Source organism: Methylocystis sp. H62, assembly GCF_015709515.1.
Taxonomy (GTDB): domain Bacteria; phylum Pseudomonadota; class Alphaproteobacteria; order Rhizobiales; family Beijerinckiaceae; genus Methylocystis.
Genome location: NZ_JADNQZ010000040.1, coordinates 1 through 54,229, shown reverse-complemented (window position 1 = coordinate 54,229; position 54,229 = coordinate 1). Strand labels below are relative to the sequence as shown.

Here is a 54,229-nt window from a genome sequence, read left to right as displayed (position 1 = left end):
CGATTGCCTAAAGAAACTGGCGGATTGAAATTAATCCATAGGCTGAGTTGCCTGAACGCTCGGCAAGCGTGTCAGAAATGCGAGCTGGCTGCATAAGCGCCGAGATCGCTGCCGTGATAGGCGCAGCGTAGCCGTGCATCAAACCCGGGCCGCGGCCCGACGCCCCGTGACCTTGGCGCTCACACGAACGTCATCCTTGCCGTGCAGGTGTGAGAATTCGTGTCACGACACATCAGAAATGGGTCTGCGTCACTTTACGTGCACATAGCCGTTTCGAATGGAAGCATTCGCGCGCGCAGCAGCTCAATGCCTGCGCGGCCATACATGGCGCGCTTAAGTGTCAGGCGATTGATTTGTCCCTCGGCCTGGCCGCTGCTCCAATGTTCTACGATGGCGTTCCTGACGGCGTCGAGATCTCGGCTCAATGTTCGCGCAAACTGCTGCATTGAACGCACACCGGAATGCTTTGCGTCATGAAGCCAATTGTTGAGCTTGTCCGGATCATCCCCGCGCAGAATGCTGCGAAAGCGCATCGCGAGTTGGCGCAGGATGACGAAGCTGGGGGAGGCCTGCTTCAAAACGACGACCTTAGCGTTCTCGGCGGGCGTGAGTCGCCGCGTCGGCTTCATGCAGAGAGAAGCGGCAATGACCCGGAGAGATTTGCCAGCCGGTCGCTGGATCGACTGCCGGGATCTCAATGAACTTTCTATACTGCTGTTCTGACTGCTTCTTTTCCCTGCTGCCGGCGCGCCATGTCGACAAAAGGCGCTCCAGATTTGAGAAGCTTCCCGTGTAGCCCCGATGTCGAAGGTCATGAAACAAACGCCGGCCTACCCGATCGCCCTCGGCCCATCGGCGGGAAAGGAACTCTTGGAAATACAGCGGGGAAGTCGGCTTCAACGCCAAGCGCCGACGGTGTAGCGGGAAACCTGTCTTGATCCATTTCGCGACGGTCCTGTGGTCGACGCCGATCTGCGCAGCGATGTCGACAAAAGTCTTGCCCGAGGCACGCAGCGAACTGACCCGGTCAAATAAAGCTTGACGCGCGTGGCCGCATTCGCCGCGCCGCGCCGCGTGACGATCTCCGGTGGTCGGCGGGAGTTGGGGACGCCCGGCAAAACGACTGATGCGGGTCATGTGTCGCTCAATGCTTTCGCGCAAGTTCTGCAACAAATGAAAGCGATCAGCGACTTGTCGAGCTTGCGGCGCTCCCTGCCGAACGCCCTGTGCGTAAAGACCGCAGCGGTCGCGGCTGACGACTTCGATTTCAGGATGGCGCTTGACCCAATCCGCAGTCTCTTTGGCGGAGCGGGTTTCCAGCACATCTGCAACGATCCGACGTTCAAGATCGACAATGATCGTTCCGTAGTTAAAACCTTTGCGCCAACTCCAATCATCAATCGCGATGGCGCGCAGAGGAGCGCCATCGCGACGTTCGGATGCATGACGTTTGAGCTGCCGCAGAATCGCATTGTCGCTGATTGGCATCGCCAAGCGCGCCAGCAATTTTTCGCTTGTCCTGCCGCCAGCGGCGTGGCCGAACAATCTCACGAGGTCGGTAACACGCTGCGTTTTTCGCGCAAAGGGAAAAGCCGTCGTCAGTCTTTCGACGAAAGTCTTTCGCGCGCACCCGTCGTCCAAACACCGCCAACGTCCCAGGCGCAACTCGAGAACGACAGGGACGCCCTGGATTGGAAGATCCTGCAAGCGCCGGAGGTGCCAACTATGACGCGATGCTGACGCTCCTCCGCACTCGGGGCATGACCGCGCCCCGGCTCCGTCCGCCGATTCGATCCACCGGTTCTCTCGAAATACAACGCCGCGCACGACAACTCCGGGCCCAAAGGCTAAATTCGCTTTCTTCGTCATGCGCTATTGAGGCGCCAAGTTCCGCTTTGGCAACGCAAAGCACTTAAAGTGACGCAGACCCCTCTAATGCGAGAAAGGCGGCGGCGAATAGCTCTCTGCGCGAACGCCATGATGCGAAATTGTTCGCCGCGACGAAGGCTGCGGACGCGAACATCACCGCGATGACGTGTGACGATTCGCTCGAAACTCGTCCACGGCACGAAGTCCATGACTTGCGAAAACAGCGTCCGGCCATAGTTCACGGCAGGGCTCCCCGATCAGGAAAATAGGGAAAACTAGCGCAAAATCACCGAGGCCAGTTCAAATCGACACCAAACCAAATCAGGCCTAACGTATTAGCCATGAAGGCTTATTCCAGCTGCGTCGTTCGCTTAACCGGACAGTAGTGAAGAAAATAGGCGTCCGACCCAACTTCAGCGAAGCAGCTTGTCGAGCGCCCAATTCGAACGCTCTGCCGCCGAGAGCGACTGGTAGCTAGCGAATGCAAATCTGGAAGAGAGGCAATGATGAGCATCCTTGAAGTCTGCCGCGTTTGTGAAGCTTCTTCGATTTCTGACACCGGCATTGAAACGGCTCTGGCGCCGGCGAATGTTAGGTCGTTGGGAAACGCCCAGTTTCGGGTGTGGCGCTGTCCGTCGTGCCGCTCAATCCACGCTGGCGATCAAGTAGACCTTGAGAGTGCATATCGAGCCTATCCCTTTCACAAAATGAAGCTCGATTGGGTGCTAAGTCTGGCCTATCGCCGACTGACCCAGCGGCTCTCCCAAGCGGGTCTGAAGCAAGGGCAAACTGTGCTCGATTTTGGCTGCGGCGGGGGCTCGCTCACACAATATCTTCGAGAGAAGGGTTACCGCGCGGTCGGCTATGACGCATACTCGCCGCGCTTTAGCGATCCAGCGCCGCTCGAGGAACGCTACGATTTAGTAATCTCTCAGGACGTGATTGAACACGTCGAAGATCCCATTACCACGATTGCGCGCTTGGAGGCTCTGTGTCGTCCCGGCGGTCTGGTCGCTATCGGCACGCCAAACGCCGCCGCGATCGATCTCGATGAAGCGGAAAAATATGTTCATTCCCTGCATCAACCGTATCATCGCCATATACTCGCTCTGCCGGCGCTTCAGGAAGCAGGTCGAAACATCGGCCTGAAGATCGAGCGCACCTATCTGACCGGATACATGAATATGCCTATGCTTTCTTTGAAATTTTTGCATTACTACATGGGATGTTTCGATGGGACGCTCGATGTGCTTTTTGAGCGGCCGCTGAATAGCGCGCGATTGTGGTTGAACCCACTCACAGGATTTTATTTGTTTTTCGGGTATTGGCTTGGCGACGAGACGGAGGTCTTCGTTATTTTCCGTAAGCCGTAGAGGCGGGCGCGCTGCGAAATCTCTAAAGAGCAATGCGATTGTGCGAGTTGGAACGAAGCTTGCGCCAAACTCGTTGAACCGAAATCTGGACCAGCAAACTTTGGGATTGGCGATAAGGGGAGCTGAAAATGGCAGACGCACCCGTCGATAGAGCAGAGCAAAATGAGCTTTTTGCGGAGATTGCGGGACGCGCGTTATGCGAGCCGGAATTCGGGGAAGCATTGCTCAAGGATCCGGATGCCATACTGGGACAAGCCGGCTTCCACGCGAATTGGCGCAAGCGGCTGATCGAGGGGCTTTCCTCGCCGAACGCTGAGTCGTTGACGGTGGCCGATCTTTTTGGCGCGGACTCAAAAATTGCGCCACGCGTCCGTCGGTTTCGATCGCTGCATTGTTGGCAGGCGAGGGCCGATCGTACGCGCGGGCGCTTCGTACGCCAGCAACCATGGCGCCTAGCCGTCGATCCGCGGCGCCAAGGCAAATTAGGCGGGAGCGAACACAAAGACCACGACGAATGCTAGTTCGCTCGGCGGGCCACCAGCAGCAGTCCAGTGCCTTCGTCCTCGCGCGACGGAAGACCCAGCGCTAGCCGGGCGGCCAGGCCGCCGAGCAGGCCGACTGCGGCCGAGGCATGCCAAGACCACGCTTCGCGATAGTACGGGCCGTCGCATTTGATCGGACTGCACCGGCTGATCCAGTAAAGCAGCGCGTCGTCTTCGCCCCAAGGAACCCTTTCGATGCTTTCGACAATCGCGCCGGCGCGTTTCGTCATTTCCTCCAGCGCGCCAATTGTCCACCAGCTGAGGTGATGTGGCGGGGCGTTCATCAGAAAATTCGGTATCCGAGTTAAGGCCGACGGAACATGCGGCACGCCGATGAAGACCAGACCGCCTGGTTTGGCGGCGCGCAGCATTTCGCCGAATAGCGACGCAGGCGCGCTGATATGTTCGAGAACCTGAAATGCGCAGACGGCGTCATAGGTTGCGGCGTTGACGACGAGATGTTCGCCGAGAGTCTCATTGTGGATCGAAGGGTCGTCGCCGTCCTCGGCGAAATGCGGATCCAGCCCAGTGTAGTCGGCGTGAGTCACACAATGGCGGAAATTGCCTAAGCCGCATCCGACATCGAGCACTCGCGCGCCGCGCGGCACATGGCGCGCAGCGAGATTGAACTCGGGCCGAACGAAATGGTTGGAGTAGAGGCCGAGTTTTTTGAGCCTCGAATAGAACCCTTCATAAAAGACGTGATCGCCTTCGACAGGCGGGTCAAAGAACAGCAATCCCGTCGGCGATTCCCACAGCCCGAACTGGCTCACCTCGCCGAAGCTCGGCCGAACTTCCGCGCCGAACTCTATTTTCCATAGGCGACGGAGGAGGCGCGCTGGCACCATTTGGACGAGACGAACCGCGGAAACGCCAGTGACCGGGCAGCAAGGCACTACAGGAGGCTCCTTGGCGGAATTTCGAAGCATTCCATTCGATCCAACTGACTGGCGACCATGCTTGTAGCCGCACGCAATCTCGCGGCAATGGTCGTCACCTTCGCCAACAGTGGCCCCCGGCCACCCGAATTTTCGGGACCGCCTCCAGAGAGCTCGGCAAGACCGTCTCGCCCACATATACCACACTGTCTAGATCGAGCAGTTTGCCCTTGACGGCGCGGCCGCAGCCTCGCGCCGCCCACATCTTCTTCTGCGGCATCGACCCTCCGACGAATTTCTTAACAACGACTGGATGGGGTAAGGAGTATCAGGAGACCGCGACAAACGGGCGTCGCCTCGCGAGAATTCTGTCGTCGGTTATTCCCAATGCTCCCCGGCGTCGCTCTCCGCAAAATCTTCGCGAAAGGAATGGCGTCGGGACCGGCACCCGGTTGCCTCCTCTCCAAGAGTCATTCGTCTTCGAGCTGCTTGATGTCGGGGAGATCGCGCAGCGTCGCGAGGCCGAAGACCTCGAGAACCTTCTTGGTCGTCACATAGGCGAATGGTGCGCCTGACTCCGGCGCGCGCAAGGTGTCATCGATCAGGCCATGGCGCTTGAGCGCGCCAATGACGTCGCGGCTGATCTCTTTCCCGGCGAGCCGCGAAAGTTCGGCGCGGGTACCGGGTTGCAGATAGGCTATCGCGGTCACCGCCAAAATCTCGGTCGGGGTCAATTCGGGCGCGTCGGCATGGCGCTGATCGCCGCCGCCCGCCGCGCAGATCGCCGGCGCAAAGCGCGGCTTATAATAGTGTCGATTTCGGTTTCAAGATGAGACTCACGATCTTTTGAAAAACAGGGGCTTAAAAAAACCAGTCTCAGTCCGATTTCGGTTTCAATTGAGACTATATCGGCACATTTTCGGTTTCAATTGAGATTGATCGACCGGTCGATCAACCTTACTATAACGACATGGCTGGTCTGGTCGACGATTCAAACGATCCGCGTTGGCAAGAGACTGAACGCCGAGACCAATTTCATCACGAACTGTTAAAGGCAACTGGATGGAAAGCGACGCGAGACGTCGTCGATGCCGCGCATGTGCTCGACGGCCTGATGCATCATGAAAGTTCGCTCGACATTCGCGAGCATTACACCGACACCGCCGGCGCGATCGATCATGTGTTCGCACTGTGTGGCCTGTTGGGCTACCGCTTCGCGCCGCGCATCCGCGATCTTGCCGATCGAAGGCTTTATGTCCTCGATCCCAGAGCGGAATATAAGGCGCTTAAATCCATGATCGGCGGCGTGGTCGATATGCGCGTCATCGGCGACAATTGGGATGAAATCCTGCGCGCGGGCGCGTCGATCAAGGCCGGAACTGTCGCGCCTTCCGCGCTCATGCGCCGGCTCTCGGCCTATCCGCGGCAGAACGCGCTCGCCAAGGCGCTGCGGGAAATCGGCCGCATGGAGCGCACGCTGTTCGCGCTCGACTGGATCAGCGACCCTGCCTTGCGCCGCCGCGCCAATGCCGGCCTCAACAAAGGCGAAGCGCATCACGCTCTCAAGCGGGCCGTGTTCTTTCACCGCCTTGACGAAATCCGCGACCGGACTTTCGAAAACCAGCGCTACAGGGCTTCCGGCCTCAATCTCGCGGTCGCCGCGATCATTCTCTGGAACACTGTCTATATCGGACGCGCCGTCAACGCTTTGCGCACCCGTGGCGAAGACCTGGCTGACGAGCTTCTCGCCCGTGTCGCGCCGCTCGGCTGGGAGCATATCGCCTTCAACGGCGATTACGTTTGGCCCGCCGAACCCCTCGGAGTTGCCTTCCGGCCCCTCAGAAACCCCCGCTCTGAGCTACTCGATGCGGCTTAGAGTAGGATTTTGGGAAGATTCTGCGATGATGGGGTGGACGGCGCCCCGAGCGGCATCATCGTGCCAAGATGGCCGCTATCGCAGCACCATCTAAGGAAAGCCGTCCATGGGGAAATCTAGCTGTCGGGAGCCATTTTGGCGTGACAATACGTTTTCAGGAAAATCAATGATTTAACCGTAGCCATCATGCCTCGGAATATCCATTTAATTGGGTCTGCCTCATTTTTCGTGCTTTTTACCGGTTGGTGACTTCGCTGTCGGTATTGAGCCGCATGAAAGCAAAATCGACATGGACGCTCGGGCCAGGCGTCAGAGCTATGGCCGTGGAGCGCGATGGCGATCGTTGGGTAATTTCGGCCGCCGCGCGAGAGATCGGCTTCTGTCCCGGATGCGGGGCGCGATCACGACGGCGACACAGTCGATATTCGCGCTGTTTACAGGATCTGCCGGCTCAGGGCGCGGTTGTCGCATTGAAAGTCCTGATGACGCGATGGCGTTGTCTGAACAGGGTGTGCGCACGAAAAACATTCTCCGATCAACTTCCCGGCGTCGCCGCCCGACATGCGCGCCGGACGTTACGCGTTGGTCGCCTTCTTCAGCTATTTGCACATGGCGCCGGCGGCAAGCCAGGCGAGCGGCTGATAAACCGCCTCGGCATGCCGGCGAGCGACGACACCCTCCTGCGGCAGTTGAAGCGGGGCGCGACCCGCAGGATCAACGATGTTCGTGTGTTGGGCGTCGACGATTGGCGCCGGCGGAAGGGAGAGAGTTACGGAACCGTGATGGTGGATCTGGAGCGACGCGAAGTTGTCGATGTCTTGCCCGGACGTTCGACGGAAGAAACGGCGGACTGGCTGCGCCAGCATCCAAATGTAGAAGTCGTCAGCCGGGACCGTTGCGGACTTTATGCGCAGGGAATACGCCACGGCGCGCCACAAGCGCGTCAGGTGGCGGTCGGTTCCATCTACTGCAGAATTTGCGCGAGAGGATCGAGCACCAGCTAAGTCGTTCCGATAGAGGCCTGGCGCGTCCCTCCTCGCCGAGAACTGAAGGTGAAGATTCTGGCTTGATTTCTTGCAGCACACCGGGGCGGCAAGTGATCGCTGAGGACAGGTATCTTAAGCGACTTGCATACCACCGTTCGCGACAGGCGATGTTTGAAAAGGTTCAGCTTCTGAAGGCTGAAGGAAAGAACATTCGCCGTATCGCTCTGGAAATGGGCGTTAACTCGCGCACCGTCAGGAAGTGGGTGCATGCAAGCGAAATGCCTGAACGCCGCGAGCGCACTCCAACGCCAACATCGCCGCGCTATTTTCGGGATTATCTCGCGGACCGTTGGGCGAAAGGATGCAGGGGTGGCCGACAACTCTTCGAGGAGATTCAGCAACGTGGCTATTGGGGCAGCCGTTCCAACATGGAGCGCCTCTTGGGAAAGTGGCGAGGCATGGAGCGTACAGCGCTTGCACCAACCAGCGCGCCCTCGCCGAACGTTTCCCCTGTGACTACGACGGCGCTTCCACTTCGCGCGATCGATCCCGAAACGGGTTGGGCCATTTCGCCGATCATTGGCGCCGCGCTTTGCATAAAGCCACGTGGAATGCTGACGGCGCGGCAAGCCGCTAAGGTCATAGCCCTGAAGAAAGCTTCACCAGATTTTGTCGCCATGCGCGCGCTCGCGATGCGATTTCGGGGCGTTCTTCATTGCAAAGATATGAAGCGACTCGACAAATGGCTTGACGACGCTCAGCGATCAGGAATTTACGCCATGCAACGCTTCGCATGTAGGTTACGCGGCGATATTCAAGCGGTCCGAAATGCGGTGGCGGAACCTTGGAGCAATGGTCAAACTGAGGGACAAATCAATCGATTAAAAACGCTCAAGCGCGCCATGTATGGCCGCGCGAGCACCGAGCTGCTGCGCGCGCGTATGATGCCGATGTTGGCGCTTCCGGAGCACGAAAAGTGAGGTGGTCCGCCCCCTGAAAAGTGATCCTCCGTGAAGTATGGCTTTTGAGCCTATGAGGAGGATTTGAGATGGGCAGGAAACGGCACAAGCCCGAGGAGATTGTCGCGAAGCTTCGTCAGGTCGACGTGCTGACGACGCAAGGGCATTCGGTTGCGGAAGCCATTCGATCGATAGGCGTTACGGAAGTGACGTATTACCGCTGGCGCCAGGAATATGGCGGGCTGAAGAGCGACCAGGTCAAGCGGCTGAAGGATCTCGAGCAGGAGAACGCCCGGCTTCGCAAGGCGGTGTCTGATCTGACGCTTGAGAAGCTGATCCTGAAGGAGGCTGCGTCGGGAAACTTTTAAGCCCCGCCCGCCGTCGCGCCTGCGTTGAGCGCGCAAGGGAGGCGTTCGGCGTGTCTGAACGCTTCGCCTGGCGCGTGCTCGGCCAACATCGTTCGACGCAACGTAAGATCGCCAGGACGTCAGATGACGAAGCGGCTCTGACCGCCGACATCATCGCGCTCGCCCTCCAATATGGGCGATATGGCTATCGGCGCATCACGGCGTTGCTGCACGACGCCGGCTGGGCGGTGAACCTCAAGCGCGTCGAGCGGATCTGGCGGCGGGAGGGGCTGAAGGTCCCAGCAAAGCAGCCCAAGCGAAAGCGACTGTGGCTGAACGACGGATCATGCATTCGGTTACCGTCCTCAACACGAGATACCGATCCAGGTGGAAGACCCGAGCATTATCTACAGGGTCGCCGAAGCGCCCTCACGGCTCCTGCTGAGAGAGGTTCTCCCGCCTGGCGCCGGCCCTTCGATGAAAGGCCGGTAGTCTGAACCACTTTTGATGACAGCGTGGACGACGCGCGCCATCTTGGCGGTAATCGCTGTGAGCGCCTTGCGCTTGAGATCGGGATTGTCTCGGTCCCGAGCGATGTAGCGCTCGAACTTGTCCCTAAAGCTGTTGTCGCGTTGACGGATCGCGACCTGTCCTGCGAGCCAAAGCGTTCGCCTCAGGCGCCCATTGCCATACTTCGACAGCTTCGTTTGGCTACGGAACACGCCGGATTGCATCGTGGCGAGATCAAGCCCGCAGAACTTCAGGAACTGACGGTGATGGCTGAACCGACGCAGATCGCCGGTCTCGGCGAGGATGGTTAGCGCATTGATCGGCCCGATGCCTGGGATACGGCGAAGGAGCCGAAAATCCGCGCTGTCGCCAAGGAGCTCGCCGGCCATCACTTCGATCTCGCCGCGTTGTCGTATCAAGCTGCGAGCCTCTGCGATGACCATGCGGAACATGCGTATCGCCGGCGCATCTGGCGCTAGAGGCAGCCCGATGGAGGCCTTCGCCGTTTCGTAGATATCTGTCAGCAGTCGCTCCTTTGATACCTTCCGGCCAACAACCGACCACGCCGCCTCGACGAATGCTTCCTTGCTCAGAGTGGTAATGCTCGCCGGTGTGGGAAACTGTTCGAGAAAGGCGAAAAACCAGTCGCTGCGGCTGTTTCCCCTGAAGCGGTCGATCTCGGGAAAATACAGTGGCAGGTAATGCGTGAGAATCCGATGCTGGATCTCGGTCTTGGCCCTCGAGATCGCCTCATGGGTCTTGGACAGTTCCTGGACGTCGTTGATTCCGGCGACCAGCGGATCGTAATAGCGCTGGGTCGCGCCGATCCGCAGCATGTGCAAAATCACCTGCGCGTCTTTCGGATCGTTCTTGTCCCAGCCGTTGTGCAGCGCTTCGCGCGTTCGCGCCAGCGCCATCGATGACACGAGGCGCGCCTCAAAACCGGCTTCGATCAGCCGCCAAGCCAAAGGTCGATGATAGTTGCCGGTCGCCTCAAAGGCGCAGATCACAGGGCGAATATAGCCAGCCAGTGTCCCGACGAATCGATCATGCTCAGTCCGATTGTTCAGCACCGTCAATCGCCGTCGACGCTGATGATTGGCCGCCTCAATGAGGACTTCGTTGCGCGCTTTGGCGACGTCGATCGCTACCAGCACGGGGTCGTTCGGGATAGGCTGCATGTTGGTCATGGCCGGACTCTCCGGAATGAGGATTCAAACACCGTCATTCTAGAGACGCATCGCCCGGCCATGGCCGCCTCGAGCGGCGCGCGCTTGCTGCTTAATAGCAGCGCGCGCCGCTGGCTCGGCGGTCGCCCCATCACCCTTCCGCAGGTGCTATGGCCCCGAGTTCATCGCCAAGGCCGTGCAGGATTGGATAACCGCTGTCGGCGCCAGGACCGCTTACATCGAGCCAGGCAGTCCATGGGAGAATGGCTCTTGCGAGAGCTTCAACTCGAAGCTTCGTGACGAACTGCTAAACGGCGAGATCTTCTACTCGCTCAAGGAAGCGCGGATCATCATCGAAAGCTGGCGGCGTCATTACAATGAAGTGCGGCCACATTCGTCGTTGGGGTATCGGCCGCCAGCCCCGGCGGTTCTGTTCCCCGAGCGCCCGGCTGCGCAACCCCAGCCAGCTCCGCCGGGCGCTCAGCCGCTGGTCCAAATGCCGATCTTGAACTAACATCCGAACTGGATCGCCCGATGGGGGCCGACCAAGACGTGCCGCGCCTACGTCGTTTCCTATGGAGCGGCTACGTTGACGAGACCCGCGACGCGCTCAGACTGATGAGCTATTGGGTTCGCAGCGCCGTCTCCGAACATACCCACGAGATCAACGCAAAAATGAAACGATTTCTGGTGCTCATCGACGAGTTGGCGACATACTTAAGATTGAACCAGGCTTCCGTAATCAATTGTTGTCAGCGCTATTGGAAGGGTCTGCCGATTTCGAGCTCGCGAGCAGAGTCCGCGGTCAACGCGCTGGTCAATGCGCGCATGAACAAGTTGTGGCAGATGCGCTGGTCGCCGCGCGGCGCGCAACGTGTGCTTCAAGCCAGAGCCGCTGTGCTCGATGGTCGGTTGAAAGCGGGCGCATTCCATCTCGCGGCCTGACCCCCAGCTATTTCCCACTCCCCGACCCAGCTCTGCGGCGGCGGACGAACGCTGGCCTCAACAAGGGAGAGGCGCGTAACGCGCTCGCCAGGGCAGTGTTCTTTCACCGTCTTGGCAAAATCCGCGACCGGACGTTCGAAAATCAACGCTACCGCGCTTCTGGACTAAATCTGGTCGTCTCAGCGGTCATCCTTTGGAATACAGTCTACCTCGGCCACGCCGTAGCCGAACTGCGTTCCAGTGGAGTACCGGTCCGTGAGGATTTGCTCGCTCATATCGCGCCGCTCGGTTGGGAGCATATCACCTTCAAGGGGGACTATGTTTGGCCGACGGAGCCGCTACAAAACGCCTTCCGGCCCCTCAGAAACCCGCGCTCTGAGCTACTCGATGCGGCTTAGCGTACGATTTTGGGAAGATTCTGCGATGATCCCGGATTTGGCGCCGAGGTCGACCGTGCGATGAAACAGCGCAGAGAGACACTCGTCGAAATGGGTCATGCCAGGCGCACGCCGGATAACGTCATTCGCGCGCGGGGGGACTTGGTAAGTCGACTGGAGCGGGGCGAGATCGAGCGCTTCGGAAAATCCATGGCGGCGGACAAGCACGCCCCCTTCAAAATGAAAGCGGAGGGGGAGCGCGTCTCGGGCGTCTTCACCGGCACGACAAACCTGGTCTCCGGTAAATACGCCGTCATCGAGAACGCCTATGAGTTCACGCTCGTTCCATGGCGGCCGGTGATGGACGATCGTCTCGGACGCCAGATCAGCGGCGTCGTCCGAGACTCGGGAATCTCAAGGGAATATACCCGGGCGCGGGGGATTGGAATTTGAGCGATCGTTGCTCAATAGGGAAGGCAGTCGGCAGATTCTCGATTTATTCGCGTGAGTAGCGCCGGCGACGGGCGAAAGGTCACGACCCTGCGAGCGCTAATCACCGCCTCCACCCCGGTCTTGGGGTTGCGCCCGGTGCGCTGTCGCTTGGCGCGGAGGTTGAACGTTCCAAAATTGCGCAGCTTGACCGGTTCGCCGCGAACAAGCGCGTCGGACAGCTCATCGAAGGTCTCATTGAAAATCCTTCGAGCCTCGGCACGGGACAGCGTTGGGCAACAATGATAAATCGCCGCTCGCAAGTCGTGTCGCGTGAACGTTCGCACTCTTTCGCTTTTCTTCAGCACACGAACGCCGGCAGTTGATCCGAACCTTGCACGCTCGCCTCCAAAAACGCTCATGGCCACACTCCACTGCGATGATTTTGCCGAAAACCTAACGATTATTCGCTCTTTCTCGGCCACGCAACTTGCGAGAATCCGATCCCTGCGGCCTTCACCGCGCGCATTCCCAGCCGCCAAGCCTATGCCACTTCCGCATCCATGGCTCCAAGGCCAGCCTCGAACAGGCCGTCATCGCCGGAGAACAAATCGGCAAGGGTGTTCGCAGTTTTATACGCAAATGGCGCCCCAGCGTAGATGAAACTGATAACTACGTTTCCGCTGGAGCACTCTGATATTCCAGCCTTCGGGCCGCAGGCGCCACCATGAGCATCCGAGGTTCGCCGAGACTACTACGACCACTTGAAGGATCGCTCCGCAGGCGATGCACTTGGCATACCGCCGATCATTCGATCCAGCGCGACGTGTGAGAGCCTCCGGGGTGGCATACAAACTGAAATTACCGCTGCTGTTTTCGTGATCGCGCACGGGCGGAGGGTTTCGATGTGCCTTGCTCGTCTTCCGAGAGCAGATCGTAAAGCCACGCCACGCCTGCGTCCATCATCGCCGCCTTGGAAGCGACGGCGTTGAGTCGGAATCGCCTCAGCGGCAACGGCGAGTCCACCCCCACGATACCAAAGCGCACCGCGTGAATGGTCGCGAGCCTCCTCGGTACGGCAGAAATCAGATCGGTCTCGGCGATGATGGCGAGGGCGAACATGAAGTTTGGAGCCGTCAGCGCGATCCGCCGCGAAAGACCTTCACGGGCCAGCGCGGTATCTACAAAGCCCTCGGGATCACCGGTGGCCGAGACCACCAAATGCAGTGCGTTGCAATAGTGTTCAAGCGTCGGATCCTCCGCGAAGGGATGTCCGGCGCGCACCGCGATGACGAAATCTTCCTCGTAGAGTGTCCGGCTATGGAAACGCACCGGCGCGCCATCCAAGGGGATCACGGCGATATCCATCACCCCCGCCTCCAATTCGGCGCAGGCGGATTGCCAGGCGCGCTCGGGCGACGGCTCCCCTTTCGTTGGCATCAGTGGACGCAAGCTGATGTCGACGCCCGGCGCGGCCTGCCGGAGTTTGGCCAAAAGCGCGGGCAAAAACACGGAAGCGGAACCGTCCGGGGCGCTTATCGTGAATCGGCGCGTGGATATCGCTGGGTCGAACGGCGCGGCCGTCGAAAGGATGCTCCTTGTCCGGCTCAGAACGTCAGCGATCGGAAAAGCCAATTCGGTCGCGCGGGCTGTGGGTACAACGCCCTTGGGTGTTCGCAGAAACAGCGGGTCGTTGAGAAGCCGGCGCAACCGGCCGAGCCCGTGGCTCACAGCCGAAGCCGTCAGATTTAGCCTGTCGGCGGCGCGCCCGACGTGACGCTCTTCCAGAACGGCCTCGAAGAGTACGAGCAGATTGAGATCGGCTCGCGAAAGGTTAATTCTGTTCAGCATATCGTGTAAAACGTATCATTTGATTCAGCGTAATGGAAGTGCGATTTCAACCGAACGCACGGCACGAAACGGCCGCGCAGCAATGGAAAATCAGGATCAGGAGTCACTCCGTGTCGCAATCAAGACGTTCAATTCTCGCCGCCGCAGGGTGCCTCGCTACGTTGGAAATCGCGGGCTCAGTGGGATTTCCAGCCCCCGCCCTCGCGGCGCCTGCAACTGCCGACGATGTCGCCGAACTGATCCGTCGGTCCGCCGCCGCGCACGCGGCGCTCATGCGCGGCGATCTCGGCGGATACCGCGCGCTGATTACCTACACGGACGACTTCACGTTGATGTCCCCGTTCGGAGGCGCGCCGACACTCGGTTCGGACATGACGAACGAGCGCATGGAGGCGATGGCTCGGTTCTTCAGGAACGGCACATTCGAGCAGGAGCTGGTGCAGGCCTACGGCTCGGCCGAAATCGTCGTCCTTGCCGTCATTGAACGGCAGAATGTCGAGGTCGGGGGACTTCCCGCGCAGGAATGGCCGCTGCGTGTCACTCTGGTCTATCGTCGCGAGGGCACTGAATGGCGGCTGGCCCATCGGCACGCCGACCCTCTCGTCGAAAGCATCAGCCTGGAACGGGCAGCTGCGCTTGCACAGGGAAAGACCGAATGACGGAGAGCGATCCGGCCAGGCGGCAAGTGGCGTCGGCAGAATTGGAGATGCGCATGATCGGCCGAGACACGGTCATCAAGAACACGTTCAACAACGAAACCTTCGTTTTTTCGGGCGCGCCGGACGAATCCGGCCATCTTGGTTTCGACGTCGTCCTAGGCGAAGGCGGAACCGGCGGAGGCAATGCGCTGATCCATGTGCATCCGTTGGCCGACGAGACTTTCGCGGTGTCCTCCGGGCGTTTGAAGGTCATCATGGCGGGAAAGGAGCATTTCGTCGGAGCCGGTGAGACCATCACCGTTCCACGCGGCACACCCCATTACTTCGCCAATGCGAGCGCAGAAGCGATGAAAGCCACCGTGTCCTTTTTTCCGCCTCAACAACATCTGCGCTTTTTCCGCAACTTCGCCATGCTGACCCAGCAAAGGCCCCAATGGTTCTCCGCCAAAGGAGATCCGAAGCTCCTGCTCATTGCATTGGTTCTCGATGTCTACCACGATCACCTTTATTTGGCGGGTCCACCCATTTGGCTTCAGAAGACAGCCTTCGCGATACTGGCGCGCGCGGCGCGCTGGCGCGGCTATGCGCTGCCGGTATCGCCCTGCACCTCCGATCCAAACTGATTGCGGCGCTTGCGACGGCAAGCCGTGTTTGGCTTACGTGGGAAATCGCAGGTTCGGCGGTATTTGGCGCCCCAGCGTAGACGAAACTGACAACTACGATTCCGCTGGAGCGCTATGATGTTCCAGCCTTTGGGGCGCGAATGCCGCCGCGAGCATCCGAGGCACGCCAGAGCTACTACGACTGATTGCAGATCGCCCCCGTGGTTAAGGCCGCGCTTGCTCGTCTGCTACGCGAAGAAAGGCAAATGCCGGTCGTAATCCTTGGCCGACCGTGGGGGCCTCGATCTAACAACCTCATGAAGTGTAGAGCGATCACCACCAGGAGCGCCGTGTTCAGAGTGACCAGGGCGTGCGCGAATTGCAGAAGATCATTGTTGCGCCCTCTTAGGATGAGTTCCTTTGGACCAAGCAGGCGAGGATTCAACAACCCTGGATGAACCGCAAAGGCGAAGATGAACACCAACGGGAAGATGACGAAGGCCAGACCTGTACCGATCCGCCTGCCAAAAGTCAGCACCTCGCTCCTATTCATTCGAGTCTCCGCATTGAACGAAGCCGCAGAGCGTCAACTTGACACCGCGTTCATCGGGTCGAGACCGCAATCCGGTCGTTGCGCACCGGAAAGCGACCATCGAAGCTGATGAACAGCGGCTCGCCCGAGAACATCGCCGCATTGTCCGCAAGCCTTTGGGCATGAATGTGCAAGTGCGGTTCGCCTGATTGCCCCGAGTTTCCAGCCAGGGCGACCTGCTCGCCGACCACGACCCGGTCGCCGGTTTCCACACGCAGGCTGCCGTTTTGGAAATGCGCGAGGAGAACGCCGACGCCGTCGCAGTCGAGGAAGACATAATTGCCTTCAAGCCGGGATCGGTCCTGTTCAGGCACGGGCATGTCCGGCATGCCGTCGCCGGCGGACAGCACGGCGCCTGCGCATGGCGCCAGCACCGGCTCACCGAAAATTTCATAGCGGGCCGGTTCGCGCGGGCGCCAACCTGGCGCTCGTAGCCCAAAGCCGCCGAGCTTCACCAGATCGACGCCGTAGGATTGGCCGCGATAGGCGCGCTGGCGCTCAGTCGCCGGATTGAGCGTCAGGAAGTGGGCGTTCACGATGTCGCGCGATCCGCCGTTCGCCACCAGATAGACGCCCGGACCCAACGGAAAGGCGAGATCAATCGCGGCGCCACCGTGCGCCCAACGGCCCGAGAGCGCAGTGACGCTCACGACGCCGCTCAACATGCCAAGCAGACCGAACAAAACCAAAGACGCCCATGCCGATGCCCGGCTGGGAAAACCGCGCGACGAGGAAATCCGTCGGCTGATGATATGAACAAGAACGGTCGAGAACCAGATGGCGAGATATGCAACCGGCGTCCACCAGGGCAGCGCGAGCCAGGGCGGCGCAAAGCACAAGGCGATCAACGCAAGGCCTGTGCTTGCGAATTGAAGCCAGTGTCCGAGCGTGCTCCTGATTGGAGCGAATCCGAACCATACGAGCAGCGCAAGCGGCAGGACGATCTGGAGTCCGATGATGCCAAGGTCTGCGGCGCTCATGGCGCATCCTCCGCCGCCGGGAAGCGGATCGCCGTCACATTCGCCTTGAAGAAGGGAAAATACGCGTCCGTGCCGAGATGATTGCCGCCCTCGACCCGTGTCGCAGGCGGTAGCCGCCGAACGTCCTGAACTCTGACATATCGCCGCCAAAAGGCTGCTCGCGAAAGACCTTGTCGGGGTTTTCGTTGCTCCAGCGCTGGATAAGACTGCGGATCGGCCGGCCGTCTTCGGCGACGGTGATATCGACTGCCTGCGTGAATTCTCCGAAGCGCACAATGGCGCGCGCGCTCGTCGCATCGAGAGGCGCCCATGTGACATTCTCCCCTGGCAGCAAGCTGGCAGGCGCCCAGAGCGCCGCTTCAGCAATGACTCTGCCAAAGGCCGAGCGGCGATGGTCGTCATTGCGACTCACGCGAACAACCGGGACCAGCCCAAACAGCCAGAACCTCGTCCACGAACTGTCCGGTGTCGCGCCATCAGACCCGCTGATAGATCCTGCTTTCGCGCGCCAGACCATGCCATGGGGAGGGGCGAGGATCTGGCGGGCCGACATCGGCCGATAGTCCGGCCTCTCTTTCGTGCCGAACTCGATTTCGCCGGTCATCTCGATCTCGACCGCGCGGCGGAGCGGCGCCCCAGGTTCGATCATGTAAAGAAAATAGCGCTGCGCCGGTTCCGGGAGCCCTTCGATCATGGCCGGATCGAAGGCTGCAGCAGCAGGACCGGCTACCTTCATCAGGCGCTTCCTGGCGAGATCATCGGCCCTCCGGTCCAGCCACCGCCAACTGGCAAGGCCAAGAAGGCCGAGCAGGAGCAAGAAAAGTGTCGCGAACAACCAGTTCATTGAGCAAGCCCATTTCTGTCCAGGCGATATCAGTTGCGTTTTGCGCGCTCCCAGAACGCCGAAACGTGCTGCATCCAGAGACCGAGCTGTGCGCCAAAGGTGCCCGCCTCCGGAACGGCGCCGATCTGACGGGCGAGGTCCAGCATGTTGAGAACGACTGTGTGCCGAGATAGCAGGCCGTCGCGAAGGGTTGAAAATTCCGCTGTTTCGAAACAGAGCCGCCCCCGCGTCGGCGCGAAGCCGGGCGGCGTGAGCGGACCCATCATCGTTCCCGATATCCGCAGCCGAACAGCAAAGCCATCGCCCTTGGCGGAGAGATAGGGACCGTCCATCAACTCAACCTGCACATCGGGAAGCGCCGGAAACATGATCTCCTCGTGGAATCGGCGCACCGCTTCCCGGCCGCACAATGGTTGCGGCGCTGCGGGATCGTCCCAGATCACGTTCTCGGCGCAGAGTTCGGCAATGGCGTACGGATCGTGCGCATTGACCGCACTGTGTAGGCGGCGGAGGAAGTCATCGGCGAACGCCGTATCGACCGGAAGATCGGTCATTTGCTTTGCACGTCTGTAATGGGCCGCCTAAGGCTGTAGGGAGCAAGCGGCCCGCGGCCGTAGCGAACCATCAGATGCGCGACCTCGTTGCGCTTGAGGCCGAGCGCCGCATGCAATTGGGGCCGCAAGCGCCGGACTTCGATCGGCTGGTTAATGAAAGCATTGCGGATGCCGCGCTCGGTGGCCGCCAGCGCGAAGCGCTCATACGACCGACCGGTCTCGATCGAGGTTTGCACGTTATCGCGCTCGCCGATGAACACGGCGATGCCGGCGGAGGATCTGAGATTCTCGGTGTCCCTCGCCATCTGGGATTTCGGAGTAAGTACAAATCCCATCAGCGGCTTTGCCAGCCAGGCCGGCAGTTGCGGCTGTCCGCTCGGCCGTCCGCCGAGGCCGTCACCTGTGCCGATCGCGGCGGCGTCGTTAAAGCGGATCCAGTGAATGAGTTCGCGCCGGAAGGCTGGATCGGAAAGTTGTGTGCGATTGCCCTCGTTCACACAGTCGAGAATTGTCTCCTTGAGCTTCGCGTCGTCGATGAGCAGCACACGGACGCCAATGCCCATGCCCGCAGACTCTATCGCGCTGCTGTCGGACGGAGCGAGCGCGCTGCCGTCATAAGGGGATTTGGTGCACTGGCGTTCGGCGATGGCTTTGAGGGCACTCGCTCCCGCCTGGATTGCGGTTTTGGTCAGGCCAACGACGACACGTCCATCGGATTCAATTCTAATGTCAGGCGCCAGTCCGTAAGCGGGCGCCGCTGCCGCGAGATTCTCGGCCGCGCATCCAAGGCTCTTGAACAGATGGCTGTCGTCGGGGTCCACGACGGGACAGCGCCGCGAAAAGTCGGGGGAGATTGTGATCGCGTCGGCGTCGATGCGAAAGCTCCAGGGCTGCGTATTGTGGCTCGAGGCGGCGAGCGTCGCCGCATGCACGAGCGCCTGCATCGGATTGCCGTCTCCCGGCCTCGGCAGCGTACGCAGGCGGGAAGCGGCGGCGGCATAGGATCGATCAGTCATACCCAGGAGAGCCTTTTCGGATCATGGACTTGATTGCGTGGTCCCTCGGCGACGGCTTCGGCCCGGCGGCGAGGCGTAGCGCCTCCGCCCGCTCCCGGTCACGTTTGCGCATCTTCGAGGGCTTCGGCGTAGCAGGGAGTAGCGAAATCGAGAACTCGTGGTTTGCATCTTCGCCGACACCAGGGGCCAATTTCAACTGTCGTAGTGCCCGCGATCACGCCCGCGCGGATGGTGGCAGAGGAAGAGCCTGGCTACGGCGACGGCGGTCCGAACCGGGTGCTGTGGGATAATTCCGCCGGCGAGGCGTGCAGCGCAATTGCCGGCGTCCGCGAAAGGGGCTTGACACTGGCCTTCTCGTTATATAATAAAGAAGTTATATAACGAAAGTCGCGGCATGCAGAATCTCGACGCCACCTTCTCGGCGCTGGCCGATCCGACCCGCAGGGCGATCCTTGCCCGTCTCGCCTTGGGCGAGACGACGGTGATGGAGCTGGCCGAACCGTTCGACATGACTCAGCCGGCTATCTCGCGCCATCTAAAGGTGTTGGAGGGGGCCGGGCTGATCATCCGCCGGATCGAGGGCACCAAACGCCCGTGCCGACTGGCGCCCTCGGCGATTGATGAGATCGATCAATGGCTGGGCACGCTGCGCCAAGCCTTGGCGAAGAACTACGACCGGCTCGACGCCGTCCTGGCCGGAATGAAACCCAAGAAACGAAAGGCAAGACGATGAGCAAGTTGATGCTGAAGACCGAAGGCGACCGGCATGTCGTCGTTGTCCGGCGCTTCGCGGCTTCGCCCGAGGCGGTCTATCGCGCCCATACCGAGCCGAAGCTGATCCGGCGTTGGATGCTCGGACCCGAAGGCTGGAGCATGCCTGCTTGCATCTGCGAGGCGCGTTCCGGCGGTAAAATCCGCTACGAATGGGCAGACGGCAAAGGCGGCGGCTTCTACCTCACGGGTGAGTTCATCGCGCTGGAGCCGTTCAGCCGCATCGTTCACGTCGAGCGGATGCATCTGCCGGACGTCACGCCCGACAACCACATCGAAACGCGCTTCGAAGCCGACGGCGCCGGCACGCTGATGACCATGCGCATGACGCTTCCCGACGCCGCGACGCGCGACGCGATGCTCGCCACCGGCATGGAGCACGGCATGGAAGCGAGTTACGCGCGCCTCGAGGCCATGGCTTGATTCCTCAATTCGTATCCTCACCGCACGAAGGTAACAACAATGCTCGCTGCATCCCCCGTACATCACGGCACCGTTGTCGTCGAACAGGCGATTAATGTGCCTGTCGGACGCGCCTACGCCGCATTCGCTGACGCAAAGGAGCGAACCAGTTGGGCGGCCCCCACTGATAGGGCTGTGTTTAACTACGAGGAGGCAGATTTTCGTGTCGGCGGCCGAGATGTCGCTCGATGCGGAGCAAAGGACGACCCTCGATTCTGCGTTGAATCGCGGTACCTCAATATCGTGCCTGAGCGGTGTGTAGTCACGGTTGAGACGATCAATGAGGACGCGAAGCCCCTCGCGGTGAACATCACGACCACTGAATTCGTACCCGATGGCCACGCCACGAAGGTGAAAGTAACTGCTCAGGTCATCTCGTTTGTCGGCGACGACATGATTAAAAACACAGAGGCTGGACACGCTGGTTCGCTGGCCAATATGGCCCGCTATCTTGAGCAAGCACAGCGAGATGATGAAGATGTTCGGGCAAGATGATGAGGATGCGATTGAGGCCCTTGCTGCTGGCTGGAATGAAACCCAAGAAGCGAAAATCGAAACGATGAGCAAGGTTACAGTGAAGGCCGAAGGCGACCGGCACGTCGTCGTTGTGAGGCGCTTCGCGGCTTCCCCCGAGGCCGTCTATCGCGCCCATACCGAGCCGAAGCTCATCCAAAGATGGTTGGTCGGGTCCGATGACTGGAGCATGCCCGTTTGCATCTGCGAGGCGCGTTCAGGCGGCAAAATCCGCTACGAATGGACAGACGGCAAAGGCGGCGGCTTCTATCAAACGGGCCAGTTCATCGCGCTTGAGCCATTCAGCCGCATTGTGCATGTGGAACGCATGTATTGGCCTGACCCGACGCCGGAATACCAGGTCGAGACGCGCTTTGAAGCCGCCGGCGCCGGCACGCTGATGACCATGCGGATGGCGTTTCCCGATGCGGCGGCGCGCACCGCGATGCTCGCGACCGGTATGGAGCACGGGATGGAAGCGGGCTACGTGCGGCTCGATGTCATGATTTGACGCCCCAATTCACGTCCACATGTCACGAAGGAGTGATAACAATGCTCGCCGCACCACTGATCATCCAGACCACGGCTCAGATGGCGGCCGTCATTCGTCTCACTGTTCCACGCAACGAGATGATGAAAGTGTTCGGCCCCGCCGTCGGCGAGTTGATGGCGGCACTCGCCGCACAAGGCGTGGAGCCGGTCGGCGCGGTGTTCGCGCATCATCTGAAGATGAGCCCGGACACGTTCGATTTCGAACTGGGCGTGAAAGTCTCGGCGCCGGTGAAAGCGGCTGGGCGCATGAAGCCGGGCGAGCTTCCTGCCGCAAAAGTGGCGCGCACGATTTACAGCGGTCCCTACGAAGGTCTCCCGTCGGCCTGGGGCGAATTCGACGCATGGCTGAAGGCAAACGGGCACGAGAAGGCGGAGAGCCTTTGGGAACTCTATTCCGTCGGACCGCAATCGACCCCCGACCCGGCGAACTGGCGCACGGAGTTGAACCGGCCGCTCAAGGTATGACTCGCGCCGCAAGTTCGATGATCGCGCGCCTGGAAAATGTCGGTGCTCGGACCGTGCTCGCGTCACTCGAACGCGTCAGAAGTAAAAGTGTTCGTGACGCAATGTCAGCGCGATACGGCATCCAAACGAAAACGGCGCTTGGCGTCGCCATGCGCGATATGCTGGCGATCGCCAAGGACATTGGCGTAAACCATCGCTTGGCGTTGGCGCTGTGGGAGACCGGCTGATACGAGGCGCGAATGGTGGCATCAATGATCGATGATCCGGCGCTTGTCACTTCCGCTCAGATGGAGCGTTGGTGCAACGACTTCGACAATTGGGGGATCTGCGACACCGTTTGTTTTAAGCTGTTTGACCACACGCCGCACACTTGGGCAAAGATTTGGAAATGGGCCGCCAGCGACAGCGAGTTCGTCAAGCGCGCGGGCTTTGCACTCCTTTGGGCTCTGAGCTTGCATGACAAGTCTGCGGCAGACGAGCCATTTGTCCGGGCATTGTCACTGGTAGAACGCGAAGCGAGCGATGATCGACGCCTGGTTAAGCAAGCCGCGAGCATGGCCTTGAAGGCCATCGGCAAACGAAACCCTTCGCTCAATCAGGCCGCGCTTGCGGTGGCGAGAGATTTGGCGCGTTCGCCGGATGTCCCATCAAGCTGGGTCGGAAAGGACGCGGCCAAGTGGCTCGTCCGCAATCAAGCTACATGACAAACTTCCATCACGGAGTGCAGCGACCAATATGACGAACACCCCCTCGACACTGGCGGAACTCAACGCCGCCTATACTCACGGCGCGCTCAATCCTGTTGATCTGACGAACGCCTCGCTGCACCGCGCTGAGGCCGAGAATGATCAAAGTCGCGCCTTCATCACGATCATGCGCGACAGCGCGCTTGAAAGCGCCGAGGCGTCTGCTAGGCGATACGCGGCCGGCACTCCTCTCTCCGTGGTCGATGGCGTTCCAATCGCCGTAAAGGATTTCTTTGACACCGCCGACACGGCGACAACTGCTGGCTTCCGCCATTTCGTACAGCGAGTTCCAAAATCTGATGCGGCCATCGTGCGCAGGGTGAAAGACATTGGAGCGACCATCCTCGGCAAATCGAACATGGACGCTTTCGGACGCGGCACGACGGGGCTTGCCAGCGATTTTGGAGTGGTCCGCAACCCGCGTTGGCCGGAGCATGTGCCGGGCGGTTCGTCAGCTGGCTCCGCGGCGGCGATTTCGGCAGGCCTGGTCTTTGCCAGTATCGATACGGACGCAGCTGGATCGGCCCGGCTTCCCGCCGCTTGCTGTGGTATCACCGGTTTTAAGCCAACCTACGGTCTTCTCTCCGGGGAAGGAATTCTCGCAGACCAGCCCGCGGATGAGACAATCTTGACTTCCGCACACGTAGCGCTTCAAGCCCGTTCGGTCGCCGATATCGCACAGCTGCTATCGGCGTTGACAAGCCAGGCATTGTCAATGCGGGTGACGGCGATGAAGGTCGCGCGCGTATCGACAGCCCACTGGCACAAGTCGATGCAGCCCGCGATGGACGCGGCGATCTCGCAACTAGAATTATTGGCGGTGTGCGCAGGCAGCGTCGCGACGCCCTTGGAGCTGGCGGTCTTCGACATTGCAAACGTGACGCGTCACCGGGACAATTCCAATGAACTCCTGTTCCAAGATTGCGATATTTTGGCCTTGCCAACATTGGCGGAGCCTGTACCCACCGTCAGTGACGCCGAAAGCAACAAGGAGATGGGCGTACGCGCCGAGAATGTATTTTTCGCGAACTACTTTGGGCTTCCGGCCGTGACGATACCTGTCGGATTTGCCGCAGACGGATTGCCGGTATCCCTCCAACTCGTAGGACGGGCCGGCCAAGACATGGAGGTTCTCGCCCTGGCAGCGGCGCTTGAGTTGCGCCTCTCCGGCGAAACCAGAGAATCCTGCGGTTAGCGAAACAACGGCCCGCCCGGCGCGACCAGCCGGCAGTTCCCGCCTGTTGGCAGGCATTCCGGACTCGGCGCGCAACGAAGCATTTTTCGCCGGTTGCGGACGTTCTCACCTCAGCACAAACTAGTCGGACCCAAAGGCCAACCGAAGGTAGCCACCGCTTGATTTTCGAGGTGTCGAAGCATGGAACGATTCACCGGCGGTTGCCTGTGCGGCGACGTTAGACTTGTGGCATCGGGCCCCCCATACCGGGTTGGTCTTTGTCACTGCCTCGACTGCCGCAAACATCATGGGGCCCTGTTTCACACTTCCGCAGTGTTCCCTCGGGATGCTGTCACGATCAATGGAGAAGCACGCGACTACGCTGGACGGTTTTTCTGTCCGCGCTGCGGCTCGTCCGTTTTCGCGCGCACCGCAGACGAAATCGAAGTGAACCTGGGATCCCTGGATGCCCCTGACCTACTGATGCCAACCTATGAGCTCTGGACCATCCGTCGCGAGTCATGGCTGCCGCCGTTTCCGCTCGCGAGACGATACGACCGCGATCGTGACGCCACAGGTTGCTTTGAGGAGTAGGCCGCACGAACGGTGCGAAGGCGCGTGCCGGCTTCGAGCCACCAGTGAATAAGCACCACGCCATTTCGACGATCCGCTGAGAAACGATATCCACGAAGCACGCGACACCAGCAGCCTATGTCATCGCTTGTGCCAGCGGAGTGGTTTGGTCGCCTCTCGTGCAATGACGCCCTTCGCCTCCAAGTCGAGTTGAACCGCCTTCTTCCACCAGCCGGCCTTGGCGCCTTGCGGAAACAATTCATCGGGGAGATGTGGAAGCAAGGCCTCTCCAATTTCCGCAGCTGTCATGCCCGGTGTTTTTTTTGGAAGAACCTTGAGAAAGGCCTGCTTCATGGCACCGTACTTATCAGCATCGACACGAACGATGCGCCCAGGAGACAGAACATTTTCGATTTCGACCTTTTGAGGTTTCGCCACAGCCACTTCAGATAGTCCCATTTTAGAGTTGGCATCGTTGCGTCACCTCGCGGTGAGCGCTCATTCGCCGCTGAACGCCCGGTGCAGGGTTTCGGGGGCTGGTGTTGACACCACGATCCAGGCTCATCGATGAATCAGCATTGCAATCCGGGCAGCAAGGAGCTTCGCCATAAACCTGAGGGGGAACGCCGGGTAACTGGGCACGTCGCTCGGAACGTCGTTGTTCTCGGGCTTAGACTTTGTTTGGATGCGCATCTGCAAGGGCAGGACATCTCCCTGAAACCGTGCTCGGTACACTGAAAGCCAATGCCCCTTTTCGAAGTTGAGGAACATGGCTGAATTGCAGCAGGTGGCGACGAGGCGGTTCGTGGCCGAATTCTCTGTGATCTTGTAACTCTGCAATAGCTGGGCTCCTCTTGAGCAACGAACGCGATCCTTCCGGTAGAGAACGTATGCGGTCCCGCCATCGGGATCGCGAGCGGATCCTGCGTTCGGCAACGCTTCAATTTGCCGAGAGCCTTCCTGGCAATTGTCGCAGTAGCAGACGACGCTTGTGATGGGAGCGCCAATCGCTTCGAGCTCAACGCTTCCGCACGAGCACGAAGCAGTCGCAGAGGTCTTTTGAGGGCCGGACATTAGTTACTCCTGTTCAGTGATGCCCAACGTTCAAGCTCAGCTGACCGCGCAAGCGTGCAAAGCACGCTGTAGCGGGTCGGCTAGAGCGCAGGGTTGGGCATCAAGAGGCAACCGGCGTCAAATGAGTCAGCGTGCATATCCATCTGTCACCTGTCTTTACGTAGACATCCGTTATCCATTCGTCTGCACTGATCGGCGCGCCCTTGAATATGCCCGTGTTGCGACCGCGCCCAGTAACGACTGCGACGTTTCCATAGACACGGACGCGTAAAATGTCTTTGGTCATGCTGTCGTGGCTCAGAATGCCTTGCCCGACTGCGTGCAGGAAACCGTCTCTGGATACCGGACCCACCTCTGGTGTCACCAACGTCCAGTCCTCGGAAATACAGGATGAGATCGCAGCAACATCATTCGAGATTACCGCTCGATTAAATGCCTCTTCTACCGCCGAGAGTTCCTTGAATAGGGTTTCGTCCATCGTGTCGCTCCTCATCATTAACCAATGCCAAACGTATATTAGGCGTCATTCTCGCTAGGCTACAGCACAGCCATGCTTGCCGCGCTGCAAGCTGCCGAGGCAACCGAGGCGAAGGTGCGCACATGGTTCCAGCGCACCCATTCGTGCAAGTATTTCGGCCAGTAGGCTGCCGCCTCAGGCGACCCGCTGGTCAAGCGAGCGAGCCGCTCATTGCGAGGCACGTTGAAGAACAGGGTGACGCCCAGCGATCCGACCAAATACAAGAGAGCCGCAGCGAGCAGCAGAACGGAAGGCGTACCGTTCCAGGGTGTGATGGACGAGACGGCACATCCAATTGAGAGCAAGCTTGTTCCGAGAAAGGCAGCCATGAACAGCGGGTTGATCACAACGACGTTGATGCGCTGCATAGCAGCAACACCCGCTGGAACCGACAGCTCAGACAACGCCTTCATCACGAAGGTCGAGAAGGCGAAGAACACTCCGCCGACGATGCCAGCACCAACGGAGGCTAGGAGCACGAGTGCTAAGAGCATATGGGAGTGCCGGTCGCTTTGAGCTCGACGTTTCCGCTTGAGCCATCGGACATTTACATGAAATTCCCGCTTGTACTGACCAGCATGCGATTGCCCTCGCTGTCCCGAAACTCCGCGATTGTACGTCCCGGCTCGTAGGGAGCCTCTTGTAGTTCGGTGATGATCTCCACACCCTTCGATTTCAGGGTTTTGACAATCGCTTCGACGTTGTCGTCCACCAACACCAGGACGGGCTCTTCGGACGGCGCATCGTCTTTGCGCCTGAGGAAATGCAACGTGGTTTCAGCGCCTGCAAATTTAAGTTCGATCCATCGCCACCCGTCCTTGCCCATGGGCTCGTCGGCGGCGATCTGGCAGTCGAAATGGTCGGTATAGAACTTTTTGGCGCGGTCCTGATCGAATACGGGCAGCTCGGCGAACTGGATATGCATGGTGGTTCTCTTACTCGTCGTGACAGATGGTCATTCGCCGCTGAACACCCGGTCCAGGGTCTCGGCGAAGGTGTCGGCGTGCGGGCCAAAGCCCATATGGTCGCCGGGGAAGCGGGCCGGCTCGGTTCCAAGTTTCTCGGCCAGCGCCATTCCCATGCCTTCGATGGGTTGCCCGGCGGACTGTTCGCCGATGGCCACCACGACACGCGGTTTGCCCGCGCGCAGCGCATCGACGTCGGGACGGTAGAGGGAGAGCGGCATGACGCCATAGGCGAGCCAGTACTCAAAATTTCCGCTGACCCGGGCAAACGTCTCCGTCGCTTCTGGGGAGATGGCGAACTCCGGTGGCGCCTCGCCCCGGTCCGCTTCGTCCGCCAGGCCGTTGTCGGCAAAGAACTGCGCCATTGCGGCATCGACGCCGTCGCGACGATAGGTGTCGTAAAGACCCTGCGAGCCGGCTACCGCTTCTGACGGGTCGGGTAACAACATCATGCTCGGGGGTTCGTGCGCCACCAGTGCGCGCACCAGCTCTGGATGGCGGGCCGCGAGGTTAAGCCCGATCTGCGCGCCACCGCTGGTTCCAAACACATAGGCCGGCCCGCAGCCAAGCGCTCCGATCAGCGCCGCGGCGTCGTCGGCTTGCACATCGAGTTGCAATTCCTCGGGCTCGCCGTCGAAGGTGCTGCGGGAGTTGCCGCGCGGGTCGTAGGCCACAACCGTGTAGCGGTCGGCGAGATATCGCGAAAGGTCGGCGAATACGCCGGCATCCTGCGGGCCGCCGGGGATGATCAGCAGGATGGGGCCGGTTCCCCGCATTTCAAAATAGATCCTAGCGCCCGGCACTTTCTGCGTGGACGATCTGGTGGTGTGCGTCATAGCAATGTCTCCTGCTGATTGAGGCGAGGAGCAGGATTCGCCCGCAGCCTCAGTGGTTTGGGCCAAGCCGGGGGCGACTGAGAGGAGTGCCCCCGCTGTGGCCGTGACCAGCAAAAACCTGCGCTTCAACATGTCAGTTCTCCTGCTCGGTTCTGAGCGATCCGGATAACAGGCACCGGCAGCCTTGCATAGAACTAGACTGTCTAGTACCACTAGTCAACACAACTAGGTTCTCGGTGGCGGGAGGGGTAGAGGTTCCATGACCAAGGCGGCTTCAGCAGACCTAATGGCAGGGGTTGAAGGCTCGCACCGTTCCGCGCGGAAGCGTCGAGCAATCCTTGACGCTGCCACGGAAGTTTTTCTCACAGGCGGGTATCTCGGCGCCAGCATGGACGAAATCGCCGCTCGTTCGGCGGTGTCGAAGCAAACCGTCTACAAGCATTTCGCGAGCAAGGAGGCGCTGTTCGTCGAGATCGTGACCAGCATGACCGACGAAGCCAGTGGCAAGGTCCTCAACGAAATGCCGGACATAGGCGAGGGGAAGGATCTCGCCGAGTATCTGCTGAACTATGCGTATCGTCAGCTCACGGTGGTGCTGACGCCACGAATTATGCAGCTGCGCCGCCTGGTCATTGGTGAGGTCAGCCGCTTCCCGGAATTGGCGAGGGTTCTCTACGAACGCGGACCTGCCCGCGCGCTGGAAGCACTCGCGGCGTTGTTCATACGTCTGGCCGATCGTGGACTGCTCGTGATCGATGATCCATTGGTCGCGGCGTCCCAGTTCAACTGGCTGATCATGTCCGCCCCTTTGAACCAAGCCATGCTTTTGGGAGACGAGGCGATTCCAAAGCAGGCAGAGCTTCGCCGACATGCTGCAGATGGCGTGCGCGTATTCCTCGCAGCATACGGCAGGCAATGACCTGCCCGCGGATGACGTTTTCCCGTTGCGCCAGATGCAACATCAGGGTGGGAAGGCAAGGATGCGGTCAAGTGGATCGAGCGCAAGCAGATTACATGACCCGTCGCTACGGCACCCGATCGGCCCGCGGATGCAACTGGTCCAACAGGTTGCGGGAGGCCGTGCCATCAGAGGGCTGCAGCGAAAATGCCGATTGACCTCAAGCATCTGCGATATGTCGAAGCTGCTGAACGGTGCGGGAGTTTTCGCAGAGCAGCGGATTCGCTCGCCCTGAAAAAGTCCAATCTCAGCCGACGAGTAAGACACCTTGAAGACCAACTCGGCGTCACGTTGTTCGAAAGGACGCATGCGGGCGTCAGGCCGACTGCGGCAGGCCGGGATTTTGTCAACAGCGTTCGCCGGGTACTTAATGAACTGCAGATCGTCGTCGACGGGGCGAAGGCCGTCGCCCGCGGCGAGGCCGGGTATTTGACCATCGGCTTCTACACCTCGCTATCGGCCGGCAATCTCAGGGCGAGCCTCGTCGAGTATGGCCGTCGATTTCCTCAGGTCGAGATCAGCACGGTCGAAGGGTCGCGCTCGCGTTTGTTCGACGGAATTCAGAACGGCACCGTCGACATCGCCGTGGTCACGGGGGAGCGGGCTTCAGATTGCAATCGTTCGATGGCCTTGTGGAGTGAGCGCATCATCGTTGCCTTGCCCGAGAATCATCCGCTGGCCGCGAACGAGATCATCTACTGGACGGACCTGAAGCGCGAACGCTTCCTGCTCAGCGAGCGCGATCCAGGTCCGGAGATCCAAGACATCCTCGTGGCCAAGCTCTCCTCGCCCGGCGACCTGCCCGATGTCGTCCGGCACGATGTGAGCCCGGAAAATATCAAGAGCCTGGTTGGCGCAGGTCGCGGCGTTAGCATCATGTGCGAGGCAAGCATGGGCGCCAGCCATGCCGGCGTCGTCTACCGCGAGGCGCGCGACGGCAATGGCTCGACCCGGATTGGGTATCGGGCCTATTGGCGAGACGGCAACGAAAATGCGGCGCTCCGGAACTTCATTCGCCTCTTGGAGGAGCGCTGCCCGCCGGTTGCGAACGGGAACGGGGCCCGTGGCGCATCTTCGTGAAGCCCCGGTCCGTCGCCATGAAGCGCGCGATCATCGGTGCGACCAGCTTGGCGGGCTCGACAGCTTGCCCATTTTCGCGGCCAAGGATTTCCGCATAAGCGAGGAGATCGCGGTGAAGGGCCCCGGGAAGCTCCACCGAAATCTTGACCGGCTTGTCGTCTTCAAGCGGTCCGAGCTTTAGCTTGCCCATCGATCAGCCTCCGTAAGGTTCGAGCACCAAATCCCGGGTGACGATGACTCGAACCGGAAAGCCCGGCCGGATCGTGAGCGTCGGCGCGATGTTGAGCTGGCGGCGCACGATCTGCTGGCCGGCATCGTTGATGGTGTCCTGCCCGCCGTTGCGGATCGCCTGGATCAGGCGGTCGTCGTCGTTGGTGGCGAGTTCGGCCCCGACGCTCAGCAAAGTGGACAGTCCCGCCGCCTTCGCCAGCTCCCACCAGTGATAGTCGACGCCATCCTGAAGACCGGCATAACCCTCCGCATCGGCGCCGGGCTGACGCTCGAGCACGATCGAGCGCCCGTTCGGAAAGATCAGCCGGTTCCAAACGAGCAGCACACGGCTCTGACCAAACTGGACGCTGTTGTTGTACTGACCGACAACGCGGGTGCCCTGGGGCACAAGGAGGATGCGGCCCGTCGGGCTGTCGTAGATGTTCTCCGTCACCTGTGCGGTGATCTGGCCAGGGAGATCCGAGTGGATGCCGGTGATGAGCGCCGCCGCGATCACGGCGCCCGCCTGAAGGACGTAAGGCGACGCCGGCGCGGCGACGCGATCCGGTGCGATCGTGCGCCGATCGGCGGCCGCGTTGAGGAAGGCAAGCTGGCGATCCTGCGCCGATGGCGTGGCGGGCGGCGGCGCAAGGCCGAGGCCGGTGAGATCCGGCGGCGGCGGCGGCGCAATCGTCTTAGCACCGGGGGCCGTCGAAGCCATCGGCCGGTTCTCGGCGCCGCTGAAAAGCCTGCTGACGCGAGCGGTTTCGATCTCCTGCAGGCGCCGCTGCTCCTCCGTGCTCAGGCCGGGATTGGGCTGGTTCGGCAGCGGCTGGCCACGATTTTGCGCGCCCAGAATGGGTCGCCCGAGGTCGCCCGGGAGCGGCGGACCGAGCTGGGGAACACCGCTGTAGTCGCGTGGCAATCCGGCAAGGCCGTCGGCGGTCGATCGATTGTCTGTCGAATAAAGTTCTTCGGCGGACCTGCCTCCGTCGCGTGTTTGAAGCGCATAAATGAGCGCCCCGCCGATGCCGACGCTTGCGACGAGAGCAATGCCGGTGAGCACTTTGCGCGACAGCCGCGTAACGCGCGGCGCTTCGGCACGCAGCCGCATCGGCGTGGCCGCGTCGCCAGCCGAGCCTGTCAGCGGCGCGTCATCTTCCTCTTTCCGGGAATCGGGCTCGCTCACGACGCCGGCCTCCCATCGGTGCGGACGATCCGGACGCGCTTCTGGCGGTCGCCGGCGCCAAAGCGCAGCTCGGCGGCGGCGAACAGCCTGTCGACGATCATGTAGTTGGCGCGGACGCGGTAGTTCACGAGTTCGGAGGTGTTGCCCTCCGGACCGACGACGAACAGCGGCGGCATTTCGCCCTGACCGATGCCGCGGGGAAACTCGATGAAGACTTGGCGGCCATCATCGTAGGCGCGTAGCGGTCGCCACGGCGCGCGGTCGCCTTCGACGGCATAACGGAAATTGATGTTGGCGAGGTCGACGCCGGTGGCGACGGGACTGCTGGCCTCAGCCTGCGCGTTCTGGCGCCGCAGCGCGATGAGTTGATCCTGCGGATACAGCCAGGACACCGAAGCCATATAGGTGCGCTCGGTGGAGCGCAGCTCCATGTGGTACGTGCGCAGATTGGTGTTGATGATGAGATTCGTCATCAGATCGACGCGGGTCGGCTTCACCAGGATGTGGATTTGGCTAGTCGCGCCCGAACCGCTCAATGTGTCGCCGATGATCCAGCGCACAGTGTCGCCGGCGGCGACCGGACCGGAGCCGACCAGTTGCTCGCCCGGTTGAAGCGCGATGTCGGTGATCTGGCCGACGGCTGTGTAGACCTGATAGAGCGCGCCGCCTGTATAGGGATAAACCTGCATGGCATTGATGAAGCCGTCGCGGACCGGCTGAACGCGCGCAGCGGTATTGGCCTGGTTGACGCGCGCCGTGGGGTCGGTCGGCTCCGGTGTTCGGCGCGCCGGTTCAACTGGCTGCAATTGTCCGGGCAGCGGGAGCGGCCTCGGAATTTCGACCACGCGCACGGGAGCGGGCGGATCGGCGCTCAGCGCCGCCGGCACGGCGTTGTCATAGGAGATCTCCGGCGGCCTGCTGGCCGTGGCGCAGCCGGCGAGCGCCGACGTGCAAAGCAAAATCGCAAGTGCGGAAGTGCGAAAAGCCGGGTTTCCGGCTTTACGGAAAGACGGCTTCATTGCCCAAGCTCCCGTGACCAGTTGATGGCGTTGACGTAGATTCCGAGCGGGTTGGCGCGCAGCCGGTCGGCGTTGCGCGGCACCTGCACGACGATGGTGAGGATGGCGGTCCAGCGGGTCGTCTCGGCGAGCTGGCCGTTCTCGTAACGGCGTTCGACCCAGGCGACGCGGAAGCTGTCGGGCGAAGCCCGGATGACACTGGAGACGTCGACGGCGATCTGCTGACGGCCGACCTTGGCGAAGGGGTCGTTCGACCGCGCATAGTCGTTGAGCGCCAGCGCGCCGCGGTCGGTCGTGAAATCGTAGGCGCGTAGCCAGTTCTGCCGAACGATGATGGCGTCGGACGGAATCGAGCGAACTTGCTCGATGAAACGCGCGAGATGAAAGGCGATCTGGGGATCGGTCGGACGATAGTCCGCGACCGCCGGTGCGACCGCCTGGGCCTGGCCGAGCCTGTCGATCTGCACAACCCAAGGCACGATCGTTCCGCGGGCCGATTGCCAGACCAGCGCGGCCGCGAAGCTGGCGGACAGGACTAGCGAGCCGAACGCCATGAAGCGCCAGTTCTTCGCCTGGACGCGCGCGGCGCCGATGCGCTCGTCCCAGACCTGAGCCGCGCGCTGGTATGGCGTCTCGGGTTCTGGCGCTTTGCCGTAGTGAGTAGAAGGTCGTTTGAACATCAGCGATCGCCTTGAGAGAGGTTGATGGAGGAGCCGCCGCCATGGCTGTCGCCGCCGCGAACGGCGTGGGCGGCGGCCGTCACACCGTGGCTCAAGGCCTGAGAGCGCTTCATGCGCTGGGCCCAGGCCGGCGGGCCGTCGGCGGACGTTGACGGCGCAGCCTCGGCTGCGCTTCCGCCGATCGTGCCCATGGTCGACGTGCCGCCCGTGGCGGCGAACGCGGATTTGGCGCCACCGGAGAAGGTCGATTTCATGCCGTCTGCTGCGCGGCCGACCGCGCGCCGTAGCGGTGAGGTGGCGGCCGCGCCAGCGGCGCGAGCAACGCCGCCGAGTCCCGAACCGACAGCGGACGCGCCCGACTGACCGGCGGCGCCGAGGCTGTAGGCAGTCGAAGCGCCTCCGGCCATCGCCGCGCCACCGCGTGCGGCCGCAGCGGTTCCGGAAAGAGCGGCGGCGCCGCCGCGCAGGGCCATTCCACCCGCCGCGCCCGCCGCGACCAGCGCCCCGCCCGCCGCGAGTCCGGTTCCGACCGCCGCGCCTGCGCCGAGCTGCGGACCGCCGGAGACGAGGCCGTTGGCGATGCCGGGACCAAAGATTCCAAGTCCGAGCAGCGACAGCGCGGCGAGCACGATCGCCATGGCTTGGTCGATCGTCGGCGTCTGGCCAGCGAAACCGGCGGTGAACTGGGAAAACAAGGTCGAGCCGATGCCGATGACAACGGCGAGGACCAGCACCTTGATGCCGCTTGAGATGACGTTGCCGAGGACGCGTTCGGCCATGAACGCGGATTTGCCGAACAGGCCGAACGGGATCAGCACGAAACCGGCGAGAGTGGTCAGCTTGAACTCGATCAGGGTGACGAAGAGCTGGATGGCGAGAATAAAAAATGCGAGCAGCACCAACGCCCAGGCGAACAGCAGGCAGGCGATCTGGATGAAGTTCTCGAAGAAGGCGATCCAGCCCATCAGGTTGGAGATGGAATCGAGCAGCGGGCGGGCGGCATCGAGGCCGGTCTGCGCGACGCGGCCTGGGCGCATGAGATCTTCGACGGTGAATCCCGTGCCCGACGCCTTCAGGCCGAGCCCCGCGAAGCTCTCGAAGACGATGCGTGCAAGGTTGTTCCAGTTGCCGATGATGTAGGCAAAGACGCCGACGAAGAGTGTCTTCTTGACCAGGCGCGCCATGATGTCGTCGTCGGCGCCCCAGGACCAGAACAGCGCGGCCAGCGTCACATCGATGACGATCAGCGTGGTGGCGATGAACGCCACCTCGCCGCCGAGCAGGCCGAAGCCGCTGTCGATGTAGCGGGTGAAGACCTCTAGGAATTGGTCGATGACTCCGGTGCCGCCCATGGATCACCGCCCGTCGTCGTGCTGCGGCGCCGTCCGCGCTGGCGCGGGCGTAACGCCGAGGAATCGGTCGCGTGTTTCGGCCCAAGTGCGCAGGCATTCGGCATCGCGCGCGGCGGCCTCGCCAAGCAGTTGGCACCGCCGCTGCGCGTCGCGCAGCGGATCGGCCGGCATGTCTTCGCTTGGCCGTGACGCCTGCGCGGGCGGCTCTTCCTCTTTCCGGGTCATCTCGATCGCCGTCGCAGTGACGGCGACGGCGACGAAGACGACGGCGCCGAGGCGGGCCAAGAGCTTGCCGTCCATGACGCGATCCTCTTGAGGGGCCTTAGTTGCCATTCGGGAACATGCGAGCGTTGCCGGGCTGATAGCCGGCGCCCGGCGCCAGGAAGCGGCGGCGCTGCTCGCGACCCTGCTCGGCAGCCGCCGCGCGCTCCGCTTCGGTCAGTGCTTGAGCCCGTCCGTTCGCAGCGACGACGGCTGTGAGATCGGCGAGCTGCTGGGCTTGGAGCGCGAGGAGCTGATTGCCGGCCTGCGCCGCCTGCAAGGCGCCGGTCGCGCCCTGGCTTTGGCCGATGAGTGCTGACATTTCGGCGCGGTTGGTGTCGATGTTGCCGACAACGCCGGCCTGCACCCGCATGGCGTCCTGCAGGCCGCCGACCGTGTTCTGCCAGCGCTCGCGCGCCTGCGCCGCAAGCTGCTGGTCCGACGCGGTCATCGACGCCTTGCCGTAGGTGGAGGTGAAGGCCTGGTCGATCTGCTGGACGTCGTAGGCGAGGCGCTGCGCCTGGCTGAGGAGTTGCTGAGTCTGCTGCACGGACTGCTGCAACCGTTGAAGCGACGAGTAAGGCAGGCTCGCAAGATTGCGCGCCTGGTTGATCAGCATCGTCGCTTCGTTCTGAAGCGATGTGATCTGATTATTGATCTGCTCCAGCGCCCGAGCGGCGGAGAGAACATTCTGCACGTAGTTCGTCGGGTCGTAGACGACCCATTGCGCGGACGCCGGCTGAACCATCACTGGCGACATCGCCAGGGGGACGGAAAGAATCGACGCGGAAAGAAGCGCCGCGCGTGAGCGACGGAAGATCATGGCTGTGTCTCAAGGTTGTTAAGGTTGGGGATGAGGTCGGCGGCCCAGGCGACGCCGCGCAGACGCAGCCAGGCCGGCAGGAATCCTTCGCGGCCGTGCTCCGCCACGATGCGCTCGATCGCGGTCTGATCGGTCTTCGAGGAAGCGGCGCAGAGCGCCAGCGCCACGTCGGACAGACCGAGTTCGAAGAGCCGGTTGCCCCGCCGGGATTGGCAGTAGTAGTCGCGCTTCGGCATCGCGCGGGCGAGGATTTCGATCTGGCGATCGTTGAGTCCGAAGCGGCGGTAGATCGCGGTGATCTGCGGCTCGATCGCGCGCTCGTTCGGCAACAGCAGGCGGGTCTGGCAGCTCTCGACGATGGTGGGCGCGATCGCCGAGCTGTCGATGTCGGAAAGCGACTGAGTGGCGAAGATGACGGAGGCGTTCTTCTTGCACAGTGTCTTCAGCCACTCGCGGAGCTGACCAGCGAAGTCCTCATCGTCGAGCGCCAGCCAGCCCTCGTCGACGATGAGCAGCGTGGGGCTGCCATCGAGGCGGTCTTCGATGCGGTGGAAGAGATAGGCGAGCACCGCCGGCGCGGCGTCCGTGCCGATCAGGCCCTCGGTCTCGAACGCCTGCACAAAGGCTTCGCCAAGATGCTCGCTCTCGGCATCGAGCAGCCGGCCATAGGCGCCGCCGACGCAATAGGGCCGAAGCGCCTGCTTGAGGTCGTTCGATTGAAGGAGGACGGCGAGTCCGGTGAGCGTGCGTTCGCCGACTGGCGCGCTGGCCAGCGAGGTCAGCGCCGTCCAGATGTATTCCTTCACCTCGGGCGCGATCGTCACGCCCTCGCGCTGCAGGATCGCGACGATCCAATCCGCCGCCCACGCGCGCTCCGGCGCGTGGTGGATCCCGGCGAGCGGTTGCAGTGAGACGCTGTCGGCCGCGCCCTCGGTCAGCCCGCCGCCGAGATCGTGCCAATCGCCGCCCATAGCGAGCGCGGCAGCGCGAATCGAGCCGCCGAAATCGAAGGCGAACACCTGAGAGCCCGGATAGCGGCGAAACTGGAGCGCCATCAGCGCCAGCAGCACGGACTTCCCCGCGCCGGTCGGTCCGACGACGAGCGTGTGACCGACGTCGCCGACATGAAGGGAAAACCGGAACGGGGTCGAGCCTTCGGTCCTGCCATATAGCAAGGGGGGCTGCCCGAAATGCTCATCCCGTTCCGGCCCCGCCCACACCGCCGACAGCGGAATCATGTGGGCGAGATTGAGCGTCGAGATCGGAGGTTGCCGGACGTTGGCGTAGACATGGCCCGGCAGCGAGCCAAGCCAGGCGTCGACGGCGTTGATTGTCTCCGCCATCGCGGTGAAGTCGCGGCCCTGAACGATCTTCTCCACCAAACGCAGCTTTTCGGCTGCGATGCGTGGATCGGCGTCCCAGACGGCGACCGTCGCGGTGACATAGGCCTGACCGGCATAGTCGGCGCCGAGTTCCTGGAGCGCGAGGTCGGCGTCCGCCGCCTTGTTCGCCGCATCGGTGTCGACGAGCACCGACGCCTCGTTGGTCATCACCTCCTTCAGGATCGCCATGATGCTCTTGCGCTTGGCGAACCACTGCCGCCGGATCTTGGTGAGCAGTTTGGTGGCGTCGGTCTTGTCGAGAAGGACGGCGCGCGTCGACCAGCGATACGGAAAGGCGAGCCGGTTGAGATCGTCGAGCAGCCCGGGCGTGGTCGCGGTCGGAAAACCGACGATGGTCAGGATGCGGAGATGCGTGTCGCCGAGACGCGGCTCCAGTCCGCCGGTGAGCGGCTGATCGGCCAGCAGCGCATCGAGATACATCGGCGTCTCGGGCACGCGCACGCGATGGCGTTTGGTCGAGACGGTTGAATGCAGATAGGTCAGTGTCTCGCCGTCATCGAGCCATGCGCATTCCGGCATGAAGTTCTCGATGAGCTGAAGCACGCGGTCGGTGCGGTCAGCGAAGCCGCGCAACACCTCATGAGGGTCGAGACCGTTATCGGCCTTGCCTTCATAGAGCCAGCCTTCGGCGCGGGCGGCGTCCTCGGCCGGCGGCAGGTAGACGAAGGTCAGGAAGTAGCTGGACTCGAAGTGCGAGGCGTCTTCCTCGAAATCGGCCTTGCGCTCGGCATCGACCAGGGCGGACGCGGCCTCGGGAAAGCGGCTCGCCGGATAGGCGCCGGCGCCATGGCGTTGCGCCTCCACGAAAATGGCCCATCCCGAGCCAAGGCGGCGGAAGGCGTTGTTGAGGCGGCCGGCGACGGCGACGAGTTCGGCCGGCACCGCGGAATCCAGGTCTGGACCGCGAAAGCGGGCGGTGCGCTGGAAACTGCCGTCCTTGTTGAGGATGATGCCCTCGCCCGCGAGCGCGGCCCAGGGCAGGAAATCCGCGAGGCGGGTTGAGGTCCGGCGATATTCGGCAAGGTTCATCATTGGGACCTCACGCGCTCAGATGGCCGGGAATGCGCAGATGCCGGCGCACCACGTCGACGAATTGCGGATCGCGCTTGGCCGCCCACACGGCCGCGAAATGCCCGATCGCCCAGAGCCCGAGGCCGACCAGCCAGAGGCGCAGGCCAAGGCCGAGCGCCGCCGCCAGCGTGCCGTTGAGGATCGCGATGGAGCGTGGCGCGCCGCCAAGCAGAATGTGCTCGGTGAGTGCGCGATGGACCGGGACGGCGTAGCCCGGCACTTCGCTGGCGCTGTCGATCAGGCTCGCCATCAGACGAGCGCTCCGCCGCCGAACGAGAAGAACGACAGGAAGAAGCTCGACGCGGCGAAGGCGATCGACAGGCCGAAGACGATCTGGATCAGCTTCCGCGCGCCGCCAGACGTATCGCCGAAGGCGAGTGTTAGACCCGTGATGATGATGATCATCACGGCGATGATCTTGGCCACAGGTCCCTCGATGGATTCGAGGATCGATTGCAGCGGCGCTTCCCACGGCATGGACGAACCGGATGCATGGGCGGCGGGCGCCAGCATCATGCTGACGATGGTGACGGACACGGCCGTCGCGATATGACTGCGAATACGCAAGGCATGGCGGATCATGTGAGGTCTCCTGAAGCGGGCTGAGTTGCGGGGATGACGCGGTAGTCGCCGTCCGACTGGAGGCCATCGACGCGGGCGAGTTCGGCGAGGCGGCGGCTTGCGCCGCGGCCACTGAGCACTGCGACGAGATCGATGGTCTCTGCGATCAGTGCGCGCGGGACGGTGACGACGGCTTCCTGGATGAGCTGCTCAAGGCGGCGCAGCGCGCCGAGCGCGGTGCCGGCGTGGATGGTGCCGATGCCGCCCGGGTGGCCCGTCCCCCAGGCCTTGAGCAAATCCAGCGCCTCGGCGCCGCGCACCTCGCCGATTGGAATGCGATCGGGGCGTAGGCGAAGCGAGGAGCGGACGAGATCGGATAGCGAGGCGACGCCGTCCTTGGTGCGCATGGCGACGAGGTTGGGCGCGGCGCATTGCAGCTCGCGCGTATCCTCGATCAGAACGACGCGGTCGGAGGTCTTCGACACCTCGGCGAGCAGCGCGTTGGTGAGCGTGGTCTTGCCGGTCGAGGTGCCGCCGGCGACGAGGATGTTGCGGCGATCCGCAACGGCGCGACGGAGCATCTCCGCCTGTTCGGCCGACATGATGTCGGCGGCGACGTAGTCAGCGAGCGTGAAGACGGCGACGGCCGGTTTGCGGATCGCGAACGCCGGAGCGGCGACGACGGGCGGCAGAAGGCCCTCGAACCGCTCTCCCGTCTCGGGAAGCTCCGCCGAAACGCGCGGTGAACCGGAATGGACCTCCGCGCCGACGCGGTGCGCGACCAGGCGGACGATGCGTTCGCCGTCCGCGGGCGACAGGCGCTCTCCGGTGTCGGAGAGTCCCTCGGACAGCCGGTCAATCCAGAGCCGCCCGTCGGGATTGAGCATCACCTCGACGATCGACGGGTCTTCCAGGAATCCGGCTATGGCGGGGCCGAGGGCCGTGCGCAACATGCTTGCGCCTCGCTGGATTGCCTCTGATTGCTGGTGAGAAACCGCCATGTCGTCCCCGTCTGTGCGGGACCGCAGACATGCGGCCCTGGATCGGGGATCAGTAGAAGAGGCAGAAGTCAGGGCATGACAACAAGCAGAATGGGGTCGTCGTGCTCTGGCGTACAAAGACAGGGAGACGGCGGAATTGACAAACCCCTGCGATGCCCGGCGCGGGCTGTTTCTCAGGTCGAGATGCCCCTCCAAGTTCTTTGGCTTTTTTCAGGAATGGCAGATCTTGAGCGACAATGCCGTCCGTCACACCAGGGTGCCCTGGGTGTTCATGGCGCGAACTCGCCGCACGAACTCAACGTATTGCAACCACAACTCGCCACCGAGACAGCAAACCCGAAGCCCGCTATGTGGTGCCACGATGGTCGCAACAGAGTTTGGCGGATTATCGTATGTCCAATCAGGAACCCGCGCTGTTGCGCCGACTATTGCGCGCGAAGGACCGCATGGACGCGGCCTCCGAAGAGGAATGGCCCGTCGAGCGGCTCGCAAGCGTTAGCGGCATATCCGAGGCGCACTTCGCGCGCTCATTCAAGGATGCCTTCGGGATCCCGCCGCATCGCTATCTGCTGACGCGTCGCATCGAACGCGCCAAGGCGCTGCTGCGCGACACCGACCAGCCGATCATCGACATCGCCTTCCAGACCGGCTGGTCGAGCCTCGGCACGTTCGGGCGCGTCTTCAAGGACATCACCGGCGACAGCCCCACCGAACTGCGCGCTCGCGAGCAGGCGACCGCTTATGCGCTCGAACAGGTTCCGCACTGCTTCGTCAGCGCCGCGTTTCGCCCCAACCTCAAGACCGCAGTTTCGGAGAAGCGTCGCCAGCAAGGCGGCGATAGAAAGGAGCCAGACGAAACGGAGGTTCCCAAATGACTGCAGGTATTGGCGTAATAGGTCTCTACGTCCACGATCAGGACGAAGCGCTCGACTTCTACATCAACAAGCTGGGCTTCGTGCCCCATGCGGACAATCGCAACGGCAATTACCGCTGGCTCACCGTGAAGCATCCGGATCAGCGCTCGTTCGAGTTGGGCCTCTTCCTGCCACAAGAGCCCGTGCTCGACGCCGCAACCGCGCAGACCATGCGCGAAATGGTGGCCAAGGGCGCCATGCCGCCTCTGGTGCTCGTCGTCGATGATTGCCGCGCCGCCTATGAGCGTATGCGCACCAAGGGCGTCGAGTTTACACAGGAGCCGATGGCTCGCTTCGGCGGCGTCGACGCCAACCTCCGCGATCCCTCTGGCAACGCCTGGAAGATGATCGAGGCACGCGCCTGATGTACGCCAAATTCATTCACACGCGGAGCAAGGAGGCCTCTGTGAGCAAGCTCATTCGCCAGTTTCACCGCTGGGTGTCGATGCTCTTTGTGCTGAGCGTCGTCGCCACGACCGTCGCGCTTGCGCGGCCGGACCCGATCCAGTGGATGGCCTATCTGCCGCTTTTCCCGCTCGCCCTGCTCGCGCTGAGCGGCATTTACATCTTCGTGGCGCCGTATTTGCCGAAGCGTCGCGCAGGAGCCTGAAACCTATGACGAAGAAACCTGTCCCTCGCACAGCCAAGGCGCCAATCTCATCGTCATCAGTGCGGGGCGATTGGCGCCCGCGAGACCCTCGACCGTATCCGCACGCTCATTCGCGAAGCCGATCCGGACGCGGTCGAAGAGGCGAAGTGGCCGAAAGCGGCCAACCCGGCCGGCGTGCCCACATGGTCGCACGACGGCATCATCTGCACGGGCGAAATCTACAAGGACAAGGTCAAGCTGACGTTCATGCATGGCGCCGCGCTCAAGGACCCTTCGCGGCTCTTCAACGCGGGCCTCGATGGCGGAACGCGGCGCGGCATCGACATCCACGAGGGCGATCACATTGGCGAGAGGGCATTTATGGCGCTCATCCGCGAGGCCACGGCGCTGAACACGGCAAAAAATGCGGCGAAGGGGAAGCGCAGCTGAACGCTCCGGAACTTTGCGCGGGTAGCGACCGGAATCGGCGATCTCCGGCGTAATGGGCCGGGCAGGCGGGAAGGGCAGATGTTGATCGACCCCGCCCTTCGCCACAATATGCCGACCTCGGCATCGATGGCCCATTTGAGCCAGGGTGCTGTCAAAAAAATCGCAACGGGGTCGTACGCAGCAGCTAGCGCGCATCATCATGCAATACAATTGTTGCATGATGATGCGCGTTTTGGTACAGGTCGCGCATGGACCTTGACGGTATTTTTGCTGCCCTCTCGGATGCTACGCGCCGTCGCATGCTTGACGAATTGTCGAAAACCGACGGTCAAACAATATTCGAATTGCACGTTCGGCTAACGCAATTGCACGGGGCAAGTCTTTCGCGGCAAGCCTTGTCGCGACACCTGTCCGTGCTTGAGGACGCCGGTCTCGTGCGTTCCGAATGGCGCTAGCGAAGCAAACACCACTTTCTCGATCGCGCGCCGCTGCGGCGCGCGTGGAAACTCTGGATGAGGCCCTTGGCCGAGTCCGACCCCAAAGCAAAAAGCGAGGCGCCGAAATGAAAATTGTCCTTACCAGCGTGCTTGTCGACGACCAGGAGAAGGCCCTGAAATTTTATCTGGACGTCCTCGGCTTCGCGCCAAAGGACGATATTCCGATGGGCGGCCACCGTTGGCTGACGATGGTGTCGGCCGGCGATTTGGACGGCGTGCAACTGCTTCTGGAGCCCGACGAACATCCGGCCGCAAAGCCATTCAAGGCGGCGCTCGTTGCGGACGGCATTCCCTGCGCATCCTTCGGCGTCGACGATGTGCAAGCGGAGTATGACCGCCTTTCCAAGCAGGGCGTGCGCTTCACGCAGCCGCCCACGGCGCTAGGGCCGGTCACAACGGCGGTGTTCTATGACACCTGCGGCAACCTCATCCAAATCGCGCAAAAGCATTGAGCGAGGCAGTCGTGAGCAAGGCAACAATTCCCGCTGAAGTGACCAGCGCCATCGCCAACCTCGCCTCCGGCGATCTTAGCACGCACGGCGAAGCCTACGAGTTTCTCTTGCTCGCGACGGAGGACAGCGCCAGATGGGCCGACGCCGCTTGCGCGGAAATCGCACCGCTCATGAAGCACAAGGACGGTCGCGTGCGCTCGATTGCGGGCCAGATGCTTTGTGCCCTCTCCCCCAACGCATCCAGGAAGACTGTTGCCGCCGCGCTGGATGATCTGATGGCGGCGACGCATGACAAAGCGTTCGTGACCGCGCGCCACGTTCTGCTCGCCCTGTGGCGCGTGGGAAAGGCGGACACCCAACTGCGTTCCAAACTCGTGAAGCGCCTGCGCGCGCGCTTTGTCGAGTCTTCCCGAGAGAAGAACAGCACGCTGATCCGCTATGACATCGCCTGTGTCCTTCGCCGCCTATTCGACGAAACGGGCGACGCCGCTGTGAAGTCGACAACTCTTGCGCTGATCGAGTTGGAACCGGACGCCAAGTACCGGAAGAAGTATGCTGGCGCGTGGAAGGGCGCGTGAGAATGGCGACCCTATCGGGCCTTGAAGATTGCGTAGGGCCGCGATCGGCGAATTCCTGCCTGATGGCGGTCCGATCATGCATGTCTGCAGCGAGGCCGTTTGCGGTCAAAAGCTGCTGTACGGAACTTAAACTGAGACACTGCTGCCGAGCGACGGTCATTCTGCGCCTTGGCCTCCGACGATATCATCGGAAATTTCCTCACGCACCTTCGGCCCCTTCGCGAGCCGCCGCCCGAGCGCGGCGACGAAGGCGTCGTAGCGCTCGCCCGCCTGCGCGCGCGCGGCTGCCTGGGCGGGCTCTGGCAAAGGCGGATTGGTGGCGAGCCAGTGGCGGACGAACACCGCGAGCATTTCCACGGAAATGCCGAGATCGCGTTCCATGCGCGTCATGCGCCGGTCGAGCTGATCCAACCGCTTGGTGGTCGCGGCTTCCTGGCGCTCGGCGGCGTCGGGCGACAGGAAGGAGGCGATCGCCGCTTCCGCGACCAGGGATCGCGATTGATCGCGGCGCGCGGCATAAGCGGCGAGCGTCTAAAGCGCGGGCGCAAAGTGTACCACTGAACCGGTTTTGATCTTCCGCTTTGATGGCGGGGCAAAAGTGTACCGGTCCTGATAGGCCGACTCGATGTCATCGACTGGCATTGAGAGGCCGAAAGGATGTTCACAGTGGAACTCTATGCCGCGATACGACGCGCAGTGATGGCGGAGGGGCTGAGCCGGCGGAAGGCGGCTAAGCGCTTTGGCGTTCACCGCAACACGATCACGAAGATGCTCCAGTATTCGGTTCCGCCGGGTTATCGGCGGCGCGAGCGGCCGGTATCGAAGAAGCTCGGGCCGTATATGGCTGGGATCGACAAGATCCTGGAGGGCGACCGGAGCGTTCACAAAAAACAGCGGCATACGGCGCAGCGGATTTTTGAACGGTTGCGGGACGAAGAGGGGTTTTCCGGCGGCTACACGATCGTTCGCGAGTATGTGGCGCGGGCGCTGTTGCGGTCGCGCGAGATGTTTATTCCGCTCAGCCATCGCCCAGGACAGGCGCAGGCGGATTTTTGCCAAGCGGACGCCTATATCGCGGGTAAGAAGGTCCGCTTTCATTACTATTGCGTGGATCTGCCACATTCGGACGGTTGCTTCGTCAAGGCCTATCCCGCCGAGACAGCGGAAGCCTTTTGCGATGGTCATGTCGCGGCGTTCGATTTTTTCGGCGGCGTGCCGCAATCGATTTTATACGACAACACTCGGCTCGCGGTGGCCAAGATCGTGAAGGGCGGAGAACGCCTGCGCTCGCAAATGTTCGCGGAACTCCAGAGCCATTACCCGTTCGAGGATCGCTTCGGCAGACCGGGCAAAGGCAATGACAAGGGCAAGGTCGAGGGGCTGGTCGGATATGTCCGGCGCAACTTCATGACGCCTCTGCCCGTAGCGGAGAGTTTCGACGCGCTCAACGTAAGGCTGCTCGACGCCTGCACGAAGCGGCGACAGGCAATCTTGCGCGGCCAGTCGATGAGGATTGGCGAACGCATGCAGGCGGACATATCCGCGTTCATGCCGTTGCCGCCGACCCCTTACGACGCTTGTCATAAGATTGCGACGCGCGTCTCGTCCATGTCGCAGGTGCGCTACCGCAACAACGATTACTCGGTTCCAACGCGCTATGGCCATCAAGAAGTTTTGGCGAAGGGTTACGTCGACAGAGTCGAGATTGTCTGTCGCGGCGAGACGGTCGCCGTGCACGCGCGCAGCTACGACAAGGCCGAGTTCATTTATAATCCGCTGCATTATCTCGCCTTGCTCGAACACAAGAGCAAGGCGCTCGATCAGGCCGCGCCGCTCGACGACTGGCGCCTCGCCGATTGCGTCTATCGTCTGCGGCGGTTGATGGAGGCGCGCATGGGAAACAGCGGGCGCCGCGAGTTCATCCAGGTGCTGCGATTGATGGAGGACTTCCATCAACATCTCGTCGAACAGGCCATCGCGGAGGCGCTGCGTCTTGGCGCAATCAGTTTTGACGCGGTGAAGATGCTCCTGCTCGCCAAATTGGAGAACCGGCCAGCCCGGCTCGATCTGACATTCTACCCCTATCTGCCAGTGGCGACGGTCGGCGCGACAGACCCCCGCGCCTATCTCGGGCTCGTCGCCAACGCAGCCGCTATCGAGCCAAGTGCACGAGTTTCGGCATGAGCGCCTCGCAGGAGTCGACCTCCCAAACGATCGTCGCGCCGCAGGTGCTGCTGGGCAATCATCTCAAGGCGCTGAAGCTTCCCACCTTCGCCCGCGAATATGAGAAAGTGGCGATGGAATCTGCGCAGGACCGCGCCGATTACCCGCGCTATTTGCTGCGTCTGTGCGAACTGGAGCGCATCGATCGCGAACGGCGCAACGTCGAGCGCCGCATTCGTTTGGCGCGCTTTACGCAGATCAAAAGCCTCGACACCTTCGACTTCGCGGCGCAGCCCTCGCTCAACAAGCCCCTGGTGCTGGAGCTGGCGCGGTGCGAATGGATCGAGAAGCGACAGAACTGCATCGCGCTCGGTCCATCCGGAACCGGCAAGACTCACGTCGCGCTCGCCCTCGGTCTTGCCGCCTGCCAGAAGGCATTTGGCGTCGCTTTCACGACCGCCGCCGATGACGTGCGGTTCCTTGGAGTAGGACTGACTCAGGCGCTCGAACACCTGTTCCTGGCGCTCGTGATCGCCGTTGACCGTGAACGCCATGAGCTGGTCCAGCGTCATGCCGTCATCGGCATAGACGTCGAGCAGCTTGGGCGAGACGGATGCGAGGCGCAGACGCTGCTTGACCACCGACACGGCGACGAAGAAGGCCGCGGCGATGTCCTCCTCGGACTGGCCCTTATCACGCAGCGCCAGAAACGCCCGGAACTGATCGAGCGGATGCAGCGGCGCGCGCTGGATGTTCTCGGCGAGACCGTCTTCCTCGGGAATGCCGTCCTCGCGCACGACGCAGGGCACGGGCGCGGTCTTGGCCAAGCGCTTCTGCTTGACCAGAAGTTCGAGCGCGCGGAAGCGGCGGCCGCCAGCCGGAATCTCGAACATGCCAGTCTCGACGCCTTCGGTATCGCGAACCGGCCGCACGGTGATGCTCTGCAGGAGCGTGCGCCGGGCGATGTCCTCGGCCAGTTCGTCGATCGAGATGCCGGCCTTGATCCGGCGGACATTGGACTGGCTCAGCACCAGTTTGTTGAACGGGATGTCCCGCGATGAGGACAGGACGATCTTCTGAACTCGGGTCATGGTCATTCTCCATGACGGGCGGCCGTAAGACTCTCTCTCGACCTCAACCCGTCACGAAGCGAGCGCAGCCCACTTCCTCTAGGAGGCTGAGGCCGCGCGATCGTAGACCTGCGCTCACGTGGCTTGGGCGAGCTTGCGCGCGATCACCGTGACGCCCGGGCCGGATTTGGCGCCGGGACGCGCCGCTCCCACCGTGGTCGCCGCGTCGATCTCTTCCCCGCATTGAGAACAGACGATGCTCGGGGCGAAGCGATGTCCGCAGGCAGTATGGACGAATTCGATCGCCGCTCCTCCGGGTGGAGCGCTCCAGCGGTCCCCCCACGCCGTCAACGCGACGAGGATCGGGACAAGCTCTTCACCCGCGGCGGTTAGCCGGTATTCGTAGCGGACGGGCCGACGCGAATAGACCTTGCGCGCGATGATTTTGTGCGTCGCCAGCATGGCGAGGCGGCGTGCCAGCAGATTGCGCGATATCCCGAGGTTCTCGACGACCTCGTCGAACCGGTGAAGCCCGAGGAACACATCTCGCAGGATCAGAGGAGTCCACCAGTCGCCGATCAGCTCCAGTGCCTGCGCCAAGGAGCGTCGCATGTTCTTGAAGCTCGTTCTCTGCACCGGCCCTCCTGACAGTTGAATGATTGAACTGACTATGTTAGGGCAAGTTCAATCACAGCCCTATGGGGGCGTCATGTACCACGCGATCGTCCGCAAGCGAGTCGAAGATCTGTTCTCGGCCGTCAGCAAGGGCGACGCTGCGCCGGTGCTCGAAGGATTGGCCCCGCGCTTCGAGCACATCTTTCTTGGCGACCACGCCCTCGGGGGCACACGCACAACGATCGAGAAAACAAAGCTCTGGTACGAGAGGCTTTACCGGTTGCTCCCGGATATCAGCTTCGAAGTACGCTCGATCCGGATTGCCGGCCCGCCGTGGAATACGCTTGTCGCCGCGGATTGGCTTGAGAGCAATTCCGGGACCGATGGCGTCCGCACGTCCACGCCTGGGGTCCATGTCGTCCGGATCGTCTGGGGCAAGATGCCCTCTATCGGCATTTATCCCGACACAGTTGGTCTCGTATCCACGCTTGCTAGGCTTTCACGTGCGGGCGTAGCGGAAGCAACCGCGCCGAAGATTGAGGATTAGCGCTAACTGCTCCTAGACATACTCCGCGACGTGCGGCCGAGAGCCTCTCTGTCGACCTCCAACCCGTCACGAAGCGAGCGCAGCCCTCTTCCTCCAGGAGGCTGCGGCGGCGCGGAATCGCCAGGGCCTGTGGATCGCCGAGTCGATCGAATCTGCATCGAAATGAGGTCGATTTGGGAGGAGGCGGCCGGCAACGCTGCGCGCGCTCGGCCTCCACTTGCATGCCCGCCAATCCGTGTGCTACATACTGAACCACATGGCTCAGTATTCCCAGACCCGTTTGGATGCCTCGTTCGCCGCGCTCTCGGACGCCACCCGACGCGGCGTTCTGGAGCACCTCGGACGTGCGGACGCTTCGATCACGGAGCTTGCCGAGAAGTTCCACATGACCCTTACGGGCATGAAGAAGCACGTCGGCGTCCTGGAGCAGGCGGGGCTCGTCGCCACGAAGAAGGTCGGGCGCGTGCGGACCTGCAAGCTCGGCCTACGCGGACTGGAGCAAGAGGCGGCCTGGATCGAGAGGCACCGCCAGCTCTGGGACGCACGCTTCGACGCGTTGGACAAAATTGTCGAGGAATTGAAACGGAAGGAGAAGGTCGATGGACGAAAGAAGAGATAGTGAGCCCACCCCCATGAAGAACCGCACGACGGTGGAACGTAAGTCCGAGCGTGAGCTCGTGGTTACGCGAAGCTTCAACGGCCCGGCGCGCCTCGTGTTCGAGGCGTGGACCAAGCCCGAGCTGTTCAGGCAGTGGTGGGTGCCGAAGTCGATGGGAATGTCCCTGCTTTCCTGCGAAATGGATGTTCGTGTCGGGGGCAGGTACCGTTTGGAGTTCGCACACGGGGACTCACAGTCGGCGTTCTTCGGCACGTACAAGGAAGTAACACCGCACTCGCGCCTCGTCTGGACCAATGAGGAAGATGAGAATGGGCAGGTCACGACGGTGACCTTCGCGGAAACAGGCGGCAAGACATTGCTGGTCATGCACGAGCTTTATCCCTCGAAGGAAGCTCTCGACGCCGCCGGCACCGGGGCGGCGGATGCGATGGGAGAGACGTTCGAGCAACTGGACGAGCTTCTCCTCACCCTGGGCGCGGGCGCGGGACCGTCATGAAGTCGTCGATCTCGCGGTCGGCGCGGACGCCCTCTGCGGACCTGCGAGACCGTCATCAACCTCATTGGCAATACGGCCAACCGAGGTGGTCTCGTCGTGCGCGTCCGACTCGATCGTCGGCGCTATCCCACTGGCAAGGATATCTCAAAGAAGGAACTGCGAGAACTGAAGGTCGAGTGCGGAGCGTTTCACGGCGAGTGGAACTACGTCATCAGATCGTGCCTGGAACAGCATTGACCGGTCGACTTCGCCGTTCCCGGGACCTAAAGGCGTGGAGCCGCGGACCCGGCTCCACGCCTCCCAGCACTAATGGACGCTGGAAAGGAGTTTCGCGGCTTTGCCCTCCAGTTCCAGCCGCGCATCCTGATGCGGCTTGGCGCGGGCGAGCGCTGTGACTCCCTGGACGAAATCGAAGATCGACTCCGGCGGCCGCCCTTCTTCCTCCAGCACGGTGGCGATGATCTTCTCGGTCTCCGGACGCGAGAAGCCGCGTTTGCGCAAGAAGCTCTCGCGATCCTCATCCTTGCGGGCAACTATCTGCTCGCGAGCGGCCCTGATCCCCGCCAGAAACGGCGCGGGCGATGACGTGGCGAAGCGTTCCAGCGCTGGCGCCGCCTGATGCGCGAAGCGGTGGCTGGCGAACTTGCTGTGGCGGATCGAGATCTCCTCGAAGCCTTCGGCGCCCCAGATATTGCGATTCATGCAGACGGCACGGAGATAGAAGGACGCCATGCCGAGCGTCTTGGAGCCCACCTCGCTGTTCCAGCAGTAGAAGCCGCGGAAGTAGAGATCGGGATCGCCGTTGGGGAGGCGGCCGGCTTCGATCGGATGTGCGTCGTCGACAAGGAAGAGGAAGACATCGCGATCGGAGGCGTAGAGGGTGGTGGTGTCTTTGGTCACCTCGACAAACGGGTTGTGCGTCATGCTCGACCAGTCGAGCAGGCCCGGCACCTTCCAGCGCGTATCGCCCGTACCTTCGCCGGCGATCTTCATGACCGCGGCGACCAGCTCATGGTCCCAGATGCGGCCATAGTCCGGGCCGGTGACAGCGCGCAGTTCAATCCGCCCGTCGTCCGCCTCCAGCGTCTTCACCAGCTCGGCTCGGTGCGAGAGCAGCCCGTGCTGCATGTTGATGCCGGCAAGCGGCGCGGGGAGCTGCCGCATGTAGCTGGCGGGCGCGCCGACCAAGCTGCACATCTGGCCGAATGACCAGTGCGTGGGAGCGATGGGTTCCTCGCGGCCGGGCACGATCAGGGCCAGGCGTTCGGCGTTATCGCGATTGGCCTCGACACGAAGGGTCCGGGTCTCGACGGTGCGGGCGGTGGCGCGGTCGGCGCGTGCGCGAACGGCGGCGTAGAGGGCGCTGAGCGACAGATAGCGCTCGTCGTCGGGCCGTGAGAACCATTCGGACGACACGCGCCCAATTCGTTCGCCGCGCGAGATGTCGACTTTATATCCGGTCGAAACCGGCGGTGGACCGAAGGCGTCCCGATCGGTGATGGTGCTTGTCTGGGTCATGGCAGAATCTCCATGACGGGCCGGCCGGGAGCCTCTCTCTCGACCTCAAACCCGTCACGGCGACAGCCGCGGCCCTCTCACTCTCAAACGTCGGCGGACCATGCCCGTAGCGGCGGCGGCGCGGTTGTCGGGCGACTTCCCGACAGAAACGAGTTGAAACGCACGGCATAATCCCGTACATTATGCACGAAGGAGATTTCTCATGCCAGCAACCTCAAATCGTCGGAAATCGGACCGCGAAATCAAACGCGAACGGATCGAACTGCGCGTCGGCGCCTCCGCCAAGGAGCTGATCCAACGGGCCATGGCCGTAACCGGCCTGACCGCGGGCGACCTTGCCTATGAGGGCGCACGCCGGGTGTTGGACGAGCACGAGCGCATGGTCCTGACCGGCGCGGATCGGGAGGTTTTCTTCCAAGCGTTGATGAATCCTCCTGAGCCATCCGAGAAGCTCATCGCCGCCCTTCGACGCCATCGCGATCTCATGGGCTGAAGAAAGTTGGCCATCACCTTCGAAGCTCTGGGCAAGCAGCACGACCGCTCGAAGTTCTCCTGCGGGCAGGCCGAACTGGACGACTGGTTCCGGCGTCGGGCGAGCCAGGACGAACGTCGCAACGTGGCGCGCGTGTTTATTGCTGTGGACTCGGATTTGGGCGTCGTGGGCTTCTACAGTCTCAGCGCGTTCAAGCTGGACCTCGACGATCTGCCGGAAGAAATCGCGCGCAAGCTGCCGCGCTATGACGACGGTGTCCCGGCTGCGCTGATCGGACGCTTGGCGCGTGACGCGCGCATGCGCGGCAAGGGCCTCGGCGATCTCCTGGTGGCGGATGCGGTGCGCCGCATCCTTGGCGCTGCCCAAGCGCTCGCGGTGCTCGCCATCGTGGTCGATGCCAAGGATGAGCGGGCCGCAACATTCTATGAAGGACTTGGCTTCCGTCGATTCCCATTGCGTCCGAACCGGCTGTTCCTGCTGGCGTCATCGGCGGTGACGGCATTGGAGAGGATGTAGCCGTGACGAATGCCCAAACATCTTTAGACGTGATGGCTTCATGGCGGCCCGCCGACAACGCGCCAGCGTTCGCCGCACGCGCCGATGGCTTGTCGCTGCCGCCGACCCTACGCATCGGACCATGGCGTGGAGTCGGATGGTTCCGCGCGAGCAAAGCTGGCGGCATGCTTGCAGGATGGCCAGCAGCCGCCAACGATCGCCACATCGCTTCGCCAGATTGTCCGCCGCGCCGGACGATCTCTTTGACTATGCGCAACCGCCGCGGCCTCGCGCCAAACCGCCTCAGACCGAGCCGTCGGCCATCTTGGTCACGGACGACTGGCCCGACATCGTGCCCATCACCGATGCGGAGCTGCGAGTCATGGAGGCGCACTTCGCCGATTTGCTCGACGGGATTTTCGGACCCAAGGCATGACGAAGAGATGTGCTCATGACCGGTCCTGTCCTCGTTGGTGATGAGGCGGTCCCGGTCGCCGGCGCTGCTCGCGCCGCCCTCTATTTGCGGGTCTCGACCGGGCGGCAGGCGGAGAGCGATCTGTCGATCCCCGATCAGCGCCGGCAGATTACGGCCTATTGCGTCGCCAAGGGCTGGGACGTCGCGGCTGAATTCGTTGAGACCGGCAACACCGCCACGGACGATCGCCGGCCGGCGTTTCAAGCGATGATCGACGCGGCGCTGGTGAAACCGCCGACCTTCACCGTCATCATCGTCCATTCCTTTTCGCGCTTCTTCCGCGACCAGTTCCAGTTCGAATTCTATGTCCGCAAGCTCGCCAAGAACGGCGTGCGGCTGATCTCGATCACGCAGGACCTCGGTGACGATCCGATGAGCGTGATGATGCGTCAGATCATGACGCTGTTCGACGAATACCAGTCGAAGGAGAACGCCAAGCACACCCTGCGCGCCATGAAGGAGAATGCGCGTCAGGGCTATTGGAACGGCGCACTGCCGCCGATTGGCTATCGCATCGTGGCCGCAGAGCAGCGCGGCGCGAAGATCAAGAAGAAGCTGGAAATCGATCCGATCCACGCTGACACGGTGCGCCTGATCTACCGACTTGCGCTAACCGGCGACGGCGACAGCGGCCCGATGGGCATTAAGTCGATCACGACGCATTTGAACGAGCGCAACATCCGCACCCGCGACGGCGGCCGCTGGGGCATCGCCTCGGTGCATCAGATCCTCACGCGCACGACTTATATCGGGCAGCATCGGTTCAATACGCGCGATCACAAAACGCGCACGGCAAAACCTAAGGCCGAGCATGCTGTCATGGACGTTCCGCCGATTATCACCGAAGTGGAGTTCGAGGCGGTCCAGGCGGCGTTGAAGGCGCGCAGTCCGAAATGGATGCCGCCGCGCGCGGTGAGCGGCCCGACTTTGCTGACCGGGATTTGCTTCTGCGCATCCTGTGGCGGTGCGATGACGCTACGGACCGGCAAGGGCAGCGCCGGCGGCATGTATCGCTACTACACCTGCTCGACGAAGGCGCGGCAGGGCGAGCGTGGGTGTCGCGGTCTGACAGTGCCCATGGACAAGCTCGATCGCGCCGTCGTCGATCACCTGGAGTGGCGGCTGCTCGATCCGGCGCGTTTGACGACGATGATGGATCAATTGCTTGAGCGACGTGAGGAATGGAATGAACGCCGTCGCGGGCACATCGCGGAGCTGCGCAAGCGCGCCGCCGAAGCGGAAGCGAAGTTGAAGCGTCTTTACGAAGCGATCGAGAACGGCGTGGTCGATATGGCCGACCCGTCGCTGAAAGCTCGCATTGCAGAACTCACCGCGGTGCGCGACCAAGCGCAGGCTGACGCGGAGCGCGCAACTTCAGCGGTGGAGCGACTCGGGCCGGCGATCACGTCGGACAGTTTGCGGCGGTTCGCGCTCGCCGCTCGCCGCAAGCTGCGGAACGAAGATGGAACCTATCGGCGGGACCATTTGCGTGCGCTCGCGCAACGCGTCGAGGTCGTCGACCCGAGCGAAATTCGCATCCTCGGGACGAAAACCGAACTGCTACGGACACTTGTCGCCGCTGCGGGCGTAGAATCGGCGGCTGCTGGCGTTCGCAGTTTTATACCGAAGTGGCGCGCCCAAGGGGATTCGAACCCCTGTTTTCGCCGTGAAAGGGCGGCGAGCAGACAGTGAGTAGCGGAACTCCCCTCACCGATCATTCCCAATGCTCTCCGGCTTCGTTCGCCGCATTGAGATCCTCCTCTCCCGCGAAAAGAACGGCGTCGAGATCGGCCTCGGGTCTCGGCGGCTCCAAGAGTCCTTCGTCTTCGAGCCTTTCGACGTCGGGAAGCTCGCGCAGCGTGGCGAGGCCGAAGACCTCCAGGAATTTCTTGGTCGTCACATAGGCGAAAGGCGCGCCGGGCTCCGGCGCGCGCAACGCCCCGTCGATCAGGCCATGGCGCTTGAGCGCGCCGATAACGTCGCGGCTGATCTCTTTGCCGGCGACCCGCGAGAGTTCGGCGCGGGTGGCGGGTTGCAGATAGGCGATCGCGGTCACGGCCAGGATCTCGGTCGGCGTCAATTCGGTGGCGCCGGCGTCGCGCAGATCGCCGCCGCCCGCCGTGCGGATCGCCGGCGCGAAGCGCGGCTTGGTGCGCAGTTGATAGCCGCCAGCGACATAAACGAGGTCGTATGGCCTTGCGCGCAAATCGTCGCGGATGTCGGCAATCAGCTCGTCGAGGTTGCAGGTCGAGCCGACGACCCGTGCGAGCGCCTCGCGCGGTACGGGGCTTGGCGCGGCGAAAATGACGGCTTCGACGCGCCCCATCCACTCGCGCCAGCGCACGGCTTCCGGTAACTCCATGAGCACGGGATCAAACGAGTCGTGCAGCTCGTTATTTTGGGGGCGGCCCATGTTTGCGCCTCTTCTTGCCGCGTTTGCTTCATCGGAGCCGCTTGCACTTTGCTCGACAACAATTTTCAAAACGCGTTTCCCGCGCCGAACCGGCATCCACTTCGGCTGGAAACGCTTCAGAGCCCATAAAGCCGGAAGCTCGATCGCCCCGACAGTTCGTGCACCGCGTCAAGTTCAATGAGCCGATCGAAAAGACGCCGCGCGCCGCGGTCCGAGAGCCCTGCCGTTTTC

60 protein-coding genes and 11 pseudogenes are annotated in these 54,229 nt (G+C 62.1%); 38 read left to right on the top strand and 33 right to left on the bottom strand.

The annotated features are described in order from the left end of the window. Positions 1-254 precede the first annotated feature (254 nt). Positions 255-1,794 (bottom strand): annotated as a pseudogene (locus IYY11_RS03215) (ISL3 family transposase). Positions 1,795-1,907: 113 nt separating this feature from the next. Next, positions 1,908-2,111: pseudogene (locus IYY11_RS23200) on the bottom strand (DUF4372 domain-containing protein); the annotation flags it as partial. Between the two features lie 261 nt (positions 2,112-2,372). On the opposite strand from IYY11_RS23200, the gene IYY11_RS03205 reads away from it, so the two are divergent. Further along, the gene (locus tag IYY11_RS03205) at positions 2,373-3,242 is read left to right on the top strand and encodes a bifunctional 2-polyprenyl-6-hydroxyphenol methylase/3-demethylubiquinol 3-O-methyltransferase UbiG (protein ID WP_196402672.1); all 870 of its coding nucleotides are present in this window, start codon (positions 2,373-2,375) and stop codon (positions 3,240-3,242) included. Between the two features lie 517 nt (positions 3,243-3,759). Here the strand turns inward: IYY11_RS03205 and IYY11_RS03200 are convergent. Together IYY11_RS03200 and IYY11_RS03195 are read right to left on the bottom strand one after the other, a co-directional pair. Next, on the bottom strand, positions 3,760-4,713 hold the full coding sequence (locus tag IYY11_RS03200) for a class I SAM-dependent methyltransferase (RefSeq protein ID WP_196402671.1): 954 nt from the start codon (positions 4,711-4,713) through the stop codon (positions 3,760-3,762). 419 nt (positions 4,714-5,132) lie between these two features. Beyond that, positions 5,133-5,396: an SMC-Scp complex subunit ScpB gene (locus IYY11_RS03195; protein ID WP_210331216.1), complete on the bottom strand. Its 264-nt coding sequence runs from the start codon at positions 5,394-5,396 to the stop codon at positions 5,133-5,135. A gap of 347 nt (positions 5,397-5,743) precedes the next feature. Between IYY11_RS03195 and IYY11_RS03190 the strand changes: the two are divergent. The 3 pseudogenes from IYY11_RS03190 to IYY11_RS03180 form a co-directional block, all read left to right on the top strand. Beyond that, positions 5,744-6,538, top strand: a pseudogene (locus tag IYY11_RS03190) (Tn3 family transposase); the annotation flags it as partial. 317 nt (positions 6,539-6,855) lie between these two features. Then, positions 6,856-8,504, top strand: a pseudogene (locus IYY11_RS03185) (ISL3 family transposase). A gap of 68 nt (positions 8,505-8,572) precedes the next feature. Continuing rightward, a pseudogene (locus tag IYY11_RS03180) lies at positions 8,573-9,189 on the top strand (IS3 family transposase); the annotation flags it as partial. A 48-nt stretch (positions 9,190-9,237) separates the two neighbouring features. On the opposite strand, the gene IYY11_RS03175 reads toward IYY11_RS03180, so the two are convergent. Further along, positions 9,238-10,530: an IS110 family transposase gene (locus tag IYY11_RS03175; RefSeq protein WP_196402670.1), complete on the bottom strand. Its 1,293-nt coding sequence runs from the start codon at positions 10,528-10,530 to the stop codon at positions 9,238-9,240. A gap of 145 nt (positions 10,531-10,675) precedes the next feature. Here IYY11_RS03175 and IYY11_RS03170 point away from each other — a divergent pair. The 4 genes and pseudogenes from IYY11_RS03170 to IYY11_RS03155 form a co-directional block, all read left to right on the top strand. Further along, a pseudogene (locus tag IYY11_RS03170) lies at positions 10,676-11,023 on the top strand (integrase core domain-containing protein); the annotation flags it as partial. Between the two features lie 20 nt (positions 11,024-11,043). Further along, positions 11,044-11,454 (top strand): hypothetical protein, encoded by a 411-nt coding sequence (locus IYY11_RS23665; protein ID WP_196402688.1) that lies wholly within the window; start codon positions 11,044-11,046, stop codon positions 11,452-11,454. 20 nt (positions 11,455-11,474) lie between these two features. Beyond that, positions 11,475-11,852 (top strand): annotated as a pseudogene (locus tag IYY11_RS03160) (Tn3 family transposase); the annotation flags it as partial. 9 nt (positions 11,853-11,861) lie between these two features. Next, positions 11,862-12,284, top strand: coding sequence for a DUF3363 domain-containing protein (locus IYY11_RS03155; protein WP_281431666.1), 423 nt, complete (start codon positions 11,862-11,864; stop codon positions 12,282-12,284). 11 nt (positions 12,285-12,295) lie between these two features. On the opposite strand, the gene IYY11_RS03150 is transcribed toward IYY11_RS03155, so the two are convergent. Both IYY11_RS03150 and IYY11_RS03145 read right to left on the bottom strand, forming a co-directional pair. Further along, the gene (locus IYY11_RS03150) at positions 12,296-12,628 is read right to left on the bottom strand and encodes an integration host factor subunit alpha (RefSeq protein ID WP_312029691.1); all 333 of its coding nucleotides are present in this window, start codon (positions 12,626-12,628) and stop codon (positions 12,296-12,298) included. A 493-nt stretch (positions 12,629-13,121) separates the two neighbouring features. Continuing rightward, entirely contained in the window at positions 13,122-14,111 is a 990-nt protein-coding gene (locus IYY11_RS03145; protein ID WP_196402668.1) for a LysR family transcriptional regulator, read from the bottom strand. 110 nt (positions 14,112-14,221) lie between these two features. On the opposite strand from IYY11_RS03145, the gene IYY11_RS03140 reads away from it, so the two are divergent. After that, entirely contained in the window at positions 14,222-14,770 is a 549-nt protein-coding gene (locus IYY11_RS03140) for a nuclear transport factor 2 family protein (RefSeq protein WP_312029690.1), read from the top strand. Beyond that, positions 14,767-15,393, top strand: coding sequence for a cupin domain-containing protein (locus IYY11_RS03135; RefSeq protein WP_196402667.1), 627 nt, complete (start codon positions 14,767-14,769; stop codon positions 15,391-15,393). Before IYY11_RS03140 ends, IYY11_RS03135 begins: the two co-directional genes overlap by 4 nt. Before the next feature lie 582 nt (positions 15,394-15,975). Here the strand turns inward: IYY11_RS03135 and IYY11_RS03130 are convergent. Genes IYY11_RS03130 through IYY11_RS03115 form a run of 4 tightly spaced genes read right to left on the bottom strand, consistent with a single transcriptional unit; the run spans position 15,976 to position 19,358 of the window. Then, positions 15,976-16,944, bottom strand: coding sequence for a M23 family metallopeptidase (locus IYY11_RS03130; protein WP_196402666.1), 969 nt, complete (start codon positions 16,942-16,944; stop codon positions 15,976-15,978). Between the two features lie 34 nt (positions 16,945-16,978). Next, a complete protein-coding gene (locus tag IYY11_RS03125; protein WP_210331214.1) occupies positions 16,979-17,761 on the bottom strand; it encodes a DUF6544 family protein in 783 nt (260 codons plus the stop codon). Positions 17,762-17,817: 56 nt separating this feature from the next. Next, the gene (locus IYY11_RS03120) at positions 17,818-18,342 is read right to left on the bottom strand and encodes an ester cyclase (protein WP_196402665.1); all 525 of its coding nucleotides are present in this window, start codon (positions 18,340-18,342) and stop codon (positions 17,818-17,820) included. After that, a complete protein-coding gene (locus IYY11_RS03115; protein ID WP_210331213.1) occupies positions 18,339-19,358 on the bottom strand; it encodes an Acg family FMN-binding oxidoreductase in 1,020 nt (339 codons plus the stop codon). The genes IYY11_RS03120 and IYY11_RS03115 overlap by 4 nt, the downstream gene beginning before the upstream one ends. A 394-nt stretch (positions 19,359-19,752) precedes the next feature. On the opposite strand from IYY11_RS03115, the gene IYY11_RS03110 reads away from it, so the two are divergent. The 9 genes from IYY11_RS03110 (at position 19,753) to IYY11_RS03075 (ending at position 24,635) form a co-directional block, all read left to right on the top strand. Continuing rightward, positions 19,753-20,091, top strand: a complete 339-nt coding sequence (locus tag IYY11_RS03110) for an ArsR/SmtB family transcription factor (protein ID WP_196402664.1) — start codon at positions 19,753-19,755, stop codon at positions 20,089-20,091. Next, a complete protein-coding gene (locus tag IYY11_RS03105; RefSeq protein ID WP_196402663.1) occupies positions 20,088-20,552 on the top strand; it encodes an SRPBCC domain-containing protein in 465 nt (154 codons plus the stop codon). The genes IYY11_RS03110 and IYY11_RS03105 overlap by 4 nt, the downstream gene beginning before the upstream one ends. A gap of 39 nt (positions 20,553-20,591) precedes the next feature. Continuing rightward, positions 20,592-21,086 (top strand): SRPBCC domain-containing protein, encoded by a 495-nt coding sequence (locus tag IYY11_RS03100; RefSeq protein ID WP_196402662.1) that lies wholly within the window; start codon positions 20,592-20,594, stop codon positions 21,084-21,086. Continuing rightward, positions 21,043-21,615 carry an SRPBCC domain-containing protein gene (locus tag IYY11_RS03095; protein ID WP_246719588.1) on the top strand — a complete coding sequence of 191 codons (573 nt, stop codon included), beginning with the start codon at positions 21,043-21,045 and terminating at the stop codon, positions 21,613-21,615. The genes IYY11_RS03100 and IYY11_RS03095 overlap by 44 nt, the downstream gene beginning before the upstream one ends. Positions 21,616-21,656: 41 nt before the next feature. After that, positions 21,657-22,121, top strand: a complete 465-nt coding sequence (locus IYY11_RS03090) for a GyrI-like domain-containing protein (RefSeq protein WP_196402661.1) — start codon at positions 21,657-21,659, stop codon at positions 22,119-22,121. Between the two features lie 101 nt (positions 22,122-22,222). After that, positions 22,223-22,348: a hypothetical protein gene (locus IYY11_RS23195; RefSeq protein WP_281431665.1), complete on the top strand. Its 126-nt coding sequence runs from the start codon at positions 22,223-22,225 to the stop codon at positions 22,346-22,348. A gap of 24 nt (positions 22,349-22,372) precedes the next feature. Beyond that, positions 22,373-22,825 (top strand): DNA alkylation repair protein, encoded by a 453-nt coding sequence (locus tag IYY11_RS03085; protein ID WP_210331212.1) that lies wholly within the window; start codon positions 22,373-22,375, stop codon positions 22,823-22,825. Next, complete coding sequence (locus IYY11_RS03080) at positions 22,761-24,062, top strand: amidase (protein ID WP_196402659.1); 1,302 nt, start codon at positions 22,761-22,763, stop codon at positions 24,060-24,062. The genes IYY11_RS03085 and IYY11_RS03080 overlap by 65 nt, the downstream gene beginning before the upstream one ends. A gap of 180 nt (positions 24,063-24,242) precedes the next feature. Then, positions 24,243-24,635, top strand: a complete 393-nt coding sequence (locus IYY11_RS03075; protein WP_196402658.1) for a GFA family protein — start codon at positions 24,243-24,245, stop codon at positions 24,633-24,635. 120 nt (positions 24,636-24,755) lie between these two features. Here IYY11_RS03075 and IYY11_RS03070 read toward each other — a convergent pair whose 3' ends face one another. The 5 genes from IYY11_RS03070 to IYY11_RS03050 form a co-directional block, all read right to left on the bottom strand. Then, entirely contained in the window at positions 24,756-25,073 is a 318-nt protein-coding gene (locus IYY11_RS03070) for a DUF6958 family protein (RefSeq protein WP_210331211.1), read from the bottom strand. Between the two features lie 715 nt (positions 25,074-25,788). Beyond that, positions 25,789-26,166: a nuclear transport factor 2 family protein gene (locus IYY11_RS03065; RefSeq protein ID WP_196402657.1), complete on the bottom strand. Its 378-nt coding sequence runs from the start codon at positions 26,164-26,166 to the stop codon at positions 25,789-25,791. Positions 26,167-26,225: 59 nt separating this feature from the next. Further along, the gene (locus IYY11_RS03060; protein ID WP_196402656.1) at positions 26,226-26,699 is read right to left on the bottom strand and encodes a DUF1772 domain-containing protein; all 474 of its coding nucleotides are present in this window, start codon (positions 26,697-26,699) and stop codon (positions 26,226-26,228) included. A 53-nt stretch (positions 26,700-26,752) separates the two neighbouring features. Further along, the gene (locus tag IYY11_RS03055) at positions 26,753-27,130 is read right to left on the bottom strand and encodes a VOC family protein (RefSeq protein ID WP_196402655.1); all 378 of its coding nucleotides are present in this window, start codon (positions 27,128-27,130) and stop codon (positions 26,753-26,755) included. 30 nt (positions 27,131-27,160) lie between these two features. Then, positions 27,161-28,006, bottom strand: a complete 846-nt coding sequence (locus IYY11_RS03050; RefSeq protein ID WP_196402654.1) for an alpha/beta fold hydrolase — start codon at positions 28,004-28,006, stop codon at positions 27,161-27,163. Between the two features lie 259 nt (positions 28,007-28,265). Here IYY11_RS03050 and IYY11_RS03045 point away from each other — a divergent pair, with 259 nt between their 5' ends. After that, the gene (locus tag IYY11_RS03045) at positions 28,266-28,925 is read left to right on the top strand and encodes a TetR/AcrR family transcriptional regulator (protein WP_246719587.1); all 660 of its coding nucleotides are present in this window, start codon (positions 28,266-28,268) and stop codon (positions 28,923-28,925) included. Between the two features lie 186 nt (positions 28,926-29,111). Then, complete coding sequence (locus IYY11_RS03040) at positions 29,112-30,044, top strand: LysR family transcriptional regulator (RefSeq protein ID WP_196402653.1); 933 nt, start codon at positions 29,112-29,114, stop codon at positions 30,042-30,044. Here the strand turns inward: IYY11_RS03040 and IYY11_RS03035 are convergent. The 11 genes from IYY11_RS03035 to trbB are packed head-to-tail and all read right to left on the bottom strand — an operon-like array spanning position 29,974 to position 39,614. After that, positions 29,974-30,234, bottom strand: a complete 261-nt coding sequence (locus IYY11_RS03035) for a DUF2274 domain-containing protein (protein WP_196402652.1) — start codon at positions 30,232-30,234, stop codon at positions 29,974-29,976. The two genes, IYY11_RS03040 and IYY11_RS03035, sit on opposite strands and share 71 nt — an antisense overlap. Before the next feature lie 3 nt (positions 30,235-30,237). After that, positions 30,238-31,443, bottom strand: coding sequence for a TrbI/VirB10 family protein (locus IYY11_RS03030; RefSeq protein WP_196402651.1), 1,206 nt, complete (start codon positions 31,441-31,443; stop codon positions 30,238-30,240). Beyond that, positions 31,440-32,462: a P-type conjugative transfer protein TrbG gene (gene trbG / locus IYY11_RS03025; RefSeq protein WP_196402650.1), complete on the bottom strand. Its 1,023-nt coding sequence runs from the start codon at positions 32,460-32,462 to the stop codon at positions 31,440-31,442. Before trbG ends, IYY11_RS03030 begins: the two co-directional genes overlap by 4 nt. Continuing rightward, entirely contained in the window at positions 32,459-33,142 is a 684-nt protein-coding gene (trbF, locus tag IYY11_RS03020; protein WP_196402649.1) for a conjugal transfer protein TrbF, read from the bottom strand. Before trbF ends, trbG begins: the two co-directional genes overlap by 4 nt. After that, positions 33,142-34,494: a P-type conjugative transfer protein TrbL gene (gene trbL / locus IYY11_RS03015; protein ID WP_196402648.1), complete on the bottom strand. Its 1,353-nt coding sequence runs from the start codon at positions 34,492-34,494 to the stop codon at positions 33,142-33,144. The genes trbF and trbL overlap by 1 nt, the downstream gene beginning before the upstream one ends. A gap of 3 nt (positions 34,495-34,497) precedes the next feature. After that, the gene (gene trbK-alt, locus IYY11_RS03010; protein WP_196402647.1) at positions 34,498-34,794 is read right to left on the bottom strand and encodes a putative entry exclusion protein TrbK-alt; all 297 of its coding nucleotides are present in this window, start codon (positions 34,792-34,794) and stop codon (positions 34,498-34,500) included. A 22-nt stretch (positions 34,795-34,816) separates the two neighbouring features. Next, entirely contained in the window at positions 34,817-35,578 is a 762-nt protein-coding gene (gene trbJ, locus IYY11_RS03005) for a P-type conjugative transfer protein TrbJ (protein WP_196402646.1), read from the bottom strand. Further along, positions 35,575-38,013 carry a conjugal transfer protein TrbE gene (gene trbE, locus IYY11_RS03000; RefSeq protein WP_196402645.1) on the bottom strand — a complete coding sequence of 813 codons (2,439 nt, stop codon included), beginning with the start codon at positions 38,011-38,013 and terminating at the stop codon, positions 35,575-35,577. Before trbE ends, trbJ begins: the two co-directional genes overlap by 4 nt. A 7-nt stretch (positions 38,014-38,020) precedes the next feature. After that, positions 38,021-38,302: a VirB3 family type IV secretion system protein gene (locus tag IYY11_RS02995; protein ID WP_150978936.1), complete on the bottom strand. Its 282-nt coding sequence runs from the start codon at positions 38,300-38,302 to the stop codon at positions 38,021-38,023. Beyond that, positions 38,302-38,634, bottom strand: coding sequence for a TrbC/VirB2 family protein (locus IYY11_RS02990; protein WP_196402644.1), 333 nt, complete (start codon positions 38,632-38,634; stop codon positions 38,302-38,304). The genes IYY11_RS02995 and IYY11_RS02990 overlap by 1 nt, the downstream gene beginning before the upstream one ends. Then, on the bottom strand, positions 38,631-39,614 hold the full coding sequence (gene trbB / locus IYY11_RS02985; RefSeq protein WP_196402643.1) for a P-type conjugative transfer ATPase TrbB: 984 nt from the start codon (positions 39,612-39,614) through the stop codon (positions 38,631-38,633). The genes IYY11_RS02990 and trbB overlap by 4 nt, the downstream gene beginning before the upstream one ends. Before the next feature lie 392 nt (positions 39,615-40,006). Here trbB and IYY11_RS02980 point away from each other — a divergent pair, with 392 nt between their 5' ends. The 7 genes from IYY11_RS02980 to IYY11_RS02950 all read left to right on the top strand — a co-directional run bounded on the left by IYY11_RS02980 (position 40,007) and on the right by IYY11_RS02950 (position 43,094). After that, positions 40,007-40,489, top strand: coding sequence for a helix-turn-helix domain-containing protein (locus IYY11_RS02980; RefSeq protein WP_196402642.1), 483 nt, complete (start codon positions 40,007-40,009; stop codon positions 40,487-40,489). Then, positions 40,486-40,893, top strand: coding sequence for a VOC family protein (locus tag IYY11_RS02975; RefSeq protein ID WP_196402641.1), 408 nt, complete (start codon positions 40,486-40,488; stop codon positions 40,891-40,893). The genes IYY11_RS02980 and IYY11_RS02975 overlap by 4 nt, the downstream gene beginning before the upstream one ends. A gap of 41 nt (positions 40,894-40,934) precedes the next feature. After that, positions 40,935-41,138 (top strand): hypothetical protein, encoded by a 204-nt coding sequence (locus IYY11_RS02970; protein WP_196402640.1) that lies wholly within the window; start codon positions 40,935-40,937, stop codon positions 41,136-41,138. An 18-nt stretch (positions 41,139-41,156) separates the two neighbouring features. Then, positions 41,157-41,567, top strand: a complete 411-nt coding sequence (locus IYY11_RS02965; RefSeq protein WP_196402680.1) for a DUF1801 domain-containing protein — start codon at positions 41,157-41,159, stop codon at positions 41,565-41,567. A 248-nt stretch (positions 41,568-41,815) separates the two neighbouring features. Further along, a complete protein-coding gene (locus tag IYY11_RS23660) occupies positions 41,816-42,022 on the top strand; it encodes a helix-turn-helix domain-containing protein (RefSeq protein WP_196402639.1) in 207 nt (68 codons plus the stop codon). A 107-nt stretch (positions 42,023-42,129) separates the two neighbouring features. Next, entirely contained in the window at positions 42,130-42,516 is a 387-nt protein-coding gene (locus tag IYY11_RS02955; RefSeq protein ID WP_196402638.1) for a VOC family protein, read from the top strand. Next, entirely contained in the window at positions 42,513-43,094 is a 582-nt protein-coding gene (locus IYY11_RS02950) for a hypothetical protein (RefSeq protein ID WP_196402637.1), read from the top strand. The genes IYY11_RS02955 and IYY11_RS02950 overlap by 4 nt, the downstream gene beginning before the upstream one ends. Before the next feature lie 156 nt (positions 43,095-43,250). Here IYY11_RS02950 and IYY11_RS02945 read toward each other — a convergent pair. Then, positions 43,251-43,622, bottom strand: a pseudogene (locus tag IYY11_RS02945) (CopG family transcriptional regulator); the annotation flags it as partial. 129 nt (positions 43,623-43,751) lie between these two features. Between IYY11_RS02945 and istA the strand changes: the two are divergent. Beyond that, positions 43,752-45,278, top strand: coding sequence for an IS21 family transposase (istA, locus tag IYY11_RS02940; protein WP_196402636.1), 1,527 nt, complete (start codon positions 43,752-43,754; stop codon positions 45,276-45,278). Beyond that, positions 45,275-45,721: pseudogene (locus tag IYY11_RS02935) on the top strand (ATP-binding protein); the annotation flags it as partial. The gene istA and the pseudogene IYY11_RS02935, both read left to right, overlap by 4 nt. On the opposite strand, the pseudogene IYY11_RS02930 reads toward IYY11_RS02935, so the two are convergent. Next, positions 45,680-46,348: pseudogene (locus IYY11_RS02930) on the bottom strand (ParB/RepB/Spo0J family partition protein); the annotation flags it as partial. The pseudogenes IYY11_RS02935 and IYY11_RS02930 overlap by 42 nt on opposite strands. Positions 46,349-46,462: 114 nt before the next feature. Next, positions 46,463-46,927 (bottom strand): helix-turn-helix domain-containing protein, encoded by a 465-nt coding sequence (locus IYY11_RS02925; protein WP_210331207.1) that lies wholly within the window; start codon positions 46,925-46,927, stop codon positions 46,463-46,465. A gap of 55 nt (positions 46,928-46,982) precedes the next feature. Between IYY11_RS02925 and IYY11_RS02920 the strand changes: the two genes are divergently transcribed. From IYY11_RS02920 to IYY11_RS23655, 4 genes and pseudogenes are all read left to right on the top strand, one after another. Then, a complete protein-coding gene (locus IYY11_RS02920; RefSeq protein ID WP_196402635.1) occupies positions 46,983-47,489 on the top strand; it encodes a nuclear transport factor 2 family protein in 507 nt (168 codons plus the stop codon). A 256-nt stretch (positions 47,490-47,745) separates the two neighbouring features. Beyond that, complete coding sequence (locus IYY11_RS02915; RefSeq protein ID WP_196402634.1) at positions 47,746-48,108, top strand: helix-turn-helix transcriptional regulator; 363 nt, start codon at positions 47,746-47,748, stop codon at positions 48,106-48,108. After that, positions 48,089-48,604: an SRPBCC domain-containing protein gene (locus IYY11_RS02910; RefSeq protein ID WP_246719586.1), complete on the top strand. Its 516-nt coding sequence runs from the start codon at positions 48,089-48,091 to the stop codon at positions 48,602-48,604. The genes IYY11_RS02915 and IYY11_RS02910 overlap by 20 nt, the downstream gene beginning before the upstream one ends. 27 nt (positions 48,605-48,631) lie before the next feature. Further along, a pseudogene (locus tag IYY11_RS23655) lies at positions 48,632-48,841 on the top strand (ISAzo13-like element transposase-related protein); the annotation flags it as partial. 69 nt (positions 48,842-48,910) lie between these two features. Here the strand turns inward: IYY11_RS23655 and IYY11_RS02900 are convergent. Continuing rightward, positions 48,911-50,122 (bottom strand): DUF932 domain-containing protein, encoded by a 1,212-nt coding sequence (locus IYY11_RS02900; protein ID WP_196402633.1) that lies wholly within the window; start codon positions 50,120-50,122, stop codon positions 48,911-48,913. Positions 50,123-50,324: 202 nt separating this feature from the next. Here IYY11_RS02900 and IYY11_RS02895 point away from each other — a divergent pair, with 202 nt between their 5' ends. The 4 genes from IYY11_RS02895 to IYY11_RS02880 all read left to right on the top strand — a co-directional run bounded on the left by IYY11_RS02895 (position 50,325) and on the right by IYY11_RS02880 (position 53,277). After that, positions 50,325-50,615 (top strand): DUF1778 domain-containing protein, encoded by a 291-nt coding sequence (locus IYY11_RS02895; protein ID WP_196402632.1) that lies wholly within the window; start codon positions 50,325-50,327, stop codon positions 50,613-50,615. Positions 50,616-50,621: 6 nt separating this feature from the next. Further along, positions 50,622-51,131, top strand: a complete 510-nt coding sequence (locus IYY11_RS02890) for a GNAT family N-acetyltransferase (RefSeq protein ID WP_196402631.1) — start codon at positions 50,622-50,624, stop codon at positions 51,129-51,131. A 175-nt stretch (positions 51,132-51,306) separates the two neighbouring features. Beyond that, positions 51,307-51,546, top strand: coding sequence for a hypothetical protein (locus IYY11_RS02885; protein WP_246719585.1), 240 nt, complete (start codon positions 51,307-51,309; stop codon positions 51,544-51,546). 15 nt (positions 51,547-51,561) lie between these two features. After that, a complete protein-coding gene (locus tag IYY11_RS02880) occupies positions 51,562-53,277 on the top strand; it encodes a recombinase family protein (protein ID WP_196402630.1) in 1,716 nt (571 codons plus the stop codon). Positions 53,278-53,299: 22 nt separating this feature from the next. Here IYY11_RS02880 and IYY11_RS02875 read toward each other — a convergent pair whose 3' ends face one another. Continuing rightward, positions 53,300-53,998, bottom strand: coding sequence for an SMC-Scp complex subunit ScpB (locus IYY11_RS02875; protein WP_196402629.1), 699 nt, complete (start codon positions 53,996-53,998; stop codon positions 53,300-53,302). 116 nt (positions 53,999-54,114) lie between these two features. Beyond that, a partial coding sequence (locus tag IYY11_RS02870; RefSeq protein WP_196402628.1) for a DUF1403 family protein occupies positions 54,115-54,229 on the bottom strand: 115 nt, incomplete at its 5' end.

Coding starts and splice junctions, on each gene's coding strand:
- IYY11_RS03205 (WP_196402672.1), top strand. CDS start 2,373: ATGATGAGCATCCTTGAAGTCTGCCGCGTTTGTGAAGCTTCTTCGATT.
- IYY11_RS03200 (WP_196402671.1), bottom strand. CDS start 4,713: ATGCTTCGAAATTCCGCCAAGGAGCCTCCTGTAGTGCCTTGCTGCCCG.
- IYY11_RS03175 (WP_196402670.1), bottom strand. CDS start 10,530: ATGACCAACATGCAGCCTATCCCGAACGACCCCGTGCTGGTAGCGATC.
- IYY11_RS23665 (WP_196402688.1), top strand. CDS start 11,044: ATGGGGGCCGACCAAGACGTGCCGCGCCTACGTCGTTTCCTATGGAGC.
- IYY11_RS03145 (WP_196402668.1), bottom strand. CDS start 14,111: ATGCTGAACAGAATTAACCTTTCGCGAGCCGATCTCAATCTGCTCGTA.
- IYY11_RS03135 (WP_196402667.1), top strand. CDS start 14,767: ATGACGGAGAGCGATCCGGCCAGGCGGCAAGTGGCGTCGGCAGAATTG.
- IYY11_RS03130 (WP_196402666.1), bottom strand. CDS start 16,944: ATGAGCGCCGCAGACCTTGGCATCATCGGACTCCAGATCGTCCTGCCG.
- IYY11_RS03120 (WP_196402665.1), bottom strand. CDS start 18,342: ATGACCGATCTTCCGGTCGATACGGCGTTCGCCGATGACTTCCTCCGC.
- IYY11_RS03115 (WP_210331213.1), bottom strand. CDS start 19,358: ATGACTGATCGATCCTATGCCGCCGCCGCTTCCCGCCTGCGTACGCTG.
- IYY11_RS03110 (WP_196402664.1), top strand. CDS start 19,753: ATGCAGAATCTCGACGCCACCTTCTCGGCGCTGGCCGATCCGACCCGC.
- IYY11_RS03105 (WP_196402663.1), top strand. CDS start 20,088: ATGAGCAAGTTGATGCTGAAGACCGAAGGCGACCGGCATGTCGTCGTT.
- IYY11_RS03100 (WP_196402662.1), top strand. CDS start 20,592: ATGCTCGCTGCATCCCCCGTACATCACGGCACCGTTGTCGTCGAACAG.
- IYY11_RS03090 (WP_196402661.1), top strand. CDS start 21,657: ATGCTCGCCGCACCACTGATCATCCAGACCACGGCTCAGATGGCGGCC.
- IYY11_RS23195 (WP_281431665.1), top strand. CDS start 22,223: ATGTCAGCGCGATACGGCATCCAAACGAAAACGGCGCTTGGCGTCGCC.
- IYY11_RS03085 (WP_210331212.1), top strand. CDS start 22,373: ATGATCGATGATCCGGCGCTTGTCACTTCCGCTCAGATGGAGCGTTGG.
- IYY11_RS03080 (WP_196402659.1), top strand. CDS start 22,761: ATGTCCCATCAAGCTGGGTCGGAAAGGACGCGGCCAAGTGGCTCGTCC.
- IYY11_RS03075 (WP_196402658.1), top strand. CDS start 24,243: ATGGAACGATTCACCGGCGGTTGCCTGTGCGGCGACGTTAGACTTGTG.
- IYY11_RS03070 (WP_210331211.1), bottom strand. CDS start 25,073: ATGGGACTATCTGAAGTGGCTGTGGCGAAACCTCAAAAGGTCGAAATC.
- IYY11_RS03065 (WP_196402657.1), bottom strand. CDS start 26,166: ATGGACGAAACCCTATTCAAGGAACTCTCGGCGGTAGAAGAGGCATTT.
- IYY11_RS03060 (WP_196402656.1), bottom strand. CDS start 26,699: ATGCTCTTAGCACTCGTGCTCCTAGCCTCCGTTGGTGCTGGCATCGTC.
- IYY11_RS03055 (WP_196402655.1), bottom strand. CDS start 27,130: ATGCATATCCAGTTCGCCGAGCTGCCCGTATTCGATCAGGACCGCGCC.
- IYY11_RS03050 (WP_196402654.1), bottom strand. CDS start 28,006: ATGACGCACACCACCAGATCGTCCACGCAGAAAGTGCCGGGCGCTAGG.
- IYY11_RS03045 (WP_246719587.1), top strand. CDS start 28,266: ATGACCAAGGCGGCTTCAGCAGACCTAATGGCAGGGGTTGAAGGCTCG.
- IYY11_RS03040 (WP_196402653.1), top strand. CDS start 29,112: ATGCCGATTGACCTCAAGCATCTGCGATATGTCGAAGCTGCTGAACGG.
- IYY11_RS03035 (WP_196402652.1), bottom strand. CDS start 30,234: ATGGGCAAGCTAAAGCTCGGACCGCTTGAAGACGACAAGCCGGTCAAG.
- trbG (WP_196402650.1), bottom strand. CDS start 32,462: ATGAAGCCGTCTTTCCGTAAAGCCGGAAACCCGGCTTTTCGCACTTCC.
- trbF (WP_196402649.1), bottom strand. CDS start 33,142: ATGTTCAAACGACCTTCTACTCACTACGGCAAAGCGCCAGAACCCGAG.
- trbL (WP_196402648.1), bottom strand. CDS start 34,494: ATGGGCGGCACCGGAGTCATCGACCAATTCCTAGAGGTCTTCACCCGC.
- trbK-alt (WP_196402647.1), bottom strand. CDS start 34,794: ATGGACGGCAAGCTCTTGGCCCGCCTCGGCGCCGTCGTCTTCGTCGCC.
- trbJ (WP_196402646.1), bottom strand. CDS start 35,578: ATGATCTTCCGTCGCTCACGCGCGGCGCTTCTTTCCGCGTCGATTCTT.
- trbE (WP_196402645.1), bottom strand. CDS start 38,013: ATGATGAACCTTGCCGAATATCGCCGGACCTCAACCCGCCTCGCGGAT.
- IYY11_RS02995 (WP_150978936.1), bottom strand. CDS start 38,302: ATGGCGAGCCTGATCGACAGCGCCAGCGAAGTGCCGGGCTACGCCGTC.
- IYY11_RS02990 (WP_196402644.1), bottom strand. CDS start 38,634: ATGATCCGCCATGCCTTGCGTATTCGCAGTCATATCGCGACGGCCGTG.
- trbB (WP_196402643.1), bottom strand. CDS start 39,614: ATGGCGGTTTCTCACCAGCAATCAGAGGCAATCCAGCGAGGCGCAAGC.
- IYY11_RS02980 (WP_196402642.1), top strand. CDS start 40,007: ATGTCCAATCAGGAACCCGCGCTGTTGCGCCGACTATTGCGCGCGAAG.
- IYY11_RS02975 (WP_196402641.1), top strand. CDS start 40,486: ATGACTGCAGGTATTGGCGTAATAGGTCTCTACGTCCACGATCAGGAC.
- IYY11_RS23660 (WP_196402639.1), top strand. CDS start 41,816: ATGGACCTTGACGGTATTTTTGCTGCCCTCTCGGATGCTACGCGCCGT.
- IYY11_RS02955 (WP_196402638.1), top strand. CDS start 42,130: ATGAAAATTGTCCTTACCAGCGTGCTTGTCGACGACCAGGAGAAGGCC.
- istA (WP_196402636.1), top strand. CDS start 43,752: ATGTTCACAGTGGAACTCTATGCCGCGATACGACGCGCAGTGATGGCG.
- IYY11_RS02920 (WP_196402635.1), top strand. CDS start 46,983: ATGATTGAACTGACTATGTTAGGGCAAGTTCAATCACAGCCCTATGGG.
- IYY11_RS02915 (WP_196402634.1), top strand. CDS start 47,746: ATGGCTCAGTATTCCCAGACCCGTTTGGATGCCTCGTTCGCCGCGCTC.
- IYY11_RS02910 (WP_246719586.1), top strand. CDS start 48,089: ATGGACGAAAGAAGAGATAGTGAGCCCACCCCCATGAAGAACCGCACG.
- IYY11_RS02900 (WP_196402633.1), bottom strand. CDS start 50,122: ATGACCCAGACAAGCACCATCACCGATCGGGACGCCTTCGGTCCACCG.
- IYY11_RS02895 (WP_196402632.1), top strand. CDS start 50,325: ATGCCAGCAACCTCAAATCGTCGGAAATCGGACCGCGAAATCAAACGC.
- IYY11_RS02885 (WP_246719585.1), top strand. CDS start 51,307: ATGGCCAGCAGCCGCCAACGATCGCCACATCGCTTCGCCAGATTGTCC.
- IYY11_RS02880 (WP_196402630.1), top strand. CDS start 51,562: ATGACCGGTCCTGTCCTCGTTGGTGATGAGGCGGTCCCGGTCGCCGGC.
- IYY11_RS02875 (WP_196402629.1), bottom strand. CDS start 53,998: ATGGGCCGCCCCCAAAATAACGAGCTGCACGACTCGTTTGATCCCGTG.